This is a genomic window from Enterobacter sp. MGH85, assembly GCF_001037655.1.
Lineage (GTDB): Bacteria > Pseudomonadota > Gammaproteobacteria > Enterobacterales > Enterobacteriaceae > Enterobacter > Enterobacter intestinihominis.
The window spans coordinates 4,612,314-4,669,459 of sequence record NZ_KQ089925.1; the positions used below are offsets into that span (position 1 = coordinate 4,612,314).

The 57,146-nt window shown below is 52.9% G+C and carries 56 protein-coding genes (1 of these 56 only partly in view); 18 read left to right on the forward strand and 38 right to left on the reverse strand.

The window, feature by feature from the left end; all coding sequences use genetic code 11:
• From proY to phoB, 4 genes are all read right to left on the reverse strand, one after another.
• A protein-coding gene (gene proY, locus SK51_RS22025) for a proline-specific permease ProY (protein ID WP_017383160.1) crosses the window boundary here: on the reverse strand, positions 1 to 73 show its 5' portion. Its footprint begins 1,301 nt before the window's first position; the window shows 73 of its 1,374 coding nt (coding positions 1-73); it begins with the start codon at positions 71 to 73; the stop codon falls past the left edge of the window.
• An 81-nt stretch (positions 74 to 154) separates the two neighbouring features.
• Positions 155 to 1,474: a branched-chain amino acid transporter carrier protein BrnQ gene (gene brnQ / locus SK51_RS22030; protein WP_003859118.1), complete on the reverse strand. Its 1,320-nt coding sequence runs from the start codon at positions 1,472 to 1,474 to the stop codon at positions 155 to 157.
• Between the two features lie 409 nt (positions 1,475 to 1,883).
• The gene (gene phoR, locus SK51_RS22035; RefSeq protein ID WP_023299433.1) at positions 1,884 to 3,179 is read right to left on the reverse strand and encodes a phosphate regulon sensor histidine kinase PhoR; all 1,296 of its coding nucleotides are present in this window, start codon (positions 3,177 to 3,179) and stop codon (positions 1,884 to 1,886) included.
• A 21-nt stretch (positions 3,180 to 3,200) separates the two neighbouring features.
• Positions 3,201 to 3,890 carry a phosphate response regulator transcription factor PhoB gene (phoB, locus tag SK51_RS22040; protein ID WP_003859122.1) on the reverse strand — a complete coding sequence of 230 codons (690 nt, stop codon included), beginning with the start codon at positions 3,888 to 3,890 and terminating at the stop codon, positions 3,201 to 3,203.
• A gap of 187 nt (positions 3,891 to 4,077) precedes the next feature.
• Here phoB and sbcD point away from each other — a divergent pair, with 187 nt between their 5' ends.
• A complete protein-coding gene (gene sbcD / locus SK51_RS22045) occupies positions 4,078 to 5,283 on the forward strand; it encodes an exonuclease subunit SbcD (protein WP_023305567.1) in 1,206 nt (401 codons plus the stop codon).
• Complete coding sequence (sbcC, locus tag SK51_RS22050) at positions 5,280 to 8,411, forward strand: exonuclease subunit SbcC (protein WP_032676390.1); 3,132 nt, start codon at positions 5,280 to 5,282, stop codon at positions 8,409 to 8,411. The genes sbcD and sbcC overlap by 4 nt, the downstream gene beginning before the upstream one ends.
• Before the next feature lie 87 nt (positions 8,412 to 8,498).
• On the opposite strand, the gene mak is transcribed toward sbcC, so the two are convergent.
• A complete protein-coding gene (mak, locus tag SK51_RS22055; protein WP_003859127.1) occupies positions 8,499 to 9,404 on the reverse strand; it encodes a fructokinase in 906 nt (301 codons plus the stop codon).
• 123 nt (positions 9,405 to 9,527) lie between these two features.
• On the opposite strand from mak, the gene rdgC reads away from it, so the two are divergent.
• Positions 9,528 to 10,442: a recombination-associated protein RdgC gene (rdgC, locus tag SK51_RS22060; protein ID WP_006809928.1), complete on the forward strand. Its 915-nt coding sequence runs from the start codon at positions 9,528 to 9,530 to the stop codon at positions 10,440 to 10,442.
• Positions 10,443 to 10,489: 47 nt separating this feature from the next.
• On the opposite strand, the gene ppnP is transcribed toward rdgC, so the two are convergent.
• The 5 genes from ppnP to SK51_RS22085 all read right to left on the reverse strand — a co-directional run bounded on the left by ppnP (position 10,490) and on the right by SK51_RS22085 (position 13,126).
• The gene (gene ppnP / locus SK51_RS22065; protein ID WP_003859131.1) at positions 10,490 to 10,777 is read right to left on the reverse strand and encodes a pyrimidine/purine nucleoside phosphorylase; all 288 of its coding nucleotides are present in this window, start codon (positions 10,775 to 10,777) and stop codon (positions 10,490 to 10,492) included.
• Positions 10,778 to 10,848: 71 nt separating this feature from the next.
• Positions 10,849 to 11,526 (reverse strand): AroM family protein, encoded by a 678-nt coding sequence (locus SK51_RS22070; protein WP_003859133.1) that lies wholly within the window; start codon positions 11,524 to 11,526, stop codon positions 10,849 to 10,851.
• 236 nt (positions 11,527 to 11,762) lie between these two features.
• Positions 11,763 to 11,954 (reverse strand): protein YaiA, encoded by a 192-nt coding sequence (gene yaiA / locus SK51_RS22075; RefSeq protein ID WP_023305565.1) that lies wholly within the window; start codon positions 11,952 to 11,954, stop codon positions 11,763 to 11,765.
• 44 nt (positions 11,955 to 11,998) lie between these two features.
• Positions 11,999 to 12,523: a shikimate kinase AroL gene (aroL, locus tag SK51_RS22080; protein WP_023305564.1), complete on the reverse strand. Its 525-nt coding sequence runs from the start codon at positions 12,521 to 12,523 to the stop codon at positions 11,999 to 12,001.
• A 144-nt stretch (positions 12,524 to 12,667) separates the two neighbouring features.
• The gene (locus SK51_RS22085) at positions 12,668 to 13,126 is read right to left on the reverse strand and encodes a YaiI/YqxD family protein (RefSeq protein WP_022647211.1); all 459 of its coding nucleotides are present in this window, start codon (positions 13,124 to 13,126) and stop codon (positions 12,668 to 12,670) included.
• A 97-nt stretch (positions 13,127 to 13,223) separates the two neighbouring features.
• Here SK51_RS22085 and proC point away from each other — a divergent pair, with 97 nt between their 5' ends.
• Positions 13,224 to 14,033, forward strand: a complete 810-nt coding sequence (gene proC / locus SK51_RS22090) for a pyrroline-5-carboxylate reductase (RefSeq protein WP_023305563.1) — start codon at positions 13,224 to 13,226, stop codon at positions 14,031 to 14,033.
• Positions 14,034 to 14,049: 16 nt separating this feature from the next.
• Here proC and adrA read toward each other — a convergent pair whose 3' ends face one another.
• The 5 genes from adrA to SK51_RS22115 all read right to left on the reverse strand — a co-directional run bounded on the left by adrA (position 14,050) and on the right by SK51_RS22115 (position 18,406).
• Positions 14,050 to 15,153, reverse strand: coding sequence for a diguanylate cyclase AdrA (gene adrA / locus SK51_RS22095; RefSeq protein ID WP_023305562.1), 1,104 nt, complete (start codon positions 15,151 to 15,153; stop codon positions 14,050 to 14,052).
• A gap of 102 nt (positions 15,154 to 15,255) precedes the next feature.
• Positions 15,256 to 15,576: a phosphate starvation-inducible protein PsiF gene (psiF, locus tag SK51_RS22100; RefSeq protein WP_022647208.1), complete on the reverse strand. Its 321-nt coding sequence runs from the start codon at positions 15,574 to 15,576 to the stop codon at positions 15,256 to 15,258.
• Between the two features lie 293 nt (positions 15,577 to 15,869).
• Positions 15,870 to 16,130, reverse strand: a complete 261-nt coding sequence (iraP, locus tag SK51_RS22105) for an anti-adapter protein IraP (RefSeq protein WP_003859148.1) — start codon at positions 16,128 to 16,130, stop codon at positions 15,870 to 15,872.
• 199 nt (positions 16,131 to 16,329) lie between these two features.
• Positions 16,330 to 17,553 carry a multidrug efflux MFS transporter gene (locus SK51_RS22110; RefSeq protein WP_023305561.1) on the reverse strand — a complete coding sequence of 408 codons (1,224 nt, stop codon included), beginning with the start codon at positions 17,551 to 17,553 and terminating at the stop codon, positions 16,330 to 16,332.
• A 169-nt stretch (positions 17,554 to 17,722) separates the two neighbouring features.
• Complete coding sequence (locus SK51_RS22115; RefSeq protein ID WP_023305560.1) at positions 17,723 to 18,406, reverse strand: extensin-like domain-containing protein; 684 nt, start codon at positions 18,404 to 18,406, stop codon at positions 17,723 to 17,725.
• A gap of 104 nt (positions 18,407 to 18,510) precedes the next feature.
• Here SK51_RS22115 and ddlA point away from each other — a divergent pair, with 104 nt between their 5' ends.
• Positions 18,511 to 19,608 (forward strand): D-alanine--D-alanine ligase, encoded by a 1,098-nt coding sequence (gene ddlA, locus SK51_RS22120; RefSeq protein WP_022647205.1) that lies wholly within the window; start codon positions 18,511 to 18,513, stop codon positions 19,606 to 19,608.
• A gap of 3 nt (positions 19,609 to 19,611) precedes the next feature.
• Here the strand turns inward: ddlA and SK51_RS22125 are convergent, their stop codons facing one another.
• Positions 19,612 to 19,830: a DUF2754 domain-containing protein gene (locus tag SK51_RS22125; protein WP_022647204.1), complete on the reverse strand. Its 219-nt coding sequence runs from the start codon at positions 19,828 to 19,830 to the stop codon at positions 19,612 to 19,614.
• Positions 19,831 to 20,078: 248 nt separating this feature from the next.
• On the opposite strand from SK51_RS22125, the gene SK51_RS22130 reads away from it, so the two are divergent.
• Positions 20,079 to 20,381 carry a DUF2755 family protein gene (locus tag SK51_RS22130; RefSeq protein WP_003859159.1) on the forward strand — a complete coding sequence of 101 codons (303 nt, stop codon included), beginning with the start codon at positions 20,079 to 20,081 and terminating at the stop codon, positions 20,379 to 20,381.
• Here SK51_RS22130 and SK51_RS22135 read toward each other — a convergent pair whose 3' ends face one another.
• The 3 genes from SK51_RS22135 to SK51_RS22145 all read right to left on the reverse strand — a co-directional run bounded on the left by SK51_RS22135 (position 20,382) and on the right by SK51_RS22145 (position 23,360).
• Positions 20,382 to 21,479, reverse strand: coding sequence for a DUF1615 domain-containing protein (locus SK51_RS22135; protein ID WP_048207139.1), 1,098 nt, complete (start codon positions 21,477 to 21,479; stop codon positions 20,382 to 20,384). It abuts the gene before it with no gap.
• A gap of 12 nt (positions 21,480 to 21,491) precedes the next feature.
• Positions 21,492 to 22,712, reverse strand: coding sequence for a peptide antibiotic transporter SbmA (sbmA, locus tag SK51_RS22140; protein WP_023305558.1), 1,221 nt, complete (start codon positions 22,710 to 22,712; stop codon positions 21,492 to 21,494).
• 114 nt (positions 22,713 to 22,826) lie between these two features.
• The gene (locus tag SK51_RS22145) at positions 22,827 to 23,360 is read right to left on the reverse strand and encodes an isochorismatase family protein (protein ID WP_048207141.1); all 534 of its coding nucleotides are present in this window, start codon (positions 23,358 to 23,360) and stop codon (positions 22,827 to 22,829) included.
• A 204-nt stretch (positions 23,361 to 23,564) separates the two neighbouring features.
• Between SK51_RS22145 and ampH the strand changes: the two genes are divergently transcribed.
• A complete protein-coding gene (gene ampH, locus SK51_RS22150; protein WP_022647200.1) occupies positions 23,565 to 24,725 on the forward strand; it encodes a D-alanyl-D-alanine-carboxypeptidase/endopeptidase AmpH in 1,161 nt (386 codons plus the stop codon).
• A 2-nt stretch (positions 24,726 to 24,727) separates the two neighbouring features.
• On the opposite strand, the gene SK51_RS22155 is transcribed toward ampH, so the two are convergent.
• A complete protein-coding gene (locus SK51_RS22155) occupies positions 24,728 to 25,354 on the reverse strand; it encodes a helix-turn-helix domain-containing protein (RefSeq protein ID WP_022647199.1) in 627 nt (208 codons plus the stop codon).
• Positions 25,355 to 25,442: 88 nt separating this feature from the next.
• On the reverse strand, positions 25,443 to 28,217 hold the full coding sequence (locus SK51_RS22160) for an autotransporter outer membrane beta-barrel domain-containing protein (protein WP_023305556.1): 2,775 nt from the start codon (positions 28,215 to 28,217) through the stop codon (positions 25,443 to 25,445).
• A 452-nt stretch (positions 28,218 to 28,669) separates the two neighbouring features.
• On the opposite strand from SK51_RS22160, the gene hemB reads away from it, so the two are divergent.
• Entirely contained in the window at positions 28,670 to 29,644 is a 975-nt protein-coding gene (gene hemB, locus SK51_RS22170) for a porphobilinogen synthase (protein ID WP_003859169.1), read from the forward strand.
• 125 nt (positions 29,645 to 29,769) lie between these two features.
• On the forward strand, positions 29,770 to 31,494 hold the full coding sequence (locus SK51_RS22175) for a bifunctional ornithine lipid synthase OlsF (RefSeq protein WP_023305555.1): 1,725 nt from the start codon (positions 29,770 to 29,772) through the stop codon (positions 31,492 to 31,494).
• A 69-nt stretch (positions 31,495 to 31,563) separates the two neighbouring features.
• Here the strand turns inward: SK51_RS22175 and tauD are convergent, their stop codons facing one another.
• The 6 genes from tauD to mmuP form a co-directional block, all read right to left on the reverse strand.
• The gene (tauD, locus tag SK51_RS22180; protein ID WP_023305554.1) at positions 31,564 to 32,415 is read right to left on the reverse strand and encodes a taurine dioxygenase; all 852 of its coding nucleotides are present in this window, start codon (positions 32,413 to 32,415) and stop codon (positions 31,564 to 31,566) included.
• On the reverse strand, positions 32,412 to 33,239 hold the full coding sequence (tauC, locus tag SK51_RS22185) for a taurine ABC transporter permease TauC (protein ID WP_023305553.1): 828 nt from the start codon (positions 33,237 to 33,239) through the stop codon (positions 32,412 to 32,414). The genes tauD and tauC overlap by 4 nt, the downstream gene beginning before the upstream one ends.
• Positions 33,236 to 34,003, reverse strand: coding sequence for a taurine ABC transporter ATP-binding subunit (tauB, locus tag SK51_RS22190; protein ID WP_022647194.1), 768 nt, complete (start codon positions 34,001 to 34,003; stop codon positions 33,236 to 33,238). The genes tauC and tauB overlap by 4 nt, the downstream gene beginning before the upstream one ends.
• A gap of 10 nt (positions 34,004 to 34,013) precedes the next feature.
• The gene (tauA, locus tag SK51_RS22195; protein ID WP_023305552.1) at positions 34,014 to 34,976 is read right to left on the reverse strand and encodes a taurine ABC transporter substrate-binding protein; all 963 of its coding nucleotides are present in this window, start codon (positions 34,974 to 34,976) and stop codon (positions 34,014 to 34,016) included.
• Between the two features lie 222 nt (positions 34,977 to 35,198).
• Positions 35,199 to 36,131, reverse strand: a complete 933-nt coding sequence (gene mmuM / locus SK51_RS22200; protein WP_023305551.1) for a homocysteine S-methyltransferase — start codon at positions 36,129 to 36,131, stop codon at positions 35,199 to 35,201.
• Positions 36,118 to 37,518, reverse strand: a complete 1,401-nt coding sequence (gene mmuP, locus SK51_RS22205; protein ID WP_023305550.1) for an S-methylmethionine permease — start codon at positions 37,516 to 37,518, stop codon at positions 36,118 to 36,120. Before mmuP ends, mmuM begins: the two co-directional genes overlap by 14 nt.
• A 158-nt stretch (positions 37,519 to 37,676) precedes the next feature.
• Between mmuP and SK51_RS22210 the strand changes: the two genes are divergently transcribed.
• A complete protein-coding gene (locus tag SK51_RS22210; RefSeq protein ID WP_022647190.1) occupies positions 37,677 to 38,786 on the forward strand; it encodes an AI-2E family transporter in 1,110 nt (369 codons plus the stop codon).
• 114 nt (positions 38,787 to 38,900) lie between these two features.
• Positions 38,901 to 40,685 (forward strand): diguanylate cyclase, encoded by a 1,785-nt coding sequence (locus tag SK51_RS22215; protein WP_023305549.1) that lies wholly within the window; start codon positions 38,901 to 38,903, stop codon positions 40,683 to 40,685.
• Between the two features lie 22 nt (positions 40,686 to 40,707).
• Here SK51_RS22215 and SK51_RS22220 read toward each other — a convergent pair whose 3' ends face one another.
• Positions 40,708 to 41,217 (reverse strand): hypothetical protein, encoded by a 510-nt coding sequence (locus SK51_RS22220; RefSeq protein WP_023299409.1) that lies wholly within the window; start codon positions 41,215 to 41,217, stop codon positions 40,708 to 40,710.
• Between the two features lie 182 nt (positions 41,218 to 41,399).
• Between SK51_RS22220 and SK51_RS22225 the strand changes: the two genes are divergently transcribed.
• From SK51_RS22225 to SK51_RS22250, 6 genes are all read left to right on the forward strand, one after another.
• The gene (locus SK51_RS22225; RefSeq protein WP_022647187.1) at positions 41,400 to 41,894 is read left to right on the forward strand and encodes a putative pterin-binding protein; all 495 of its coding nucleotides are present in this window, start codon (positions 41,400 to 41,402) and stop codon (positions 41,892 to 41,894) included.
• A 17-nt stretch (positions 41,895 to 41,911) separates the two neighbouring features.
• Entirely contained in the window at positions 41,912 to 43,849 is a 1,938-nt protein-coding gene (locus SK51_RS22230) for a putative bifunctional diguanylate cyclase/phosphodiesterase (protein WP_048207148.1), read from the forward strand.
• Between the two features lie 259 nt (positions 43,850 to 44,108).
• A complete protein-coding gene (locus SK51_RS22235) occupies positions 44,109 to 44,366 on the forward strand; it encodes a YjhX family toxin (protein ID WP_022647185.1) in 258 nt (85 codons plus the stop codon).
• Positions 44,367 to 44,376: 10 nt separating this feature from the next.
• Positions 44,377 to 45,123 carry an SAM-dependent methyltransferase gene (locus tag SK51_RS22240; RefSeq protein WP_023305547.1) on the forward strand — a complete coding sequence of 249 codons (747 nt, stop codon included), beginning with the start codon at positions 44,377 to 44,379 and terminating at the stop codon, positions 45,121 to 45,123.
• Positions 45,124 to 45,434: 311 nt separating this feature from the next.
• Positions 45,435 to 46,685 (forward strand): DUF6538 domain-containing protein, encoded by a 1,251-nt coding sequence (locus SK51_RS22245; protein WP_023303164.1) that lies wholly within the window; start codon positions 45,435 to 45,437, stop codon positions 46,683 to 46,685.
• Positions 46,686 to 46,978: 293 nt separating this feature from the next.
• Positions 46,979 to 47,650: an EAL domain-containing protein gene (locus SK51_RS22250; protein WP_023303163.1), complete on the forward strand. Its 672-nt coding sequence runs from the start codon at positions 46,979 to 46,981 to the stop codon at positions 47,648 to 47,650.
• A 42-nt stretch (positions 47,651 to 47,692) separates the two neighbouring features.
• On the opposite strand, the gene SK51_RS22255 is transcribed toward SK51_RS22250, so the two are convergent.
• From SK51_RS22255 to SK51_RS25505, 10 genes are all read right to left on the reverse strand, one after another.
• A complete protein-coding gene (locus tag SK51_RS22255; protein ID WP_032624790.1) occupies positions 47,693 to 49,555 on the reverse strand; it encodes a cell envelope integrity TolA family protein in 1,863 nt (620 codons plus the stop codon).
• On the reverse strand, positions 49,548 to 49,748 hold the full coding sequence (locus SK51_RS25495) for a hypothetical protein (protein ID WP_023303161.1): 201 nt from the start codon (positions 49,746 to 49,748) through the stop codon (positions 49,548 to 49,550). The genes SK51_RS22255 and SK51_RS25495 overlap by 8 nt, the downstream gene beginning before the upstream one ends.
• Before the next feature lie 131 nt (positions 49,749 to 49,879).
• Entirely contained in the window at positions 49,880 to 50,920 is a 1,041-nt protein-coding gene (locus SK51_RS22265; protein ID WP_023303160.1) for a major capsid protein, read from the reverse strand.
• Positions 50,921 to 50,936: 16 nt separating this feature from the next.
• A complete protein-coding gene (locus SK51_RS22270; protein ID WP_023303159.1) occupies positions 50,937 to 51,296 on the reverse strand; it encodes a hypothetical protein in 360 nt (119 codons plus the stop codon).
• On the reverse strand, positions 51,293 to 51,508 hold the full coding sequence (locus tag SK51_RS22275; RefSeq protein ID WP_023303158.1) for a hypothetical protein: 216 nt from the start codon (positions 51,506 to 51,508) through the stop codon (positions 51,293 to 51,295). Before SK51_RS22275 ends, SK51_RS22270 begins: the two co-directional genes overlap by 4 nt.
• Positions 51,509 to 52,164: 656 nt before the next feature.
• The gene (locus tag SK51_RS22280; protein ID WP_048207152.1) at positions 52,165 to 52,521 is read right to left on the reverse strand and encodes a hypothetical protein; all 357 of its coding nucleotides are present in this window, start codon (positions 52,519 to 52,521) and stop codon (positions 52,165 to 52,167) included.
• Complete coding sequence (locus SK51_RS25395; protein ID WP_032623407.1) at positions 52,511 to 52,906, reverse strand: hypothetical protein; 396 nt, start codon at positions 52,904 to 52,906, stop codon at positions 52,511 to 52,513. The genes SK51_RS22280 and SK51_RS25395 overlap by 11 nt, the downstream gene beginning before the upstream one ends.
• Positions 52,907 to 53,314: 408 nt before the next feature.
• Positions 53,315 to 54,763 carry a DEAD/DEAH box helicase family protein gene (locus SK51_RS22290; RefSeq protein WP_023303155.1) on the reverse strand — a complete coding sequence of 483 codons (1,449 nt, stop codon included), beginning with the start codon at positions 54,761 to 54,763 and terminating at the stop codon, positions 53,315 to 53,317.
• Positions 54,729 to 54,887: a hypothetical protein gene (locus tag SK51_RS25500; protein WP_023303154.1), complete on the reverse strand. Its 159-nt coding sequence runs from the start codon at positions 54,885 to 54,887 to the stop codon at positions 54,729 to 54,731. Before SK51_RS25500 ends, SK51_RS22290 begins: the two co-directional genes overlap by 35 nt.
• Positions 54,884 to 55,060 carry a hypothetical protein gene (locus tag SK51_RS25505; protein WP_013098603.1) on the reverse strand — a complete coding sequence of 59 codons (177 nt, stop codon included), beginning with the start codon at positions 55,058 to 55,060 and terminating at the stop codon, positions 54,884 to 54,886. The genes SK51_RS25500 and SK51_RS25505 overlap by 4 nt, the downstream gene beginning before the upstream one ends.
• A 1,513-nt stretch (positions 55,061 to 56,573) precedes the next feature.
• On the opposite strand from SK51_RS25505, the gene SK51_RS22305 reads away from it, so the two are divergent.
• A complete protein-coding gene (locus tag SK51_RS22305) occupies positions 56,574 to 57,134 on the forward strand; it encodes a tyrosine-type recombinase/integrase (RefSeq protein ID WP_023303153.1) in 561 nt (186 codons plus the stop codon).
• Positions 57,135 to 57,146: the final 12 nt, after the last annotated feature.

The following is a 57,146-nucleotide window of genomic DNA, read 5'->3' on the forward strand; positions in this document are numbered from 1 at the left end:
TAGCCGAGCCCAGCGCCATAAAGCGGATGTGGCGGGTGCTCAATCCACGTTTAAGTTTGTTAGTGCTTTCCATTAAAATCTTGCCATTCAACACGAAAAAAACAAAAAACCACGGGGCCTTAAGCCCCGTGGTTAAACAATTTGTTGCCGTTGATTAATGGGCGTTGGATGTCACCTGACGCCCTGCCGCACGGTCCCAGATAATCGCCAGAACCAGCGCTACAACGGAAGGCATCAGCCAGGCCAGGCCCTGCTCGGACAGCGGCAGACGCTGTGTCCAGGCTGGCAGGATTTCTGCAAATGCTGATGCTTTGATCCCGTCAAGGATACCAAAAATCAGGCTGATAAACATGGCTGGCGCAATAATTCGCGTGGAGTTATGCCACCACGGACGGGTGAAGCTCAGCACTACCAGCACGATACATGGCGGATAGATCGCCGTCAGCACCGGAATTGAGACCTGAATCAGGTGGCTCAGACCGAGGTTTGACACCGCCATGGAGAAGATGCCGAGGATAAACACCAGCGTGCGGTAAGAAAGCGGCAGATACTGAGCGAAGAACTCCGCGCAGGCGCAGGTCAGACCCACCGCCGTCACCAGACAGGCCAGGAAAATCAGCGCCGCCAGCAGCATGCTGCCTGCACCACCAAAGGTGTGCTGCACGTAAGCATGCAGGATCGCCGCGCCGTTTGCGCTCTGATCGACCAGCGTTGCGCTATCTGAACCCAGGCGGAACAGCGCCAGATACAGCAGCGTCAGGCCGACACCGGCCATCAGGCCAGCCCAGATGGTGTAGCGAGTCAGCAGACGCGCTTCGGTCACCCCGCGGGAACGCGCGGCGTTAACGATAACGATACCAAACACCATCGCGCCAAGCGTATCCATCGTCAGATAGCCGTTCACAAAACCGTTTGAGAACGCCGCGTTCTGGTAGGCGTCCATCGCGGAGCTGATGGGCCCCGCAGGCCAGACGATGGCCGCAACCGCCAGCACAATCAGCGCCACAATTTTCAGCGGTGCCAGGAAGTTACCCACAGTATCCAGCAGTTTGCCCGGATAGAGAGAAACCAGAATCACGATGGCGAAGTAAATGAGGCTGTAAATAAACAGCGGCATCGCGCCGTCACCGGTCAGCGGGGCAATACCCACTTCAAAGGAGACGGTCGCCGTACGCGGGGTCGCGAACAGCGGGCCAACAGCCAGATAGCAGACGGTTGCCAGCAGAACGCCAGCCACTTTGCCAATCGGGGTGCTGAGGCTGTCCACACCGCCACCGACTTTCGCCAGCGCGATAACGGTCAGTACCGGCAGGCCCACGGCAGTAAGCAGGAAGCCAAACGCAGCCGTCCAGACGTGTTCACCCGCCTGTAAGCCAACCATTGGAGGAAAAATGATGTTACCTGCGCCAACGAACAGCGCAAATGTCATAAAGCCCAGCGCGATAATGTCACGCGATTTCAAGTGATGGGTCATAAAACCTTACTGCCTGTGGATGTGGTGTTGAATACGTTGAGATTTTCGCCATCCCTGACGGGACGATACAGCGGAAAATTTGCTCAATTTCAGCGGGATATGCTCCCGTCCAGGCGTGGCGAAGAATAGTTTTTCGATTTACCACGCAAATACAGTCGGTCTGACAGTATATGGGGGGCAATTTAAACGCTTATAACGTTTAAAGGCAAGAAGGGATCGTAAAACCAGAACAATATGCCAGCATGGAAATTCAGACCAAAATAATATGCCATGTATAAGAAAAACTCATGGCTAATCATGCGAACAAAAAAGCACCAGCCGTATAATATTCACTCGCGTTTCGCTTGACTGCAAAGCAAACGGGCCAGCAATCGCTGGCCCGTGGAAAGGTAGCCTGACACACACGCTGTCAGGCACTTTTTTTGGCAATTAATCGTTCCGGGATCACGAAGCTAAAGCGCGTGCCCTTACCCAGGGTGCTTTCGATATTGAGCCGGCTTTCGTGGTGGCTGACGGCATGCTTCACAATTGCCAGCCCCAGTCCGCTCCCGCCGGTCTGCCGCGAGCGCGCCTTATCCACCCGGTAGAACCGTTCGGTGAGACGCGGGAGGTGTTCAGGCCCAATCCCCGGCCCGTTGTCCTCGACGCTAAACTCAGCCCCTGCCGGAGTATGCTGCCACCGCACCGCGATATGCGTCCCTGTCGGGGTATGATTCACGGCGTTATAGACCAGGTTTGAGATAGCGCTTCGCAGCTCATCTTCACTGCCGAGCACTTTCAGCGTGTTATCAACATCAAAACTCAGGGTGTGTTGATTATGGCTCAGCGTTTGGGCTTCGCGCTCCACCACTCGCAGCATCATCGGCACATCAATGATGTCGTTTAGCGCCAGCGACGGGGCAGCCTCAATTTTTGAAAGCGTTAGTAGCTGTTTGACCAGCCCTTCCATGCGGAACGTCTGTTCCCGCATGGTATGCAGCGCTTTCTCACGCGGCGCCCCCTCAAGCGTTTGCTCCTGCATCATCTCCAGATAGCCCTGAAGCACCGTCAACGGCGTACGCAGCTCGTGGCTGACGTTGGCAAAGAAGTTACGTCTTGCGCCCTCAAGCTGATGCATCTGGGTGACATCCCGCGCCACCATCAGCCACTGCCGATCGCTGTAGGGCATCACGCGAATTTCAAGATGGCGACCGTTATTGAGCTTCAGATTGTGCGGACGACTAAAATCACGCGTTTTCAGATACAGCGTGAACTCGGGATAGCGCAGAAGGTTGAGGATGTTCTGACCGTTATCATCCGGCCAGCGCAGGCCCAACAGCTGCTGTGCGAGGCCATTGCACCAGAAGATGGTCCCTTCTTCCGTCGTCAGGATCACTGCGTCCGGCAGCGACTCCGCGCCGCTGCGAAAGCGTTTTATCAGGCTTCCCAGCTCACGACGGCGCTTTTTATTACGCATCTGCATCTGGTGCAGGCCGTAGAGTAGCGGTTCCCAGCTCCCGCTTCCCGGCGGGGGTGTCATACTTCTGTCGACCCACAGCCACCAGGAAAGACGCAGTAAATTCCAGAAATGCCAGACGAGCAACCCCGTCACGGCCACCAGTAAAAACCACGGCAGATAGCCAAAAATAGCCCCCAGAATGAGGGCCGGAATACAGCATAAGATCAGTTCAAAGACGAGCCTTTTCCATGACAGACGTTCCAGCACGCGTCACACTCCTGTCATTGTTCAGAAACGGGTCGAGAAGCGATAACCCGTGCCGCGGACCGTCTGTACCATGCGATCGTGGCCGCTCAGTTCCAGTGCTTTACGCAGGCGGCGAATATGGACGTCAACCGTTCGGTCTTCGACATAGACGTTAGTTCCCCAGACGTTATTCAGCAACTGTTCGCGGCTGTAAACGCGCTCCGGGTGTGTCATAAAGAAGTGCAGGAGTTTAAATTCGGTGGGGCCCATATCAAGGGGATTTTCACCGGTCATGACCCGGTGTGAGGTAGGATCCAGGCTCAGACCCTGCATCTCAATCACCTCTTCCACCGCCATCGGTGAAATACGGCGCATCACGGCTTTGATACGCGCCACCAGCTCTTTTGGAGAGAATGGCTTGGTGATGTAATCGTCCGCGCCGGTTTCCAGACCGCGCACGCGATCCTCTTCCTCACCGCGCGCCGTCAGCATCACCACCGGGATATCGCGGGTCATCGCCTCGCGTTTGATATGCTTGATAAACTGCAATCCGGAACCGCCAGGCAGCATCCAGTCCAGCAGGATCAGATCGGGCCAGGGTTCATTCAGCTGGTTCACCGCGCTGTCATAATCTTCCGCTTCAACCGGCTGGAAGCCATTTTGTTCAAGCACGAAGCACACCATTTCACGGATCGGAGCTTCATCTTCTACGACCAGAATACGTCTCGCCATACTTTGCCCTGTCTTATTGTATTTAAGTTACAAGTCTGTAATGCGGCGTCATTATGCGTCAGATTTATGACAGATTTATGAAAAACATTACCACGATAAATAGCAAACTGTTGTTTTATTACAGCGGTTATTTTCCGTTCCCCGAACGTTTATAATCCTGCTTTCTTATTATTGCCACGGATCTCTTATGCGCATACTTCACACCTCAGACTGGCACCTGGGTCAAAATTTTTACAGCAAAAGCCGCGCCGCGGAACATGAAGCGTTCCTGAACTGGCTGCTGGAGACGGCTCAGGCTCACGAGGTGGACGCAATTATTGTGGCGGGCGACATTTTTGATACCGGATCGCCGCCGAGCTATGCGCGTGAGCTGTACAACCGTTTTGTGGTCAACCTCCAGCAAACCGGTTGTCACCTGGTGATTGTCGCCGGAAACCATGACTCGGTGGCGACGCTGAATGAATCCCGCGATATTCTGGCGTTCCTCAATACCACCGTGGTGGCCAGCGCCGGACACGCGCCGCAGATCCTGAAAAAACGTGATGGCACGCCGGGCGCGGTGCTATGCCCAATTCCGTTTTTACGCCCGCGCGATATCGTGCAAAGCCAGGCAGGCCTGTCCGGGAGCGAAAAACAGCAGCATCTGTTGCAGGCCATCACCCGCTATTATCACCAGCAGCATACGGAAGCCTGCGCCCTGCGCGGCGAACAGGCCATTCCTATCGTTGCCACCGGGCACCTCACCACCGTCGGGGCCAGTAAGAGTGACGCGGTGCGCGAGATTTATATCGGTACGCTGGACGCGTTTCCAGCGCAAAACTTTCCTCCCGCCGACTACATTGCCCTCGGGCATATTCACCGGGCCCAGATCGTCGGGGGATGCGAGCATATTCGCTACTGCGGCTCGCCCATTTCCCTCAGTTTTGACGAAACGGGCAAAGCCAAATCCGTGCATCTGGTGAGCTTCACCGAAGGCAAACTTAGCGCCGTTGAGACGCTTGAGGTGCCGGTCACCCAGCCGCTGGCAGTGCTGAAAGGCGATCTGGCCGCCATTACCGCTCAGCTTGAGCAGTGGCGCGGCGCAGTGCTTAATCCCCCCGTCTGGCTCGATATCGAAATCGCCACCGATGACTACCTGTACGATATGCAGCGTAAAATTCAGACGCTGACGGAAGACCTTCACGTAGAGGTGCTGCTGGTACGTCGCAGCCGCGAGCAGCGCGAGAAAATTCTGCTGAACGCCCAGCGTGAAACGCTTAGCGAACTTCGGGTTGAAGAGGTGTTCGCGCGGCGGCTTGCGCATGAAGAAGTGGACGAGGCCAGGCGCACCAGGCTTAACGAGCTGTTTGCCCATACCCTGCATTCCCTCAATGACGAGGACGAAAACGCATGAAAATTCTGAGCCTGCGTCTGAAAAATCTGAATTCGCTAAAGGGTGAGTGGAAAATCGATTTCACCGCGGAGCCTTTCGCCAGCAATGGGCTGTTTGCCATCACCGGCGCAACCGGCGCGGGTAAAACCACGCTGCTGGATGCCATCTGCCTGGCGCTTTACCACGAAACACCGCGTCTTAATAAGGTCTCTCAGGCACAAAACGACCTGATGACGCGCGATACCGCCGAATGCCTGGCTGAAGTGGAATTTGAGGTCAAAGGCGTTGCTTATCGCGCTTTCTGGAGCCAGAACCGCGCCCGCAACCAGCCAGACGGGAACTTACAGGCACCGCGCGTTGAGCTGGCCCGCTGCGAAGACGGCAAAATTCTGGCCGATAAAGTCACGGATAAGCTGGAACAAACCGCCGCACTCACCGGGCTGGACTATGGTCGCTTTACCCGCTCGATGTTGCTCTCTCAGGGGCAGTTTGCCGCCTTCCTGAATGCTAAACCGAGCGATCGGGCAGAGCTGCTGGAGGAACTGACCGGCACGGAAATTTACGGCCAGATTTCCGCCATGGTTTTTGAAAAACACAAAGCGGCACGCAACGCGCTGGAGATGTGCGAAGCGCAGGCCGCAGGCGTTGTGCTGCTGAGCGAGGAACAGCAGCAGCACTTGCAGCAAAGTTTGCAGGCACTTACTGACGAAGAAAAAATCCTGCTGGCACAGCAGCAGAGCCAACAGAAAGATTTTCAGTGGCTTACGCGTAACGACGAGCTGATACGTGAGCAGCAGCGCGTAGCCGCTTCGCAGCAGCAGGCGCAACAGGCTCTGACGGACGCCGCGCCGCAACTGGCGAAGCTCCAGCTGGCACAGCCCGCCGCCCAGCTACGTCCGCTGTGGGAGTATCAGCAGGAGCAGACCACCCGCCTGGCGCAGACAACAGCGCGAATTGTTGAAGTAAATACTCGCTTACTCGACAGAGCGGCGCAGCGCTCGCGTATTCGCAACGGTGCGCTGCGCAACCGTGAACAGTTGCAGACAGAGCACAGGGTACTGACGCAGTGGCTAACAGAACACAATCGTTTCCGTCAGTGGGGGCAGGAAATTGCCGGCTGGCGGGCGCATTTTACGCAACTGAGTCGCGATAAAAATCAGCTTGTGGCCCAGTCAGCGCGTATGGCTGAGCTTCGTCAGAAACTGGCTGAGATGCCGGAGAGTACGTTGACGCTGACGGCTGAGGATCTCGCGAAGGCAATGGAGCAACAGGCACAATCGCGGGCGCTCCGCCAGCGTCTGACTGCGCTTCACGCTCGCTATCAGCCGCTGCAAAAACGGCTGCGCCATAATGCGGAAAGCGTGCAGAAAGCGCAGGCTGAGCAGGCTAAGCTCAATGAAACGCTGATCCTACGGCGTCAGCAGTTCAAAGAGAAAAATCAGCACTATGCCGACCTGAAAGCGCTCTGTGAGCGTGAGGCAACAATCAAGGATCTTGAGAACTATCGTGCACAGCTCGAAGCGGGTAAACCTTGCCCGCTCTGCGGTTCAAGCGAACACCCGGCAGTTGTGCAGTATCAGGCGCTTGAACTGACCGACAATCAGCGCCGCCGCGACGCGCTGGAGAAAGAGGTTGCCGCGCTAAAAGAGGAAGGATTGCTGGTGCTCGGGCAGGTGAATGCGCTCACCCAACAGATCCAGCGCGAGACAGAGGAAGTAAAGGCCCTCTCTCAGGAAGAGCAAGCACTCACTAAAGAGTGGCTGGAGGTCTGCGCCTCCCTGAACATAGCGCTGAATATTCAGGATGATATTGCCCCCTGGATGAGCGAACAGGAGCAGTATGAACGCCATCTGTATCAGCTTAGCCAGCGTCTGACGCTGCAAAACCAGCTCAATGAACAGGAAGATCAGGCGCGCCAGTACCAGCAGCAGCTGACGGCGACGCGTCAGGCGCTGGCAGCCTCGCTAGAGTCGCTGTCGCTTAGCGTGCCCGATGAAGGGGCCGAAAGCGCCTGGCTGAGCGCACGCGAAGCTGAATATACCCGCTGGCAGGAAAAACAGGCCCAGCACGGTACGATTCAGGAACGTATTAATGCCCTGATGCCCATCCTGGAGACGCTGCCGGATTCTGATGACGCAGAAGCCGACGCGGTTATCCCTGAGAACTGGCGCGGCATCCATGACGAATGCGTGTCGCTACAAAGCCAGCTCGCCACCCTACAGCAGCAGGAGACGCTTGAGCGTGAACGGCTTCAGCAGTCGCAGGCTCAGTTCAGCGCCGCGCTGACCGCGAGCTGCTTTGCCAGTCAGGAGGCATTTCTCTCCGCCCTGCTGGATGAAGCGTCGATCCGCCAGCTTGAACAACAAAAGCAGACGCTGGAGAACCAGCTCCAGCAGGCCACGGCGCTCTCCGTACAGGCAAACCAGCAGCTTCAGGCGCACCAGGCACAACGCCCGGAGGGGCTGGAAACCGACGCCGCAACCCTTCAGGCGCAGTTACACCAGCTGGCGCAACAGCTTCGTGAAAACACCACGCGTCAGGGGGAGATCCGCCAGCAGCTCAAACAGGACGCCGATAACCGTCTGCACCAGCAGGCGCTTATGCAGCAGATTGAGGAGGCGGCGCGTCAGGCTGACGACTGGGGCTATCTCAATGCGCTGATAGGCTCCAGCACCGGCGATAAATTCCGTAAATTCGCCCAGGGGCTGACGCTGGATAATCTGGTGTGGCTTGCCAACCAGCAGCTCAACCGTCTGCATGGCCGCTATCTGCTTCAGCGTAAAGCCAGCGACGCGCTGGAGCTGGAGGTGGTTGATACCTGGCAGGCCGATGCGGTACGCGATACCCGTACCCTATCCGGCGGGGAAAGTTTCCTCGTCAGTCTGGCGCTGGCTTTAGCGCTTTCCGATCTGGTCAGTCACAAAACGCGCATTGACTCGCTTTTCCTGGATGAAGGGTTCGGCACACTCGACAGCGAAACGCTGGACACCGCGCTGGATGCGCTCGACGCGCTGAACGCCACCGGGAAAACCATTGGCGTGATCAGCCACGTAGAGGCAATGAAAGAACGTATTCCGGTGCAGATCAAGGTGAAGAAGATCAACGGGCTGGGGTATAGCAGGCTGGACAGGGAGTTTGCGGTGCAGTAAATGGGGGATGTTGCCCTCACCTTGGCCCTCTCTCTGTGGGAGAGGGTACAAACATCAAAAACGGCAACGCAAGTTGCCGTTTTGCGTTTATTCCGGCCAGAGCCACGCCGCGCCGCGCACACCGCTGGAATCTCCATGGACGGCTTTGCGGATCGGCGTTTCGCATTCGCCCCCAAATACCCACTGTTTCACCAGCGTTGGCACCGTCGCGTACAGCCGGTCAACGTTGCTCATGCCGCCGCCCAGCACAATCACGTCCGGATCGAGGATATTGATCACATGCGCCAGTGATTTAGCCAACCGCATTTCGTAGCGGCTGAGCGCCAGTTCAGCCACCGGATCCTGTTCCTCAACCAGACGCATAATCTCGTTGCCTTTCAGCGGCTGGCCGCTCAGACGATGATAATCGGTGGCAAACCCCGTGCCGGAAATAAAAGTCTCAATACAGCCCTGCTTGCCACAGTAGCACGGCACCTCGGCACGGTATTTGAGTTCATCTTCGTCCATCCACGGTAACGGGTTGTGCCCCCACTCACCTGCGGTGCCGTTGCCGCCAATATGCGAGCGCCCACCGAAGGCCACGCCCGCCCCGCAGCCGGTACCGATAATGACCGCAAATACGGTCTGCGCGCCAGCCGCTGCGCCATCTACGGCCTCAGAGACCGCCAGGCAGTTAGCGTCATTTGCCAGACGCACTTCCCGGTTCAGACGCTGGCTTAAGTCTTTATCAAACGGCTGACCGTTGAGCCAGGTAGAGTTGGCATTTTTCACCACGCCGGTATACGGCGAAATGGAGCCGGGGATCCCCATCCCGACCGTGCCCGTCTCGCCCGTTGCCTGCTCTGCCATATCGACCAGACGGGCAATCGTCTCTATGGTCTGGTGATAATCATCGCGCGGCGTAGGCAGACGGTGGCGAAACAGTTGCTCCCCCTGCTCGCTCAACGCAATAACTTCTGTTTTGGTGCCGCCCAAATCAATCCCAATACGCACAAGACACTCCTCATTATTTTGATTATCAACAGAGTAGAAGCCCGCTTCCCGATTAGCAATGCAAGCGATGCGACAATTCGTTATCATGCCCGCTGATTTAACGACAAGGCCGTGGAAATTATCATGCTGTGGTTCAAAAATTTGATGGTTTACCGTCTCAGCCGCGACGTTTCGCTGCGTGCAGAAGAGATGGAAAAACAGTTAGCCGCTTACTCCTTTACCCCTTGCGGTAGCCAGGATATGGCAAAAACCGGCTGGGTTCCGCCAATGGGTTCTCAAAGCGATGCGCTGACCCACGCCAGCAGCACGGGGCAAATCATCGTTTGCGCCCGCAAAGAAGAGAAGATCCTGCCGACGCCTGTGGTGAAGCAGGCGCTCGAAGCGAAGATCTTCAAGCTGGAAGCTGAACAGGGCCGTAAGCTTAAAAAAACCGAAAAAGATTCACTGAAGGATGAAGTGCTGCACTCGCTGCTGCCGCGCGCCTTTAGCCGCTTTAGCCAGACCATGATGTGGATCGACACCGTGAACGGGCTGATCATGGTCGACTGCGCCAGCGCCAAAAAAGCGGAAGATACGCTGGCGCTGCTGCGTAAGAGCCTTGGCTCATTACCGGTGGTACCGCTGGCACTGGAGACGCCGATTGAGCTGACCCTGACTGAGTGGGTGCGCAGCGGGACTGCCGCGCAGGGCTTCCAGATCCTTGATGAAGCAGAGCTGAAAGCGCTGCTGGAAGATGGCGGCGTGATCCGCGCGAAGAAACAGGATCTGGTGAGCGACGAGATCGCCGTGCACATTGAAGCGGGCAAAGTGGTGACTAAACTGGCACTCGACTGGCAGCAGCGCATTCAGTTTGTGATGTGTGATGACGGCTCCGTGAAGCGCCTTAAATTCTGCGATGAACTGCGCGATCAGAACGAAGATATCGACCGCGAAGATTATGCTCAGCGCTTTGACGCAGACTTTATCCTGATGACCGGCGAGCTGGCGGCGCTGATCCAGAACCTGGTGGAAGGTCTCGGCGGCGAAGCGCAGCGTTGACAGGCAAAACGTAGGCCGGGTAAGCGAATGCGCCACCCGGCATGCTTTTATTTCAGATAGCGGCACAGATAAGAGGTTGGCTCTGCAACCTGCAAATGGAACTCGCTGTGGCCCGGCACGTTGAACACCTGCCCGGCACTATAGACTTTCCACTCCGTTTCACCCGGCAGCAGGACGTTCAGCGCACCACTGACCACCGTCATCTCTTCCGCTTCTGCGGTGCCAAAGGTGTATTCCCCTTCCGCCATGACGCCGACACTGGCGCGGCCAGTGCTGCTGCTGGTAAAACCAATGGATTTCACTTTACCGGAAAAGTATTCGTTACTTTGAAGCATGAACTGGCCCTTATATTTATAGAGAAAAATCCACTATAGGGGCCATGCTCATGACCTGTCACGCAAAATCATTACACCAGTAATTCTGACGCCAGACGCGCCATCAGGACGTTAGAGAGCAGCACCGGAACATCCAGCGCCTTTTGCAGTAAATCACGATGCCGTTGATGGAAGCCCAGGCAGTCCAGCATCAGGACATCCGCCCCTCTGTCAATCAACTCCTGCCCGGCCGCAATCAGCTTCGCTTCGCTGTCCCAGAACGGGTTTGCCAGCGCGTACAACGGGGTGTGCTCCAGCGCGGCCCACTTCACCGTCTGGTTATCCAGCAGTTCTTCTACGGGAACGATCACGCCCACCTGATGACCATCAACAATTGACGCCACCAGCGGGGGGATAATCCGCATCGGTTCGAGCAGAATGGCATTACGCGCGCTGAGTCCTTTAACGGGTGCTGTGCTCATCAGCAAAATGACGTCATAGTCCTGATTGTCGAGCACTTCGATCACACCCTGTAGCGCGCGCTCAATTTTCTGGCGTGACACGTGCGCCAGTTTACCGTCACTGAGTAACGTTGCCAGGGGATCTTCCCCCTCCCCGACTGCGTAGTCTTCCATGACCTCTTCCCGACTCAGCTTCCCTAACAGACTGAGATGCGTAATTTGTTGTTCAGAGACATGCTCGGTTAAGAGCGGTAATACTTCGCTTACAGGCACCACACCAATCGTGAGGATCGCCAACGTCGCCTTCATTTTGATCGCCTTCCGTTACTACCACTACTGCCACACAGGTACAGGCTCACTACGCTGCACTGTTCATTTATTCAACAAAACAGCACCAAGCGTAGCAGGGGATCTCTACACCGTAATGTAAAGATCGACTGGCCTTTCCGAATCCACCTGTAATAACTAAATATTAACTGCTGCTTAACATCAGCGATATGTTAAAAGTGTGATTCAGGCACGGTTGTAACGAATTCGGATTCCTGTCAGGACTTCTCAGGATCCTCATAGCGCCGTTTCGCATCCAGCGCTTCTTGTTCGGTTTCATGTTCGCTGATCAGCGAATCAGGTTTAGGGTGATCGGCACGCAGCTGGTACCAGGTTACGGTCTGATCGCTATTACCTTTTTCAACGGTAACGATGCGGGCTTCACGTGGATAGGGAGGTCTGGTTGGCATAGCTCATCCTTTTTTTATGTCTGAGCTATGAGTATAGACGGCTGTCAGCTGGCGCAAGCCAAACGCAGGGCGGTAATAATCTGAATCGCAACTTTCTCGGGTGACGCTGACGCATCCACAACGTGGTGTGCCGCCTCGCGGTACAGTGCATCGCGTTCGGCGAGGACCTCGCTGACCTCTTCACTCAGCGGTTTCGCGGTCAGCGCCGGGCGCTGCCCTTCTTCCGGAAACGCCTCCAGCCGCCCCACCAGCGTAGAAACCGGGGCACAGAGGTAGATTACGACACCCTTTTCGCGCATAAACTGGCGGTTATACGGCGCCAGAATAATGCCTCCACCGGTCGCAATCACGGTTGACGGCGCGGTCACCGCTTCCAGCGTGGCCGTTTCGCGCGCACGAAAGCTCTCCCACCCCTCATTCTCCACGATATCGGCGATGGTCTTACCGGCATTCTCCTGGAGCCAGTGGTCAGTATCGACAAACTGACTCTGGCACAGACGCGCCAGCTCCAGACCAACGGTGGTTTTCCCACAGCCGCGAGGGCCAACTAAAAAGATGGGTGGGTTCATAACCAGGTGTTCCCCTTGCTGCCGGATAACTGAAGGCTGTAAAGAAATGATTGCAGAAGATGTTGCGCTAACTTTACTGCAAAGCGGTACGGAATGACAAGCCTGTGGAAGTCACACTGTACCACAAAACAGCCCGGAGGTGGGCTACGCCGGGCGGCGCTTCACTTCCAGCAGCCATTTATCCAGCTCGGCGGCAAACTGCTGGCGATCGCGCTGCGACAGGCTGTCCGGCCCACCGGTTTGCACGCCGCTGGAACGCAGGGTATCCATAAAATCACGCATGGTGAGCTTCTCCCGGATCGTTGCCGGAGAGTAGCGCTCGCCGCGCGGGTTAAGCGCCGCGGCCCCCTTCGCCAGCACGTCGGCAGCCAGCGGGATATCCGCCGTGATCACCAGATCTCCTGCGTCACACAGGCGTACTATCTCATTATCTGCCACGTCGAACCCGGCCGGCACGCGCAGAGAACGAATAAACCTGGAGGGCGGCACGCGGATATTCTGGTTCGCCACCAGCGTCATCGGCATCTGCACCCGCTCGGCGGCGCGGAATAAAATCTCTTTAATCACATTCGGACACGCGTCCGCATCAACCCAAATCGCCATAGTGTCTCCCCATTATGATTTTGGCGACTATTGTCGCCTGCATTTCGTTGTTAAGCTATCAATGAGAGATAACAACGCATAATAACGGAGAGACGTGATGGATAAGAAAATCGGGTTTATCGGCTGCGGAAACATGGGTAAAGCTATCCTCGGTGGACTGATAGCCAGCGGCCAGGTGCTGCCGGGGCAGATTTGGGTCTTCACCCCATCCCCGGATAAAGTCGCGGCGCTGCGTGATGAGTATGGTATCAACGCCGCCGAAAGCGCGCAGGAAGTGGCTCAGGTGGCGGACATTGTCTTTGGCGCCGTTAAGCCGAATATCATGATTAAAGTCCTGAGCGAGATCACCTCCAGCCTGAACAAAGAGAGCCTGGTGGTGTCGATTGCCGCAGGCGTGACCCTCGATCAGCTCGCCCGCGCGCTGGGGCACGACCGTAAGATTGTTCGCGCCATGCCAAACACCCCGTCGCTGGTAAATGCCGGTATGACCTCCGTTACCCCGAACGCGCTGGTTACTTCTGAAGAGGTGGCGGATGTATTGAACATTTTCCGCTGCTTCGGCGAAGCGGAAGTGATTGCCGAACCGATGATCCACCCGGTTGTCGGCGTGAGCGGTTCTGCCCCGGCGTATGTCTTTATGTTTATCGAAGCCATGGCCGATGCCGCCGTACTTGGCGGTATGCCGCGCGCGCAGGCCTACAAATTTGCGGCGCAGGCGGTGATGGGCTCGGCCAAAATGGTGCTGGAAACGGGTAAACATCCGGGCGAACTGAAAGATATGGTGTGCTCGCCGGGTGGCACAACCATTGAAGCCGTGCGCGTGCTGGAAGAGCGCGGGTTCCGCTCCGCCGTGATCGAGGCGATGGAAAAATGCATGGAAAAATCAGAGAAGCTGAGTAAGTCCTGATGCGTTACGCCGGGCGTCAGGCGGCCACTTCGGTGCGACCCCGTCCGGCATTTTTGGCTTTATAGAGGGCCACGTCCGCGGCCTTTAGCCATTCACGATAGTGCGTGAACTGCGCCCCCCAGGGGGCAACCCCAACGCTGATACACAACCTCGCCATAGGTGCTCCGTGCAGCGGCATGTTGACCAGCCTTTCATGGACGCGCGCCATCGCCGCAATCGCGTTGTCGGCAGGCGTGCCGGACATGATCACCGCAAATTCATCTCCCCCGAAGCGGCCAATATAATCGCCTGCGCGCAGGGTCAGCTGAAGCTGGCGCGTGATGGCAACAATCGCTTCATCCCCCACGTCATGCCCCCAGGTGTCGTTGATCGTCTTGAAGTGATCGATATCGATGAGCAGTATCGTCGCCTGTCGATGGCTGCGACGGCAGGCCTCAAATTCGTTCCGCAGCAGCGTTTCCCAGTGGCGGCGATTGAACACGCCGGTCATTCCGTCGCGGGTACTCATCAGCTCAAGCCGACGCTTATGCTCTGCCAGCCGGATCGCCGTGCGGTGGCTGAGCCAGGCAAACAGCATGGGGTAGACCACCAGCACGGGGAGCGTCAGCCACAACGCCAGCGGTTCAGAGGTCAATAGCACAGGAGTACCCGTGGATTGCACGGTGAGCAGGGCAGACAGAGCAAGCAGCGCAAGTCCTGTCAGAAATAAGCGGCATCCCCCCGATCCCATCATGTTCATGCCGATCATCACGATCAGCGCCGCCGTTGGCAGCGCATTGAACCCTATTAATCCCATCCAGACGCCAGCAATGATGGCATCGATTTTCAGATTAACGATTTCACCGCTGTGGGGGCAGGTCGAACGAAAAGCCAGCTGCCAGGCCAGATGGGGCCAGACAAAGACCCAGCCCACCAATAACAACCACCAGACGCCAGAAAGAAGCTGACTCACCAGAACGCTGGCAAGCGGAACAAACAGCGCCGCCAGACCAACGATGCGTGCCAGCCGTATTCGCCGGGCAAATCGCAGACCGGAACGGTATGAGTCATCCTGAGAAAGCTGCTGATACCACGCTTCCCGAATGTTCTCGTGATTGTCATAAAACTCATCATTCATCATTTTTGGGAATATTCTGAAACATTTTCCCAAATTATAGAGAGGGGGATAGCGGGGAAAGTATGAAATTTTGGGTGAGCCACAGCCGTGACTCACCCGTTAGCACTACGCCTGTTTTTTCAGGCACGCGCTCATAAACTTGCTGCGATCGTCGCCTTTAAGCATCTGCTGTGTCGCCTGGGCATTGCACTCGCGCATTTTTTGCTGCTGCGGGGTCAGGCTTTTTTCACCCGGTTTGGTCGTACCATTTTTAAGGCAGTCGCTCATATACGTTTTACGGGCATCCCCTTTCAGACTTTGCGAGGTCGCCTGTTGGTTACAGGTCGTCATGCGCTGCTGCTGGGGCGTTAACGTTTTCTCTTCCGCATGTGCTGAGGCGATCAGACACAGGCCAGAGAGCAGGGTAACCAGTATTGTCGTTTTCATTGCACCATCCTTTATGTGAAGTTCCACGTTAAGTCTGGTTCGTTACGGGAAAAAAACCACCCTGCACCATGATTTTCACCGTGATTCAGGGTTATTTCAGTCCCGTCGCAGCGCGATTATTATTAACCGGTTTCACAGGAACGGAGGAGGTAATTACGAGCGAGTTTAATGCGGTGAAAAGTGTGCTCTGCTTCATTTTAATTTCCCCATGGTAACAGGGTAAAAATAAAAACAGAGCGACGCCAGGCATCCTGCATGACAATTCTGTGACACGTCATTTCACCTCTGGCCGGTTAACTGCGAGGATGCCTTAAAAGCTTCTTTACGTATTGCTGAAGCAGCTCCGCGTCCTCTGCAGGCACCTGTGAATCAGGGCGAGCTTTTTCCAGCGCGCCTTCAACGTTGTCGATCAACGCCTCCTGCTCTGGTTTTGCCATCTGTCGCAGCAGCGCCGTCACAACGATCTCCAGCGCCTCGACCTGGGCAACCAGCTCTTTCGACTCTTCTTCCTTTTGGGCAAGCTTAACCAACAACTCAGCAATGAGATTTTTCATGGTGCTATGTCCTTATGTGATTTCCCCTGAAATTAACACCCTCACTGAATAATGAAAAGCATGGATTGGTTTTATCTTATGCAAAAGTGACATTGCTGCCAAAAAAGATATTTCGGAGCGCAAGCGAAACGTTTTTCTAAAAGACATAAGCCGCATTTCGTTATATAAAAATGCGGCCATCATAAGAATTAATAATATATTATCGTGTTTGCCGGGCTGACTTTGCCTCAGCGATTCGCCGGCGACGGCGCAAGGCAAAGGCCAGTTGAATAATATTGAGAAGCACCACCACCGCCGTCGCGGCAAATACCCAGCGGAAACCCGCCATCGCCGAGACCGAGGCGCCAATAAGCGGGCCCGCTACGTTGCCTAAATACATGAACGACTGGTTGTAGCCAAAAATGCGGCCGGTTACCTGGTCACTGGAATATTTCACCAGCAGCGTCTGTACAGCGGGCAGCATAGCACCATCCGCGAAGCCAAGCAGGAAGCGCAACACCCCGAGCTGAAGCGGTGTCGTGACGAACGACATGGCAAAGAAAAGGAGCACCGCAATGATGAGCGTTGCCATCAGAATGCGTGCCGTACCGATCCTGTCGCCCAGTTTCCCCAGACGCGGAGCGGACATCAGCGCCGACACGCCCGGCACGGCGGCAATCATCCCGCTCAAAAAAGCAATGTTGCTGCTGTCCGGTGCCATCGACTTGATAAACAGCGCCAGAATCGGTCCCACCGAGCCGTTACAGAGCTGGATCACCATCGTTGTCACAAAAAGGCTAATCATCAGGCCAGGATAAGGTAGCGAGGCGAAAACCGCCTTTCCGCTCAGGCGTTCTGATTTGCTGACGACAGGCCGACCGCCCTCTTTAATCAGAAAAAGGGTGACCAGAAAGCTGACCGTTAGCAGGATGGCGGTAATGATAAAGACCGCGCGCAGCCCAACATGGTCAGCCAGGAAGCCGCCGAGCAGGGGGCCGCCAATTACACCGCTAATCTGGGCCGTGGAAAGCGTGCTGAGTGCCCAGCCGCTCCGCTCGCGCGGTACCTGTGAGGCCACCAGCGCCATGGCATTCGGAATGTACCCGGAGGTCAGCCCCATTATCGCCCGCAGAATAAACAGCTGCCAGACGTTGGTGGCGAAGGCCTGGAGCAAAATGGCTATCGCCATCCCCAGCGAGGCGCGGAGCAGCATCAACTTGCGCCCCTTGCGATCCGCAAGGCTGCCCCACATCGGTGACACAATGGCGGACACCAGAAACGTCACGCTGAACGTCAGGCCGGACCACATAGAGAGCGCTTCATGGGAAGTGACCCCCAGCTGCGACACGTAAAGCGGCAGGAAGGGCAATATCTGGCTGATAGCCAGTCCGGTGAAGAAGCAGCCGAACCAGACTGAAATGAGGTTAACTTTCCAGGATTCCATAACAGAAATAGTCTTCATTTTTAGGCGAATTCGCCGACAGATTAGCAAGTTACGCGCAATGACATAGCGCCAGAGATGCGGCCTTGCAGACTTTGGTGTTTTATCTTCCCAGTCATCATATTTGTGAGATAAGTCACAATCTATCCAATTTTCGGCGGAAGATTATGCTTCATCGACATAAGCCATAGCCGCGCATTCCCAGATGGAAATGGTTGGCATGGGCGGCATTGTAGTCCGGCCCCAGACCGTTACCGTAATAGCCGCAGCTTGCCGACAGCAGGGCCTGTAGCCAGGGCTGCGTCTTTTCCGCTTTCCAGCCGTTGAGGACGGTAACACGCTGTCCGTTTGCCAGCCTGAAAGCGCTGATATCCAGCGCATCCGCCGTGGCATGTTCGCTGCGCCGCGCATCCGGGCGGCTGTAGATATTGCGGCAGGCGAAGCTGCCCAGATGTTCAATACGCGTAAGCTCGCTGCCGGTCCAGGTTTTGGTGAGCGGCCGGGCCTGCTGGCTGACAAACAGCGCCGAGCTTAACGCCAGCGGGCAACTGGCAAGGAAGCTGCTGTTCAGGCTCACTGGGCCAAAATCGCGCACGCGCACCACGTTACTCAGCGGACATTCCCCGGCGCTGTCAGCGACCGCCTGGGTACGGATAAGCTGGCGTTGATTCGCCTGCGCTAACAGGTTTTCGCACGCCTGCGGCGTTAAGCGCCGGAGTTTAAACTGGGTTATTTTTCCTGGCGGATCGTCAAGCGTAAGCGGCACGAAAGGGTTGTAATGCGGCGGCAACCAGCGGTAGCCCACCGTGGCGATCCCGGCAATAACAATAAGAATAAGCAGACCTTTTCCTTTCACGCGCCCCCCTTCAACATCCCTCAAAACATTATGGCAGAAGGCCGCGAAACCCGCCGGGCATCGTGGTATGTTATTGGCTTTTCGTCAGACTGGAAGAGAGTGAGATGGCAAAGCAGCGCGTAGGTATTGTCTTTGGGGGAAAATCATCAGAGCACGAGGTGTCATTGCAATCGGCTAAAAATATCGTTGATGCGATTGATAAAAGCCGTTTTGACGTGGTGCTGCTGGGCATTGATAAACAGGGCCAATGGCATGTTAACGATGCCAGCCAGTATCTGTTACACGCTGATGATCCGGCGCGCATCGCCCTTAATCCTTCTGATATCAGCGTCGCAACGGTTCCAGGCGTGGCACAGGGACAGCTTATCGATGCCGGGAACGCGCAGGCGCTGGCACAGATTGACGTGGTGTTCCCTATCGTTCACGGCACGCTGGGCGAAGACGGCTCCCTGCAAGGCATGTTGCGGATGGCGAACCTGCCGTTTGTCGGCTCCGATGTGCTGGGTTCTGCCGCCTGCATGGATAAAGACGTCACAAAACGTCTGCTGCGCGACGCCGGTCTGAATATTGCACCGTTCGTCACGCTCACTCGCGCCAACCGCGATAAACACAGCTTCGCGCAGATCCAGGCGCAACTCGGCCTGCCGCTGTTCGTGAAACCGGCGAATCAGGGCTCGTCCGTCGGCGTCAGCAAAGTCACCAGCGAAGCACAGTTTAACGATGCCGTTCGTCTGGCCTTTGAGTTTGACCACAAGGTGGTGGTTGAGCAGGGAATTAACGGGCGCGAAATTGAGTGCGCCGTACTGGGTAACGACTTCCCGCAGGCGAGTACCTGTGGTGAAGTGGTGCTGAATAGCGACTTCTACTCCTACGACACCAAATATATTGACGACAAAGGTGCCCAGGTTGTGGTTCCCGCCGCGCTCGATCCTGACGTTAACGACAAGATCCGGGCGATCGCCGTTGAAGCCTATCAGGCGCTGGGATGCAGTGGGATGGCGCGCGTCGATGTGTTTCTGACGGCGGATAACGAGGTGGTGATTAACGAAATCAACACCCTGCCGGGCTTTACCAATATCAGCATGTACCCGAAATTGTGGCAGGCCAGCGGAATAAGCTATCCGGAACTGATCACCCGCCTGATTGAACTGGCGCTGGAGCGTCACGCCGCTGACAGCGCCCTGAAAAGCTCTGTTAACTGACGGTTAGTCGGCTTTCTCTGCCGTCGTCTCATCGGGACGACGGCGGATAATGAATCCCGCCAGCCAGAAACTGATTACCCAGGTCACCAGCCCAACCGCATAGGTTTGCCAGCCCTTCGCTTCAAATCCCAGCAGCCCGACAACACCGTTGAGTATAAAGATCAGCCCGATCGCAAAGGCGTAGTAATGCCAGTCACGGCGTAGTTTGGAAGTGAGCTTCATGACAACTCCGGCAGAAAAAAAACTATCCTCTCACAGTTTGATAAAGCCGTCTGTGGCGGATACGTAAATTCTGAAAAGCAGCGCAGTTTCACTTATGTTATCAATTTGTGACGTGATGCAGAAATCGACAATCCAGGAGAAATCCTGAGCCGAATTTCCCACGATTCTGATATTGACAAATGCTATGACCTGTCACACTCACCCTGTACGACGCGTATTAAAACAGAGTGATATTTTCGGGAGGTCTTATGGCAGACTTTACATTGTCGAAACCGATTTTTGGCGGAAAACAACCAAAAACCTCCACGGCGGGGAATATTGCCTATGCCCTGTTTGTTCTGTTTTGTTTCTGGGCAGGAACCCAACTGCTGAACATGCTGGTGCATGCCCCTGGCGTGTATGAGCATCTGATGCAGGTGCAGGATACCGGCCGCCCGCGCGTTGAAATCGGTTTAGGCGTGAGCACCGTATTCGGGCTCATTCCCTTCCTCGCGGGCAGCATGGTTCTGGGCGTGATTGCGCTCGTGCTGCGCTGGCGCAACCGCCACTGATTACAGTCCCATACAGCGAGCCCGACGATCGTCCACGCGTTTTGCGAACCATGCGGTCGTCAGGTTACGCGTGATCTTCGGGCTTTCAAGCTGAATGCCTGGCAGAATGGCTCTGGGTAGTGCCTTTCCACTTTTCTTCTCTGCAAGCGCGAAAACCTGCTTATACAGATCCGTTTTCTCAAACGCCAGGCTGTCACCCTTCTCCAGCTGTCGGCGAATGTCACTGTTGCTCATCTCCAGCTTCGTCGAAAGTTTTCGCACTGCCCGTTCGGTGGACCCTGCCTCGCTGCTGCCGTAAGCAATGAGATCGCCATCCAAAGCGAGCTTCACACCGCTGGCGCGGCTTACCGCATTCTGGAAGGCTGCATTTCGGCTGGCATACCAGCCCGCGTTAAAGTCGGCAAAACGATACAGCGGTTTATCGTAGTTGGCCGGATAATTCAGCAGGTGATACGTCCCAAACCACAGCCCACCGCGCAGGGAGAAGACTTCCTGACGCACCGTACCGTCGATATCCCACGGATAGCCGTCGGTATGCTTTTCCGCAAATGCGATGCTTACCTGCATCGGACCGCCGGTATGTACCGGATTCAGCGAGCCAAACAGCGTCTGCCCCATCGGCACCATATTGATGAAATCATCGAAAATGGCGCTGAGCTGCCTCTCGGTTTTCACCGTATCCAGCCGTTCGCTGTAGCTTTTCCCGTTTGGCGAGGTGATTTTAAGTGCGGTATGTACCAGGAAAACCGGGATATGCATCGATTCGGCCCGGCGGTCGATCTCCTTCCAGGCGATTTTGTTCAGGCCAGGCACAACAGGATCTGACTGATACATCGATTCCTGCTGCGCCACCGCCAGTACAGAGCAGATGTTCTCCTCGGTAGGCGCGATCTTCTGACTTTTAAAGGTCGTTGCCAGCGCATCAGCCCACTCACTGCGATCCTTCACGCTGGCGGGCATTTTTTGCCGCACCACGCTCGCCACATCAACGGGCTTCTCCCCTTCTTTGAGCGGGGCGGCCCCTTTCTCGGCACAGCCCGCCAGCACGACGGCGGCGAGTAACGTCAGCGGTAATGCACGTGGTACGGCAAATGGCATAGCAATTCCTTTTTAACCTAATGTATGGGTGACTTCCTGCAAATCCTTATCGTCCAGCTCACGCTCGAAACTGCGTAAACGTTTGTAGATGGACATCAGCTCCACCAGCGTAGTCCAGGAGCTAATCAGGTACTGGAACGAACCGCGAACCTGACCAAAAACGTTGGTGATCTGGGTCATCAGACCGAGCGTAATCGTACCCGCAACGATGGACGGGAACAGCAGGAACAACCCGAAAACGTTATCAACCTGAAGATAAAGGATGCGCGCGATATTGAAATACATGTAATGGAAATAGAGGCGGAAGTAATTACGACGTACGGCGCCAAACAGCTCACGCACGGTAGGCGGTGACGCACGGTTGGCATCGTCTTCACCATACACCAGCTCTTTACGGTAGGCCGCTTCCACGCGCTGGTTTTTAAATTCCAGCCCCGGCAGCTTGATCCCCACCACTGCCAGCAGTCCCGTTCCCATCAGCGACCAGACAATCGCGGCAATGACCAGGCCGTACGGCAGATGGCCGACAATCGGCAGTTCCGGAACGTGGGATGAGAGCGTCACCAGCACCGGCAGGAAGGCGATCAGCGTCATGATGGCATTAATAAAGCTCACGCCCATATCTTCGAGTGTAGAGGCAAAACGCATGGTGTCTTCCTGCACACGCTGTGCGGCACCTTCGATATGACGCAGGTGCTGCCAGTGCGCCATATAGTGTTCGTTCATCGCGGTACGCCAGCGGAACACATAGTGACTGACGAAAAAGTTATTCATCACGCCGATCACCACGGCGATGAGGGCGATGCCGAGGAAGATCCCCACCTCATGGTAGAACTGGTTAATGGTCACTTTATGCGGCGAACTCAGCGCCGTCTGGATCAGATCGTAAAACGGCGCATACCAGGCGTTGACCGCCACGCCAACTTCCACCAGGAACCAGGTGACAAAGATGATTAACGACGTGCCGAGAATCGACCAGTATTGCCAGCGGTGAGGCGAATAGATAAACCAGAACATGGCAAAAAGCCCCACGCAGAGCATGTAATAGGCGTAGAAAAGCAGATAGCTCATGGACCAGAAGCGCGCAGCGCTAATGGGAATGTCGCCCGTTGCCCCCGTAAGACGGGTCAGCCACGCGCCGCCACCGGCCTGCCAGAAAATGACAGCCAGCAGTGCCCAAATAAATGCCGACAGGAAAAAGGGCCCCGGCTTTGGGAAAAAAGACTTAAACATTGTGCTTCCTTCTTGTTGTTATGGCTGTTGCTGTGTTTAACATATCGCCACACGAAACCTTGCCTGGGCCAGCCTCCCGGCTCAGGCAAAAAAGTCAGACCTGCGGGTGAATTATTAGTTCGCTTTCCAGTTTTCAAGAATTGTTTCGGTGCGTTTCACCGAAGGCGGGTTGGCAGGGGCGATGAAGTTACGCCAGACATCGTTATAGTGCGCGATCAGAACCTGGGCATCGGCCGCTGGACGATTGGCCGTGGTGTGGGCATCCTCCGCAACCGTGATGTGGTAGCCCCGGCTGACACCGTTTTTAAAGGTGGCATCGACACAATAATCCGTCGCGCAGCCGCAGATAATAAATTCATCGATCTCCTGTTCGCGCAACAGTGCCTCGAGCGAAGTGTTATAGAAGGCATCGCAAGCGGTCTTCGTGACGTAAAACGCCCCTGCCGGCTGGTTGAGATCGGGCAGCAATGCAAACCCTTCGCTCCGCTCCTCTAGCCCGCCAGCTTCAGTATGCTGTATGAAAATAACGGCCTCAGCAGCCTGGGTAAGCTGATTGATCAGTGAGACACATTTCTCACTCTGATGGCGCGGCGTCTTAAACACCCCATTCTGCATATCAACCACCAAAACCACACGCTTTTCAGACATACCGTTCTCCGCAATAATGAATGTAACTGGTGACTATCATAAGCCCGATGTCACAAAATGGGAGTCTGGCCGTAAGTAAATTGTGCAAATTTACCCACGGTTACGTTTTTCTCGCTATCGTTATGCAAATCGGACGATTGCCCGACGCCGATTAGTAGTATAACTACCCGTAACTCTCCTTATTCACTGGATGGATGCTTTTCGTTGAAACGTTGTCTGCTCTCTTTCGCCGCGCTGTGTGCGGTGAGCCTGTCCACCGCCCAGGCAGCACAGCCTCTGACGGCACCGGTTCTGGCCTCTGACATTGCCGATCGCTATGCGAACCTTATTTATTACGGCAGTGGTGCGACGGGAATGGCGCTGGTCGTGATCGACGGTAACCAGCGGGTGTTTCGCAGCTTCGGTGAAACACGACCGGGAAATAACGTTCGCCCGCAGCTGGATTCCGTTATCCGTGTCGCGTCGATAACCAAGCTGATGACCAGCGAAATGCTGGTGAAATTGCTCGATCAGGGCGTGGTAAAACTCGACGATCCACTCAGCAAATATGCGCCACCCGGCGCTCGCGTTCCGACATATCAGGGAACGCCGATCAGGCTGGTGAACCTGGCGACCCATACCAGCGCCCTGCCGCGAGAACAGCCCGGTGGCGCTGCGCATCGCCCTGTCTTTGTCTGGCCAACTCGCGAACAACGCTGGAATTACCTGAGCACCGCAACGCTGAAATCGGCTCCGGGTTCTCAGGCTGGCTATTCTAACCTGGCGTTTGATCTGCTGGCCGACGCGTTAGCAACGGCATCAGGTAAGCCTTACCCTCAGCTGTTTGAAGAGCAAATCACGCGTCCGCTCGGGATGAAAGATACTACTTACACCCCCTCCCCGGACCAGTGCAAGCGTCTGATGGTGGCGGAAAAAGGGGCCAGCCCGTGTAATAACACGCTGGCAGCCATTGGCAGCGGTGGGGTTTACTCTACGCCTGGCGACATGATGCGCTGGATGCAACAGTTCCTCTCATCGGATTTTTACGCGCGCAGTAATCAGGCCGACCGAATGCAGACGCTCATCTACCAGCGTGCTCAGTTACGTCGCGTCATTGGTATGGATGTTCCCGGTAAAGCCGATGCCCTCGGCATGGGCTGGGTATATATGGCGCCAAAAGATGGTCGCCCGGGTATTATTCAAAAAACCGGTGGGGGTGGCGGATTCATCACCTACATGGCGATGATTCCGCAATCAAACGTGGGCGCTTTTGTGGTGGTCACCCGGTCACCGAACACCCGCTTCGTGAATATGAGTGATGGCGTAAATAACCTTGTAGCCGAGCTGAGCGCCAATAAAGCGCAGGTACTTACGGCCGCTAACTGAGCTTAATAGTCCGTGGGCAAACGGTTGATACTGATCAGTTTGCCCCGGCTCATATTGATGTAGTTCCCCTGACGCAGCGCCGCCAGAACCTCCGCAACCACCGAACGTGATATACGCGTGCTACGCTGAATATGATTCATCACACCAATTTTTGAGCGTAGCGTGTCATCCCACTCGGCCATATTGATTAGCATCGCCCGAATTTGGCTATACGAATTATTTCCGACCAGCTGGATATCACGTTTTCCCAGTAAATGATTTAGCCATGAAAGCCAGCAGAATGCTTCTTGCCAGAGTTGCGCTTCTTGAATAATTTCGCATGCAGTAGAGGCTGGCAAATAAAATCCGGTACAAGGTGTTTGTGCCATCAGAGAATATTCAAGATAGCTGTCATTAATCCATGCACTTAATCCATGAATATAGGGTGCCCGTGCAATACCCACGAGTAATTCATCTGATTTACGGTGAACGACTGTCAGGCCGGATTGTATTACAAATGTCAATGGTTCATCATCATTATTGCCGGTAGTTATAAATTGTTGTGGTTCCGTTTTAAATGGGGTACCGGCGACTTCCAGACACTTTATGAGCCGGCTTAATTCAGAAAGTGGTTTCGCATTAACGTTCATGCATACCTCAAGTCATCTGTATATGTCGGTTCTTTATTATTTTTAAAGCACATAAAAAAGCGGGGGCAAAATCCCCCGCGTTTTTTTCTTACCAGGTATATTTCACACCCAGGTTTGCTCCCCAGTTCTGGTCAACGTCGCCGCCGCCCAGATAAGTCGCATCAGTGTAAGCACTGAAGTTTTTCGTGAAGCTGAACTGAGTGCCCAGTCCCACGCGAACCGCAGAGCCTTCCACGCCGTTGTCAATGCTGTCATTGTTGATATCAGCATTGTTGTCGGCATCGTCATACACGTAAGCCAGCTTGAAGTAAGGGGTTAATGCCTGCTCGCCACCGTAGTTGAAGGTATAACCTGCATCCACGCCGAGCTCATAACGCATACTGTCGTAAGACTGGCCATCGATACGCATGTCGTTGCTTAACTGATAGTCATCACCGGACTGGAACAGGCCAGAGATCGCCGCGTAAGGCGTGACGTAGCCAGACAGGTTTGGTTTCCAGTCATAGCCCAGTTTCATCCCGAAACCAACGGCGTCAGTCGTGGTATTACCGTCAACATACTGACCGTTGCTCATGGTAGCAGAGAGGTCGTTGTTGAAGCGGGTGTAGCTCATGGAGCTGTCGAGGAAGATGTCGTTCATGAACTTCGCCGACGCGTAGATCATCGCAGTCTGGCTGTCCTGATCGACCTGACCAGTACGATCGCTGATATCACCCTTCGCGAAACCAGCCGCACCACCGACAATCCACTTCGCGTTATTACCGTCGATCTGAGTATCCAGACCCACCATAATGCCGCTTACGTCCTGATCGTAGCTAACGGTGCCATTATCCGCGTCAAAGTTGCCGCCAAAATAGCTCACCCATGCGCCGCCGTTATCTGCCAGGCCATGACGGCTGTTGGTCAGACGGGTACCCACGGTATCCTGTTGCAGATTCCAGATGTTGGTATTAGCAGAAGGAATGCTCAGCGCCATGTTGGCGTAGTCAGTCAGCTCTTCCTGCTGGAGAACAACGGTGTCACCCTTCTGCTGCGCCTGATAGGTGTATGCACCTAAATCAGCTTTGTTTGCCGCAGTAAAGCTGGCAGCGGTATCCGCGTTATTGTCATAGACGCGAATGATCTCTTTGTTTTTGTAGTCAGCTACGGAGCCTGCACCGGTCGCATCGTCGATGCGCACTTTATAGTTACCGGCAACGTCACCGTTCACCGCCAGATGGCCGTCAGAGTTCAGCGCGACAACACCATAGTCGTAGTCCGCTTTATGGCTATCGTTGGTGATATAGCGTGCGTTGTTCAGGTCGCTGTTCAGCACATAATCGCGGCTGGCAACGTTGAGCACACCGCCATCAGTCAGCACCATATTGTGCGTATCAACCTGACCCAGACCCAGCGCCAGCTCTGCACCGTTGTCTACAGTAATGGTGTTGGCATACAGTTCTGCCGTCTCTTCAGTCAGTGCCGCACGGCTGTAGCTATCCAGATACAGACTGTCGGTTGCCACGGCACCGCTGTCGCCAATATTCAAGGTTGAAGCATTGGTCAGGGTGATGGAATCTGCCAGCAGGCCGGAGTTTTCAACATTGACCTGAGACTGGTTGTTCACCGTCAGTGCATCGATGTTGGAGATCTTGCGGGTATCCCACTCGGAACCGTTATCCAGCGCCACGTTGAACAGGCCGCTCTGATACACCTCTTCACCGGCAACGTGACCGTTGCTGTCAAAGGTAGAATCAGGCCAGATGCTATTCGGGGACAATGCGTGCCAGTCTACGTTGCTGTAGCCCTGGCCATACATCTGCGCAGTGCCGATAGCTTCAACGCTGGACTGCGCTGCACCCACCCACTTACTGCCGTTGGTCAGCGTGACATCCAGTTTATCGGTACCATCCCAGCCGTTGGTGGTTGGGTTATAGACGCCATCTTCTGTGGTATCCGTTGCCGGATCGCCATTCTCGTAGAAGTTGTTATCAAAGGTGCTGGAGAAAAGAATGTCACCCGTAACGGTAGAGTGATCGAAGGTAGCGGTGGTCTGCATGGCGTTATCAGACGCACTGGCAGCAACGATCAGCGCCGCATCATCCGCAGCCGTGGCGTTGGTTTCACCGTAGTCGCTTGGCTTCGCCGTTTGACCGTAGAAGCCGCTGGTACCCAGATCGCTGTATGCGCCAGAGGTCAGCACAGAGTCTTTCACCACCAGCGTATCGGTAAAGATATTGCTGCTGTTAGCAACGCCTTCAACACCGTCGTATGGCGTGTTATCAAGCTCCTGATAACCCTGCGTCAGCGTGATGCCCGCGATGTGGGAATTGTTCTGAATAACGATATCAGACTCAACATCCAGGGTGATGGCGTTACCCAGACCATAGGTGTCCAGATAATGCGTTTCAGTGGTATCGCCATTAACGACATCATACGCATAATGCTCGTAGGTATCGTTGATGGTGGAGTTATCAACAGTCAGGCTAAAACGATCGTACTGGGTATGCGTAGTGCCGTCAGTATCTACGCCTTCTGCACACGTCGTGGTCATACATTCTGACGTGATCATGCCGTTAATGGTGCTGTTAGAAATACTCAACGCGTTCGCACGGCCATTGACACCATCATCCAGATAGTATGTCGAAATAACTCCGTTTACGGTTGATTTATTGATGACTGGATAAATGTCACCATCATGTGTGGCATCTGAATAATCCCAGTCAGCATAACCATAATACCAGGGCGTGGACGCAGTATTGTCATATCCAAAAGTATTATATGTCGTGCCGGATATATCTTTCGCATTGGCCTGAGAAGCGATAGCCAGTGTGCAGGCTAATGCAAGTTGTGATACAACCAGTTTCTTTTTCCATGTTTGCATTGGGTCATCCCTCCTCAGGGACGTAAGCAAGTTTGTCCATCAAATCATTTGGCAACGTTTAATTGCGGAAGGAATTATGCAGTTTCACTTCGAAAAGGTTCAATGAATGATTCCATTAAGTCCGTATTCAGACAAATAAGCTTATAATCCCAGGACAATATCAATCATTATGAATAAATATTATAAATTCAACTGATTGCAAACTACTTTAGTTGCTTCGACACATATAATAAAAAGCAATAAATCATTTATATTTATAATCCCAAACCAATATAGAAGCCTCACCAATATCACATACCACTCTGGACACCATAATAAGATTTATAATATATACAAAATACATGTAGCGTATATTAATCGATTTCGAAAATCTAAAAGACAACTTTAGTAAAACACCACTCTCCGCTTTCAGGTACACTAAGCCTCTTTGTTCCACAAACATCAGGCATACCATGACCGATTTAATTGCTCGTCCCCGTCGCCTGCGCAAGTCACCCGCACTGCGCGCCATGTTTGAAGAGACAACACTGACCTTAAACGATCTGGTGTTGCCGATTTTTGTTGAAGAAGAGATCGATGACTACAAAGCCATCGACGCGATGCCGGGCGTGATGCGCATTCCTGAAAAGCATCTGGCCCGCGAGATCGAACGCATTGCGAATGCGGGCATCCGCTCGGTGATGACGTTCGGTATCTCCCACCACACTGACGCAACCGGCAGTGATGCATGGAAAGAAGACGGCCTCGTGGCACGCATGTCGCGCATCTGCAAAGAGAGTGTGCCGGAGATGATCGTCATGTCCGATACCTGCTTCTGCGAATACACCTCTCATGGCCACTGCGGTGTGCTGTGCGATCACGGCGTGGACAACGATGCGACCCTGCTGAATCTGGGCAAGCAGGCGGTGGTTGCCGCCGCCGCGGGTGCGGATTTCATTGCACCTTCTGCGGCAATGGATGGTCAGGTTCAGGCTATTCGTCATGCGCTGGATGCGGCAGGCTTTACCGACACCGCCATCATGTCCTACTCCACCAAATTCGCCTCCTCCTTCTACGGCCCGTTCCGTGAAGCGGCGGGCACGGCGCTGAAGGGCGATCGTAAAACCTATCAGATGAACCCGCTGAACCGCCGCGAAGCGATTCGTGAATCTCTGCTCGATGAAGCACAGGGCGCAGACTGTCTGATGGTGAAACCGGCCGGCGCGTATCTGGATATCCTGCGCGACATTCGCGAACGCACCGAACTGCCGCTGGGCGCATACCAGGTGAGCGGCGAGTACGCGATGATCAAATTCGCCGCGCAGGCGGGTGCCATCGACGAAGAGAAAGTGATCCTCGAAAGCCTGGGGGCGATCAAACGCGCGGGCGCGGATCTGATCTTCAGCTACTTCGCGCTGGATCTGGCTGAGAAGAAAATTCTGCGTTAATCCGCTTTAGCGCCGGGTGGCTTCGCCATACCCGGCCTACTCTCTGCGCGAATCTTCACTAAACTGCAATACAACCGACATCTCCTCCTTCTACTGTCTGGGCAAGACGGCAGGAGGAGTGATCAATGTTTAGTCTCGACAGCGTTCTTGATGACCTTTGGCCTCAGGCGAGGCCCGCACCCTGGCAAAAAAGTCTGTTAAAAAGACTGCTCCACGAAGACGAATTTCAGCAGTTTGCCGCCAGCCACCGTCACCTGAAAGGGCTGGATATGGTAGAGCAGGTTCTGGAACACCTTGATATTCTCTGCACCATTTCCGCCCGAGACCTCGAACAAATCCCCGAACACGGCCCACTCATTGTGATAGCGAACCACCCGACGGGCACCCTGGATGGGCTGGCGCTACTGTATGCCGTTTCGCGCGTGCGCCGGGACGTCAAGGTTGTCACCAACCGGATGCTGTCTCACCTTGAGCCCCTCAGCTCGTTGTTTATCCCCGTGGACAATATGGGCGGCAGAACCGCAAAAGCATCTCTGGTGCAGATGGAGCAGCACCTGCAAAACGCCGGCGTGCTGATCTTCTTCCCGGCGGGCGAAGTCTCCCGCCCAACGCGTAAAGGCATCCGCGATAAAAAGTGGCATCCGGGCTTTATCAAGCTGGCCAGCAAACTACGGGTACCGCTGCTACCGGTACATATTCAGGCCCACAACAGCCTGCTGTTTTATGCCAGCACCCTGGTATCGCCGACGGTATCCCTGCTGCTGCTGATGCAACAGATGTTTCGCCGCCGTCACAGCCAGCTGCCGATTAAAATCGGCCAGCAGATTGCCTGGAATGATCGGTTTAGCTCTACCCTTTCATCGCGTGAGATGGCCGAGCAGTGCCGTCAGCACGTGATACGACTTGGCAAGGGATTGCCTGGCGTCTTTAAAACCCAGTGCGCCATTGCCCGCCCGGAAGACAGGGCCACGCTGAAGCGGGAGCTGGCGCAGGCCGAATGTCTGGGCAAAACCAGCGATGGTAAAACCATCTATTTGTGGCAGCGCAACGGGCAGGAAGAGGCGCCTCTGCTGCGCGAGCTGGGGCGACTGCGCGAGATTGCCTTTCGCGCCGTGGAGGAAGGCAGCGGAAAGCGCCGGGATACCGACAGCTACGATGATGACTATCTGCACCTTATTCTGTGGGATGATGATGACCTCGAGATTGTCGGCGCGTACCGCTTTATGCCAACGGCCATGCAGGTGGAAAAGTGCGGCGTCGAGGGATTGTACAGTTACAGCCTGTTCCACTACGACGAAAAAATGCAGGACATACTGGAGCACGGCATTGAGCTGGGGCGCAGCTTTATACAGCCGCGCTACTGGGGACGTCGCGGTCTGGACTACCTGTGGTCAGGCATTGGCGCCTATCTGGCGCGCTATCCACATTACCGTTACCTGTTTGGTCCGGTGTCCATCTCCGGCGGCTTACCGCCTGCCGCCCGGGATCTGCTGGTCGCGTTTTATCGTCTCTGGTTTCCGGCCAGCCACGCGTTAGCCGCCTCGCGTCAACCCTACCCGGCGTCACTCCCGGACGTGCTGGCGCAATTTAGCGGGGTGGATTACGTGGATGACCTGACAAAGCTCAAATCCCTGCTCGGCAATCTGGGCTGCGGTATTCCGCCGCTTTATAAACAATATTCCGAGCTATGCGAGCCAGGCGGCGTGCAGTTTATCGATTTCGGCAGCGATCCGGCGTTCAATAACTGTATCGACGGGCTGGTGCTGGTGGATCTGTGTTATCTGAAGGCGAACCGCTATCAGCGGTATATAGAGGCGCACTTAATACCCTCACCCCTGCCCTCTCCCTAAAAGGGAGAGGGTGAAAACCGCACCGGTCAGTCCCCTCGCCCCTTTGGGGAGAGGGTTAGGGTGAGGGGCTCAAACCGCACGGTAGAACGGCTTATCCCCCAAAATCGTCGCCCGCTGCATAATCCTTCGCTGCGGCAGGTAATCCGCATTGGCGTAATGCTGCGTGACGCGGTTATCCCAGATCGCCAGATCGTTCTCCTGCCAGCGCCAGCGCACCTGAAACTCCGGCTTCGTGATATGCGCAAACAGGAAACTGAGCAACGCCTCGCTCTCTTTTTCCGTTACGTCCACAATGCGCGAGGTAAACCCTTCGTTCACAAACAGCGCCTGCTTGCCGGTCACCGGATGGGTACGCACCACCGGGTGCAACAGCGGCGGATGTTTTGCGACCGCATCCAGCCAGCGCTGGTGCTCCTCTTCCGTTTTACGGTACTTATACTCCTGGAACGATTTTTTAAAATCATGCTCCGCCCGCAGGCCACTTAGCAAGGTCTGGAACGGCGCGGAGAGCGCCTCAAACGCCGCAATGCCGCTCGCCCACAGCGTATCGCCGCCGGTCTCTGGCAGTAGTTTTGCTGCCAGAATCGCCCCGGCTGGCGGTGTGTCGATAAAGGTAACGTCCGTGTGCCAGTTGTCATTATCGGGCGGGTTATCGTTATGAGTGTCCAGCACGATAATTTCCTCCACCCCTTCCGCATGCGGGTAGACCGGGTGGATATGCAGGTCGCCAAAACGCAGGGCCAGCGCGCGCTGCTGTTGCGGGGTGATGGCCTGCTCGCGCAGGAACACCACCTGATGGCGCAGCACCGCGTGGTACAGCTGCTCAAACTGGTTATCGCTCAGCGGACGGGTTACGTCCAGGCCCGACACCTGCGCGCCAATGTACGGCCCCAACGGGATAATCGTCAGACGTTCACTCATTGTATTTCTCCATGCCAGGGCGTCAGGCGACGCTGTAGCGTGCGCAGTCCCAGTTCTAATCCAAAGGCGATCGCGGCGATGACCGCGATCCCTGCCAGTACCACGTCAGTCGCCAGGAACTCTCCCGCCGACTGCACCATAAACCCAAGGCCGCGCGTGGCGGCAATCAGCTCTGCCGCCACCAGCGTTGACCAGCCCACCCCAAGGCCGATGCGCAACCCGGTCAATATCTCCGGCAGCGCACCTGGTAAAATGACGAACAGCAGTACCTGCGCGCGGCTGGCGCCGAGCGACTGCGCCGCACGTATGCGTACCTGCTGCGCACTCTTTACGCCAGCCAGGGCCGACATTGCTACCGGCGCAAAAATAGCCAGATATATCAGTAAGATCTTTGACGTCTCGCCGATGCCAAACCAGATCACCATCAGGGGCAGATAAGCCAGCGGCGGTACGGGACGGTAAAGCTCTATCAGCGGGTCGAGAATGCCGCGCACTGTCGGGCTCAGTCCCATCGCAATCCCCACCGGAACGCCAATAATGACCGCCGCCAGCAGCGCCACCAGAATACGCGTCAGACTGGCGCCTAAATGATGCCAGAGGGTGGCATCCATAAAGCCCTGCGGTCCGGCGATGGCGATCAGTTTTTCCAGAACCTGGCCTGGCGGGGGCAGAAACAGCGGGCTGATCCACTGCTGCGCGGCAACCGCCCACCATACCGCCAGCAACACCACCAGCGTGCTGACGCTTAAGGTGAGCTGGCGAGAGAACGGCCAGCGTAAGGCACGGCGCGTCCGCCGCGTTTTTTCACTGAAGACAATGCTCATGAGAACGCCTCCCGCTGTTCAAACACACGGCTCAGGATGTATTCCCGTTTTTCGATAAATAGCGGGTCTGATTTAATGCTGCGTACTGGCTCTCCCGCCACATAGCGCCGGGCAAACTCAAGCGGCAGACGCTCCAGCACGCGTCCCGGTCCCGGTGAGAGCAGCACCAGCTCCGTCGCCATAAACACGGCCTCTTCGATATCGTGGGTGATTAACAGCACCTGCTTGCCGGTTTCGTGCCACAGGCGCAGCAGCAGGGTTTGCATCTGCTCACGGGTAAAGGCATCCAGCGCCCCGAAAGGTTCGTCCAGCAACAGCAGCTGAGGGTTAGCCGCCAGCGCGCGGGCGATCCCGACGCGCTGACGCTGCCCGCCTGAAAGCTGCCAGATAAAGCGTTTTTCAGCCCCCTCCAGCCCGACCTTTTTCAACATGTCGCGCGCCGTATTCAGACGCTGTTCACGCGCTACGCCGGCCAGTTGCAGACCAAACGCAACGTTTTCCTGCACGTTTCGCCACGGAAGTAGCCCTTCGTTCTGGAAGACCACGCCGCGCTCTGCGCCCGGCCCCGTTACCCGTTTTCCTTCGAGTTGGATCGTGCCGTGCTGATACGGTACAAACCCGGCGATCAGGTTCAGCAGCGTCGTTTTCCCGCAGCCGGACGGCCCCAGTACGACCAGCAGTTCACCGCTGTCCAGCGTCAGGTTGATCTCTTTCAGGGCGGGTTTGCCGCCGTAATCGGCAGACAGGTTTGTAATGTTCAGCATCGCAGCCCCCTTATTTCACAAAGCGGTCGGTCACGAACCGGCTGTAATCCGCTGCCACCGCAGGCACTTTGCCCTGCTCTTTCAGGAACGTCGCAGTGTCGACAATCGCTTTGCTCACCGGCCCGTTCAGCTGCTGGACCTGCTGCGCAGGTGTCAGATAGGTGTTGCCTTTCACCAGCCCCGGCACGTCAGCTTCCGGCACGCCGCTCAGACGTGAGAGTTTCTCCAGGTTGGCGGGCTGTTTCAGCCATTCATCCGGGTTGCTGATGTAAGGCTGCTGGGCCTCGATGGCGCTTTTGGCGAAGGCTTTCACCACTTCAGGGTGTTTTTCGGCAAAGTCCTTACGAACGACCCAGACATCAAGTGTTGGCGCCCCCCATTGCCCCACTTTTTCGGAGTCGGTCAGCACGGTGCCGTCTTTTTCCAGCTCGTTGACGGCGGGCGCCCAGACGTATGCTCCGTCAATGTCGCCACGCTGCCAGGCGGCAATAATCGCTGGAGGTTGCAGGTTGATGATCTGCACCTGGCCCGGCTTAATGCCCCAGTGTTTCAGCGCTGCCAGCAGGCTGTAATGCGTGGTGGAGATAAACGGCACCGCGATGCGTTTGCCAATCAAATCTTCGGGTTTCGTGATGCTTTTCTTCACCACCAGCGCTTCGGAATTTCCGAGCTGCGATGCCAGCAGGAAGACTTCAATCGGCACCTGCTGGCTGGCGGCAACGGCCAGCGGGCTGGAACCCAGGTTGCCAATCTGCACGTCGCCCGAGGCTAACGCCCGCACAATTGCCGCGCCGCTGTCGAACTTGCGCCAGTCGACGTTCGCCCCGCTCGCTTTGGCGAAGGTGTTATCCGCCTGCGCGACTTTCGCCGGTTCCGCAGAAGTCTGATACGCCACGGTGACGTCCACCGCCTGCGCCTGAAATGCCCACAGCGCCAGTGCACCAAATAACGTGATTCGCGATGAAATTGCCATACCGTCTGCTCCCCTTGTTGTTATGAGGGCAGTATTTCCGGCGCGAGAATTTTGATAAAGGAATAAAAAAGAATCGCTAATGACGATTCGTTTTTAGAAAAAAAGCGGGAAAGGATAGTGAATTTTGTGCGGTTGTTTCGCCGGGTGGCGCTGCGCTTACCCGGCCTACGGTTCGTGCAATTTGTAGGCCGGGTAAGGCGCAGCTGCCGCCCGGCAAAGGCCTCAGCGCTGAACCGTCAGCGCAGCAATATCCTGCGGCGTGGTCCGACAGCAGCCGCCAATCAGCTTCGCGCCTGCTTCCAGCCACTGCGGTAAATACCCCGCCAGCGTCACGCACGTTTCACCGTGGTGATGCCAGGTTTTACTCACCGCATCGTAATGCTCGCCGGAGTTCGGATAGACCACCAGGGGCAGCGACGTCAGGCTGTGCAGATGCGTCAGCGCCGCCGTGGTGTTTTCCAGCGCGATACAGTTAATCCCCAGCGCGACAACCTGCGGGTAGCTTTCCAGCGCAGAAACAACATCCCGCAGCGGCGTTCCGTCGCTCAGGTGCTCGCTGTCACGCAGGGTAAATGAGAACCATGCCCGGGCGCGCGGATACGCCGTCAGCAACGCCGCCAGCGCCTTAATCTCAGTGAACGAAGGCAGCGTTTCACAGGCCAGGAGGTCCGCGCCCGCATCCAACAGCGCCTCTACACGCGGGCGGTGGAAGGCGGTAAATTCTTCAGCGCTACGCACATAATCGCCGCGATACTCGGAACCATCGGCCAGATACGCGCCGTAAGGGCCCACAGATCCCGCCACCAGCAGCGTGCCCGCCTGCGCATTCTCTGCCAGGTACGCTTCGCGCGCTTTGCGTGCCAGTTCTACGCTTTTGCCGATCAGCGTCCGGGATTGCGACTCGTCCAGTCCGCGAGCGGCAAAGCCTGCGGGTGTCGCCTGATAGCTGGCGGTGATCGCCACCTGTGCACCCGCGCGGTAGTAGTCGAGGTGTACGTCGCGGATCAGCTCCGGATTTTCCATCAGCACTTTGGCCGACCAGAGACTGTCGGCAAGGTTACAACCGCGCGCTTCCAGCTCCGTTGCCATCGCCCCATCCAGCACGACAAACGGCTGTTTTTCAAGGAGGGCGGTAAGCGGATTATTCTGCGACATGTTCAGGCTCCTGCGTGGTCAGATTTCGGGTCAGGTAGTACGCACCATAACACAGGGCGACAAACGGAAGCCCGCAATAAAGGGCAATACGCTGGCTGGGGTCAAACCACAGGCCGACGCAGGCCACCAGACAGAGGATAAAGCCAAGCACGGGCACCAGCGGATACCATGGCGCGCGATACTGCAACGCGGATAGCGGCTGGCCGGACTGCACGTGACGGCGACGAAACACGAAGTGCGACGCGCAAATGCTAATCCACACCGCCACCACCGCAAAACCGGAAATGGCTGACAGGGCCACAAACACCGTATCCGGCGCGACCACGCTGGAGAACAACGCCAGCACGCCGCCCAGCATGGAAACAGAAAGCGCCGTCAGCGGCACGCCGTTTTTGTTGACGCGGGCAAAGCAGCGCGGCAGCGTTTTCTCGTTAGACAGAGACCAAAGCATACGGCCAGAGGCGTACAGACCCGAGTTCGCCGCCGAGAGGATCGCCGTCAGGATCACGAAGTTAAAGATATCCGCCGCATACGGAATGCCGACCTTTTCAAACACCAGCACGAACGGACTTTTCTCCACGCCAGCCTGCTGCATCGGGATCAACGCCGCCAGCACAAACACGGTGCCAATAAAGAAGATGATGAGCCGGGCGATGGTGGTGCGAATAGCAACCGGAATAACCTTGTGTGGGTTTTCCGTTTCCCCTGCCGCGATGCCGATAAGCTCCGTTCCTGAGAAGGCAAAGTTGACCGCCACCATGGTCATCAGGATCGGCAGGCCACCGTGCGGGAACCAGCCTTCGGCGGTAATGTTGCTTAGTCCCGGCGCGGCAGAGCCGTCCGCCATCGGGATAAAGCCAAAGATGGCCGCGCCGCCGAGAATAATAAAGGCGACGATGGTGATAACCTTGACCAGCGAGAACCAGAATTCCCCTTCCGCGAAAAAGCGCGTGGAAATCACGTTAAGACCAAAAATCACAGCGCAAAAGACAACGCACCACGTCCAGACGGGAACCTGTGGGAACCAGTACTGCATGCAGAACCCGGCCGCGGTAAAGCTCGATCCCAGCGCCACTGTCCACGTAAGCCAGTAGAGCCACGCCACGGTATACCCCGTCGCCGGGCCGAGATAGCGGGCGGCATAGACGTGAAACGCGCCGGTTTCCGGCATCGCCACGGAAAGTTCGCCCAGACATTGCATGACCAGCCAGACCACCAGCGCACCGATAAGATATGCCAGCAGCGTGCCCGCCGCGCCGGTTGTCGAGATGATATATCCGGTATTGAAGAATAACCCTGTGCCGATAACGCCACCCAGCGAGAGCATAATCAGGTGGCGGGTTTTCATGGTGCGCTTAAGTTGCCCGTTTTCTTGTTGTGTTTGCATGTTACCTTCTAAACGTATGGACATCTAAACATCCAAAGAAGGAGTGTTATACCGCGATTGTTAACAAAAAGCCACCCGGCGCGACTTCAGCGCAATTATTGGTAAATCCTTAAATCAGTTCTATAGTCGACACAGTTTCTTCTTCACCAGGACTCACTATGCGATTTAACGGACTGACCAAAGGTTTCTTTATTCTCATCCTGGCCCTTGTAACCTGGGCCTTCTTTGACGTGCTGTCTCCCTATTTCTCGGCGATTCTGTGGGCCGCGATCCTGACCATCATTTTCAACCCGGTGAAAAACAAACTGCGTACCGCGCTGGGCGATCGCAACGGGCTGGCTTCACTCCTCACACTCGGCATTATCTGCCTGATCGTGTTTATTCCGTTGATGGTGATCCTTTCCTCGCTCGCGGTGGAACTGAACATGGTTTACACCAGGCTGCAACAGAACAACACGCAGTTCCCGGAAGTGATCGCTGGTATCTTCAACCGCCTGCCGGACTGGGCCAGCGGCTTCCTGGCGGATCACAACCTGACCAACGCCGCGCAGATCCAGAAAAAACTCTCCGATGTCGCGTTACAGGGCGGGCAGTATCTGGCGGGCAGCGCGTTCCTGATTGGGAAAGGGACGTTCGGCTTTGCCATCAGCTTTGGCATTATGCTGTATCTGCTGTTTTTCTTGCTGAAAGACGGGCCGTACCTGGTGCGCCAGATCCTCGACTCGCTGCCGCTGTCTGACTTCGTCAAACAGCACCTGTTCGCTAAGTTTGTCGGCGTGTCGCGCGCCACGGTAAAAGGCACGGCGGTCGTGGCGGTGGTTCAGGGCACGCTCGGTGGTATCGCCTTTGCTATTGTCGGTATTGACGGCAGCGTATTGTGGGGCGCACTGATGGCATTTCTCTCCCTGGTGCCTGCCGTTGGGTCGGCCATCGTCTGGGTTCCCGCCGCCATCTTCCTGTTTGCCACTCACCAGCTGTGGCAGGGTCTGTTCATTGTGGGCTTCTTCGTCATTATCGTCGGGCTGGTGGACAACCTGTTGCGTCCGCTGCTGGTGGGCAAAGACACCAAAATGCCGGACTACCTGATACTGATTACCACGCTCGGCGGTATGGAGCTGTATGGCATTAACGGCTTTGTGATTGGGCCGCTGATTGCCGCTCTGTTTATCGCCTGCTGGAACCTCTTCTCCGGCCGCGACCACGCAGGCAACGCCGAGGAGCTGGACGCAGACTTTATCGAAGAGGGGAGAAATTCTCCGGATCTATAAAGAAAGGCGTTCTGTGAGGCGGCCCTGTGCCGCCTTTTTTTTCGCGATAAATCAGAGGTTTTCTATAATCTGAAATGAACGCTCTTCCACATTTGTCGTAGAAGGATCCAACAGGTGCGAATCGCCACGATCACGAACTGGGCTTATGGTGTCACGGTGTGCCTGACCATTGCCTCCGGCATCGTCATGCTGATGGCTTCCCACGCCGATAACATCGAACGTGAAGCCGTTAAACAACGCCAGGTCTTCGATCAGCTGACGGAGGAGATCGAGACAGACACCTGGATGCTCTCCGATCTGGCGCGGCTTTACGTCATCCAAAAAGAGCCCGAGGTGCTTGAGAAATATCAGGCGAAAGAAGCCGAGCTGAAGAATATCGAACACACGCTGCGACAGCTCAAAAATACGGGGGCATCGGGCGAAGAGCTGGCGCTGCTGTACGACGGACTGAAAATTGTAGACGATCTCCAGGATGAACAGCAGGCAGCCATTGACGGCATCACCCGTGGCGAGGAACAGCAGGCCGTTTCGCTGCTGTTTGGTAAAAGCTATGAGCTGGAACTCGAACGGGCACACAACACTATCGAACGCTTTCGCATGCTGCTGGACAAGCGCATTATTGCCGACGTGCAGGCCGCAACCAAAACGTCCAAAACGCTTCGAACGGCCTCTGAGGTGATGGTCGGCCTGACCGCCCTGCTCTTCCTGTTTGTGATGGTTTTCATCCTCAAGCGCCGCGTACTCCGTCCGGTGGTGCGTCTGAGTGACGTAGTTCATCGTCTTGCATCGCAGGATTACGCCGTCGAAACGCCGAACTTTACCCAGGTTGATGAAATCGGTGATATGGCGCAGGCCATCCGCATCTTCCGTGAGAACGGGCTGGCAAGGCAGCGGCTGGAAAAAGAGCGCGATGCTGACTGGGCCATCCGCGAACTGCTGGCGCGAATGACCCAGCGGTTGCAGGGCTGTGAAAACTTTGCCGACGTGATGAATGTGGCGGAGCTGTTTGCACCCAATATTGCGCCGGGGGTTTCAGGGCGTCTGTATATTCTGGAACGCGAGCCGTGGCAGATGCGCTGTACGGCCGAATGGCTATCGCCAGAAGGGGATAAAAAGCCGTTCCATCCTGACGAATGCTGGGCCGTCCGGCGTGGTCAAAGCCATCCGCCAGTGAACGGCGAGCCGGATATCGGCTGTTATCATCTGCCCGAATCACAGGCGCAGCAATCGCTGTGCGTTCCCCTGATTGCTCAGGGCGAGGCGATTGGATTGCTCTCATTCCAGAACATCACGCCTGAAACCGCGCCGTCCCGCGCCTATCTGGAACTGATGGCCGAGGCGCTGGGACTGGCGCTGGCCAACCAGCGGCTGCGCGATGCGCTGCTGGAAAAAGCCCTGTTCGATCCCTTGACGGGGCTGCGTAACCGCCACCATCTGGAAGATACGTTACGTACTCAAATGAAGCAGGCGGTGCGTAACGAGGAGCCGGTAAGCTGCCTGATGATCGATATCGATCACTTCAAGAGCATTAATGACCGCTTTGGTCATGAGGCCGGCGATCTGGTGATTAAAAGCGTGGCAGCCATTATTCAACGGGCGGTACACGATAGCGGGCTGGCCTTCCGCTATGGGGGTGAAGAGTTTTTGGTGCTTCTTACCGATGCAGATGAGGAAGCAGCGCACGCCGCTGCAACGGAGATCTACAACGGCGTGCATGCGCTTTCGCTGCGCTACGGGCTTTCGGAGATTGGCCCGGTGGATGTGTCGATCGGGATCGCCAGCTATCCGCAGCACGCCCAGAGCGATAATCTGCTGCGCGCGGCGGACGTCGCGTTGTACCGGGCGAAAGAGCTGGGCCGCTCGCGGATTGTCAGCTTTGGGATGCTGGAGGCGGGCTAAAGGGGTTATTCGAGCCTGAGGTTCAGGATCGCGCGATCGCCCAAAGCACCACCATACCCAGCGAATTACTCCGCTTTTCCACGTACAGGGTGCCATCGATTAAATAATATCCCTGAGGATAACAGATGCGGATCTCTCTCTTGAGTTCCGGCTCATAGACTTCCGCCCCCGAACAGCTATTTCTGCTGCCGGATTCATACCGGTAAGGTTGGCTCCAGGCAGAGTATTCTCCGTTCAGTAGCCAGGCCGCGGTAAAGATGACGAAAATGGCAACCGGCAGGCTGAAGATGATGAGGCCGAGGTAAAGTTTGACAACGTCAACAAGGGTTTTGTCTTTAAACGCCCTCTTCGCGGCGAACATCACTATCGCCACCAGCGGCAGCAGCAATGTGACAGCCGCAAGATACTGTTCCCCCAGGGCCGTAAGAAATGTCACGCGATAAATCTCGATTGACCAGACAACAAAGCCAAATATCAACGCTAACCCGCCAACGATGAGTGGAATTAAAAAGGCATAGCTATCTTTTTTCATGATGGACGGTTCCTTGTCATGCGTCTGCGGTAAGAAGGTTTAGCATCGCTCGGGTGGCTGCCGACTGACGGCGTTTTTACATCCTGATTATGATGGATAAACGTGGGGAGAGATAAAATATATAAACTAGTAGGATAACTAAATTATAATTCTTATACTTATGTTAAAACGTGGAGGCTGAAATGCGATTAATCCTAATGCTGTGCTGCTTTTTAGTGCAAAGCGTCACCCTGGCTGGTGAGTTGCCAAAACCTGCTGGTAAACCCATTTTAACGATTTACGGTAATATCGAGAACACGAATGAAAGTGGAAAAGCCGTGTTTGATATCGCCAGCCTTGAAAAACTCGGTATGGTGAGCTTCCAGACATCATCCCCCTGGTATAATGGCCGCACAAAGTTTGAGGGTGTTCCAATGAGCAAACTCATGGATTATATTGGCGCAAAGGGTAACGTGGTCAATGTTATAGCGCTTAATGATTACGCGACAGCCATCCCGCTGAGCGACTTTAAAAAATATAATGCCATACTCGCTTTGAAGGTTAATGGTGAATATATGCGCATCCGAGATAAAGGTCCGGCATTCATTGTATATCCCTACGACAGTCTTCCTGAATTAAATAATCAGATATATTATTCGCGATCGGCATGGCAGGTCAGCAAAATGAAGATTGAATAGCAGTTCAGGAGAACATAATGAACAGGATACTGGTTGGTATCATTTTTTCTCTTTTTATCACCACTGGATATATTGCTTTTCTTGTTTACGATCGACAGCAGGAGCTCCAAAAACTGACTCATTACACGGAGTCATGGTCTGTCGCCCAACTGGTATCCGAATATTACCGCTTTGAATCATGGCTTGGTCTGTACGCAACCGATTCCGATGACGTAACGATAGACCAGGTCCGGATGCGGCTGGAAATTATGCTAAGCCAGAATGATCTGTTTAAGGAGGGGGATTTAGGACATTACATTAAAAACGTTCAGGCACATCATGACCTCGCGTTAAGCCTTGATAAAATCCTTACGTATCTGGATGCTAACCTCGAAAAAATGAGCCATTCGGATGTAAAAACATACCTTCATACCATGCATTTGCTGGATGCTCCACTCAGTCAGCTTTCATCAAGCGCGTTAACGAAAGACATTAGCACGATTAACAGTAGCAACCATAAAATACAGATCCTGTATTATATTTACTCAGCCCTCTCTTTACTGCTGATCATTCTGAGTATTATCCTGGGTTTTTTAACGATCTATCAAAATAAAAACATCCTTAAAGCGCACAGGCAGGTTGAAAGTCTTGCAGAAGAACTCCAGTTATCCAAGGAGACCCTACAGATTCAGAATTCAAAACTAGAGTATGACGTTTACCATGATTCCCTCACTGGCATGAAAAACCGTCTGTACTTCTGGGATGAGCTCAGCAAACTCAATCTTGAGGCCGAAGAAAATCATGTTCCCGTTACGGTAATGTTATTTGATTTAGACCGATTCAAAGAGGTCAACGATACCTATGGTCATGATGCTGGCGATTTACTGTTACGTCAGGTATCCAGGCGATTGACCGCCATGAGCAATATTTCAGACAGATTTTACCGTTTAGGCGGAGACGAGTTTGCTTTTTTAGCCAGTGGGTTAAACGAAAGCGAAGCCGTTTTGCGCGCTAGAGAGATCAGCGAGAATATCAGTAAACCCTATACGATTAATAACCAGCTCATAAAAATTGCCACCTGCGTGGGTATTGTTTTATCAGATAATGAACGACGTGCTGATTATCTTTATAAGTTCGCCGATCTGGCGCTCTATGAAGCCAAAAAGGCAGGCTCACAGCAGATTAAAGTTTTCCGTCAGCGAATGCTTCAGAAGTTGCAGGAGAGCAGAACGCTTGAAAATGATATGGCAAGGGCGATAGAAAACAATGAGTTTATTGTTTATTACCAGCCTATTGTGAATTCCGTCAGCAAGGAAATTTACGGCTATGAAGCGCTTATTCGCTGGATGCACCCCGTCAAGGGAATGCTTTCCCCGGATAGCTTTATTTTCGCCGCAGAAAAAACAGGCATGATCAACGAGATAGGTAAAACCGTACTTAAACTGGCCTGTAGGGAAGCGGTCTCCTGGGCTGTTCCGGCCAGGATCTCCGTAAACGTCTCGCCTGTTCAATTAGGCAGTAAATCATTTATTAATACGGTGCAGACCGTTCTGGCTGAGCCCGGGCTCCCGGCTAACCGTCTTGAGTTAGAGGTCACGGAGTCATCCCTCTTTAGTGACAGAAATAACCCCATTGCGATTCTGAAAAAACTCCGCGCACTGGGCGTAAGAATTTCCATTGATGATTTTGGCACGGGTTATTCGTCGCTCTCCAGACTCAGCGAACTGAATTTTGATAAAATCAAGATCGATAAATCTTTTGTCAATCCGATATCTACACAAGAAGATGCGCTTAATATTGTGAAGCTTATTACCGGTATGGCTAAGAGCCTTAATATGGGCGTTATAGCCGAGGGCGTTGAGACCGAAGAGCAGCTTGAGCGGCTTCAGGCTCTGGGTTGCGAGCTTGTGCAGGGATATCTTTTCAGCAAACCACAGCCTCAGGTCGACAGCAAAATTAAGAGCGGCCTGGAATGATTCCCTCTCCTCAACCCGATGCCAACCGTGATCACGTTTTTCACCCCTGGGTATTCACTTATAAAAATCAGGTGTTATCATTCACCCCGTAAATACCTTTCAACTCAACCCGAGGCTTTGATGCTGGAGAATGTAATCATCCGATAATCAGCTTACCGACCTTTCCAGGCCGGACTGATTATCAATGCGCCGAAATCGAATGCGGACACCGCTGTGTGTTTGCACGTTTTGCACATGATGATTAAACAGGTTTTCCAGTATGAATTTATCCCGTCAGGAACAACGTACCTTACACGTTCTCGCCAAAGGTGGCCGTATTGTGCACGTCCGCAATACCTCCGGCCGCGTCACCGCCGTTGAATGCTATAGCCGCGAAGGGCTACTGCTGGCTGACTGCACGCTCGCCGTTTTCAAAAAGCTCAAAACCAAAAAGCTGATCAAATCCGTTAACGGTCAGCCCTACCGCATTAACACTACCGGGCTGAATAACGTCCGCGCCCAGCCCGATAACCGTTAAGGAGAGGATGATGGATATCCCACGTATTTTTACTGTTAGCGAAAGCGAACACCGCATTCATAACCCCTTTACGCAAGAGAAGTACGCGACGCTGGGTCGCGTGTTACGCATGAAGCGAGGCACACGCATTCTCGATCTTGGCAGCGGCTCGGGAGAGATGCTTTGCACCTGGGCACGTGATTACGGTATCACCGGTACCGGCATCGACATGAGCCCGCTCTTCACCGCGCAGGCCACGCGGCGCGCAGAGGAACTCGGCGTCAGCGAACGCGTCCATTTCATTCATAACGACGCGGCTGGCTATGTCGCGAATGAAAAATGTGACGTGGCGGCCTGCGTTGGCGCAACCTGGATTGCGGGTGGCGTAGCCGGGACGATGGATCTGCTGGCAAAAAGCCTCAAGCCCGGGGGAATAATGCTCATTGGCGAACCGTACTGGCGTCAGGTACCCGCGACGGAGGAGACAGCCCAGGCGTGCGGCGTCTCGTCGATTGCAGACTTTCTCACTCTGCCCGGTCTGGTTGCGTCTTTCGATCAACAGGGCTATGACCTGGTTGAAATGGTGCTGGCAGACCAGGAAGGCTGGGACAGGTACGAAGCCGCAAAATGGATGACCATGCGTCGCTGGCTGGAGGAAAACCCAGAAGATGACTTCGCGCAGGAGGTTCGGGCGGAGCTGACGACAGCGCCTGAACGTCATGTGACGTACTCGCGGGAGTACTTTGGCTGGGGGGTGTTTGCGTTAATGGCGCGATAATATGGCGCTGGCGGTATAGCCTTGGGGGTATGCCGCCGTTCAACTTCTTACAGGTACAAAACTATGGGACGAAAACGTGCAGACATCAGCAACATTTGCTGCCATGATCTAAGAATGAGATTTACTGGAATGCAGGGTAACTATTTGACTTAGATGGTGCGATAATAGGAGTGTAACACGCGATAAATCTTGTGTTCGGGTCTTCTTCTACGACCTTCGCAACTACCTGATTTAACGATTTTTACGCACGCTGATAATCTGGCATTCACCCTGCACATGATAAACGCCCCTCAACTTTAACGGGGTGGAAAATGAAATACAAGCCGGATCAATACATCATTTCCGATAGTTACGGAGTTTATTACGTCAGGATCTCAATTCCTGTATGGCTCCGTAATGCATTTGGTGGAAGAAAAACTCTCGTCCGTAGTCTGAAAACTTCCGATCTTCGTGTGGCTCGTAGGAAGCGTGATGTTATAGCCGATGAATTTCACCACATCAGGCAAATTGCAGAGCCTCCAAAACCGGACAGCTTGCAGGACACGATCAGCTATTTAAAGAGCGTGGCTAAGTACGCGAAAGCTGCCCCGAAAGCATCAGCGCCGATTATCTACCAATGCCCTTCTCTGATTAAGATGTTAGAGATCTACCTTATGCATAACGCTGATCGCCTGAAAATGGGAACATTAAGCAAGACCAGGAAAGCCGTAGAACTATTCCTGAATTACCTGCGAAAGAAGGATGTGGAACTTAACGATATCAACCGTACCACCGTTACAGGCTGGCTTGATCATCTCAGAGAGACAAAGGCAGTCCAGACAGTGGCTAACTATCTATCAGCAATGGCAAACATTTTCGATCTTGCCTCTTCCCGATACCAGGACGCCCCACCGCTGGAAAGTAACGTGTTCAGGGGGCATAAACTCAACACAGCGCAGAGCCGCCAGAGTTACGAGGCATTCACGGAAGAGGATATTACGAAGCTCATTAGCGCGTTTAACAAGTTAGGAGAGGACGAGCTAAGGGATGTGACCACTATCGCCGCTTATAGCGGGATGCGCATTAATGAAATAGCCAGTTTAAAATCAGACAATATCTGTGAAGTAGAGGGGGTGCTATGTTTCGAGGTTACGGAGGGTAAGACACGCAATGCGGCGCGGTTGGTTCCACTTCATAGTGCGATTAGAACAATGGTTCTGGAACGCTGCCAGAAGCCGCACAACGGTTTTTTATTCTACCGTGCAAGTGTGACCAAGAGAGAGGACGGCAAGCGCTCCTCGTGGCATGTAAACCGCTTTGGACGACTTAAACGCGACATTCTCCCAGGGCAGGAAAACAAGGTGTTTCACTCGATCAGGCATCTCGTTGCTCAAACTCTGGATAGGGGCGGGGTTGGTCGAGATAAGTTAAACCCCGTCCCAGAAGATCGCATAGCCCTTCTTCTGGGACATTCGAGAGGAGAAACGGAGAGTTTCAAAACATACAGCAAGAATGCCGCCTCCCCTGTTGAGCTACAGCAGTACATCGAATTGCTACGCTATTCAAGAATTGACAACCCATAAGAAAAGGGGCGTAAGCCCCTCGTTAACGTATCGAATAGAACATTATTACATTACTTATATATTTAGGTGAATATGAACCAGTATCAAACAAAAAACCGAGCAAAAAAACAACCAGAAATACATCACAAGACTAATATATAACAATCAGCAAACACCCACCGCAAAGTAAAAAGTCATTTCATATCAATCATTTAGTCAAAACCCTGCATCCGTACCATAAATTTTAGCAATACTATTGCTTTATTGTGATAAAAATTACAATATAATTTTAATTAAAATTTAAGGTATTTGTTATGGATACTACATTCATTGCTGATCCTATAGTGAGCATTGACGAGAGGTTGTTAGGCGTTGAGCTTCTCACTCGCTTCATTGCCTCAGATGGACGCCCCCTTCACCCTGAATTCGTAATTTCATCTTGGGATTTAGATAGGAAGCGGCTTTTCCTATACGAACAATGTGGAAACATTGCCACTATGCAAACGTGGTTCGAACGAAAGAATCTATTTTGTACACTGAACATTGATCAGAAAATGGCTTTTTTAATACGTCATGACTACATACTTAGACAAACTTTCGAATCGATGCCATTCATCAAACTTGAACTTTCTGAGCATTTCCCTGGTTTGGATAAGGGATTGAAAAGTCCCTTATTAAAATCGCTGAGCCAGGGTGTAAATGGGCTATGGCTCGATGACCTTGGGGCAGGTAATGCAAATGTAGTTAGTTTGATAGAAGGTTACTTTGAAGTGGTAAAAATAGATCGTATTTTCTTCAATGAGCAGGTGAAAAAACCAACCTTCAACCAGTTAATTGCATCAATTAAAAAACACTGCGGCAAAGTTATTATCGAAGGGATTGAGAATCGAGAACATTTGGGAATACTGCGTGAGGTGGGGGTTTGGGGATTACAGGGGTATCTTTTTAAATCTGTCCCTTTTAAAAACGTGGATTTATTGCTGTAGTGTTGAAACCATCAAAAAAGGGGCTTACGCCCCTTTGATGTATCACCCGCCTGTACTGCTTTGACCGCTCAAGGCTGACAAGGTTAGTGACTGAGTAAACGCCGCTTGTGAGGCTTTCGCCGTAAAATCCACATAATCCGCAAGCCTACTTGAATCACTCGCAATTGTGAGCGGAACAGACGCCTCAAGATTGAGATTGAATACAGGTGCAAGGTTGTACGATGGCGCACTATTGGTGCTGGTTAGGGATGATATAGCAGAATCACGAAGCGATCCCCCTGGCAGAGAATCACCATTCAGACTGTATTGTTCTACCGCTGTCCCTGTAGGCTGATCATCTATTCCTAACCAATCTTTAACAGCATGACCGACACTACGGGTATTAAACCCTGTCTTGTCCTGCACCCAAGAAGCCGCACTATCAGCACTACCTGTTACACCATCTATTACCGCCTGGGCCGCTGGCTTGTTAGCTTCGCTAAACCAATCTGGGAACTTCTCACGAATGCCAGCATTCAGATCGGACACTACGCTGGAGATTTCTCCAACAAAGCCCGTCACCTGTTTAGCAAGGTCGCCTAATCCCTCTCCGAGCAATCCGGCTGATTCTGTGATCACTTTGGTGTTCCTTACCAGATCGTCGCCCCCATCGGCAAAGCCTTTCATCCAGCCTGTAAACAACTGATTGTCTACTCCATTCATCAGATTACCCATTGCCACGGACAGATCGCCGTAAGCGGATACCTGGCGGATTTGCTCGTCGTTCAGCGTCTGCCCCGATTCAACGAGAGTTTTCAGCGTCTTGTTATACTCTGCACCGTTATTCATGAACATATCGGTGTAGTGCATCAGGTCATCACCTAAACTCTCGATCAACGTACCAATCTGAGCCTGTGACATACCACGGCGTTGCCCTTCATTCACCGTAGCTTGAACAAAATCGAGTGGTGAATCTTGGAACTTGGAAATCTGATCCTTACTCCATCCAAATTTGTTCATTATCGACGTAATGCCACCATCCCCACCCTTCCATTCGCCATTCTTCATTTGAGCATCGTTAACAGTCATGGCGAGGCGTTCACGCACATCTTTCATGTTATCGACGGCTTTTGAGGTATTAGCTGAATCAACACCGTGTTGCTGTCCCCAGGCTACCATCGTTTTTATGGCGTTTGGGTTGGTTTTCACACGTTCACTCATTCTCACCAGTTCGAGGTTATCATTCCCTTTGTCAACAATTCGCTGCCCCACTCCGAGGGAGCCAGCCGTTAACGCAAGGCTTCCTAATACCCCACCACCGACGATAGGAGCATTCCCGCCCTTCTGAGCCTTTAGCTTAGTGGCTGCTGCGGCATACTGGGTACGCTGTGCCTGTGTCACTTTCGCTTGTTGTGCGGCTTCTCTGCGTAACAGAGTTACACGCTCACGAATAGATGCGTTCATACGGGCACTGGTCAGATTGCCTTTGGCAAATTCCTCTGTTTGCTGACGTATGATACGTAACGCTTCATATTGAGACTTAGGATCAAGCTCGTATTTACCTTTAATCCCAGAGATTTGCAGCCCTGCATGGCGAAGTCTAAGTTCGGCTACTTCCTGGCGCTTCTGTAGCTGCTGCTTCGCTTTCAGATTAGCCTTTTCACCCCTGACTTTCTGCTTCTCCGCCGCACGTTGGGCTTTCATTTCCTTCGTATCACGAGGTTTATCATTAAAACGTGCATCGTCAGCTTGTTGACGGGCTTTCTGTCTGCGCTGCTTTTGAGCCTGGAAGCGAATCTTCGGATCGGCTATTTTCTCAAAGTATTTTTTCAGGTCATCGCCAGCTTTACGGGCTTCCGCCAGACTTTGTTTATCGACCACAAAGGAAACGGTCGTCTTGATGGAAGCTACGTTGATATCAAGCATCACCACCGCCTTTCTGATCCAAGAAGTGATGAATTGCCGCTTCGACGGTTTCACCACGGAAAATACGCGCTCTAACGCCCGTATACGATATCTCTAATAGCTCGCAAAGCTGGCTCACCTTGAGCAGCCCTTCTGCATCGTCTGCACTCAGTCGGACGTGTAGGCCACGATTGGATTTGAGTATGAGTTCCACCTCTATTTTTCCTCTTGTTATGGGGGAAATAAAAAAAGGGATGCAACCAGAGCCACAATTGCGCTGTGGATTAGTGAGCATCCCTCATTAAAACGCCTGATTATTTCCAGCGGCAGGCTGCCGCTTGCTCATTAAGCAGTGATGGTGATTTTCACCTGCATACCTAACGCATGGTTTACAGGCAGTGCGCTGTTTTCGTGCATAACGTGGTAAGCATCGCCGCGCTCGCTCAGGTAGCCCCAGGAGTAGTATTCAGCAGGTGCAGCATCAATCAGCGCAAAGTTGCCAGAGGCAGCGCCGTAGATGTTCTGATAAGGGTTTGTACTGCCACTGCCCTTGCTGAACACCGGAACCGCCACCATGTCAGCATCATCTGGCATCTGTGCAAGGATCAGCGTGTCTGTGACCTTCACAAAATCTACTGGGCTACCAGGTAGGCTAAAGGTTGAAACACCAGGGAGAAGCTCGTGACGCTGGTAGAACAGGTTACGGTCGTCATATGGCGCTACATACTGGAACGCTTTAGACATACTGTCAGAGAAGCGAATCTGGCTGAATGCAGCAGGTTTAGCGAATACGATCACTCGTTCAATCTGACCAGCCAATCCACCTGCGGCAGCCTGAACTTTGTCTAAGATGGCATCAAAATCCTGTGCCGCTGTCGCTGCACTCACGCTGGCTGTCATTGGCACAACGCCAAACAATTCAGCATAAGAGATCAGCAGGTCATCAGTTGCAGGGGTGTACACTTCACCTTTGAAGAGGCAGCGGGCCAGGTACGATTCTCGGGTACGAAGGTAAGCAATTTTATGTTTCCCAGTGTATTCGGTGTACAGGTCTGTAACGGTTTGTTCGTAATCAGTGCCTTGTACCCTTTTCCCTTGTACGTCTACTGGTTTGAAGGTGTCTTCCCTTGCAAACCAAGGAATCTCCACCAAATATTCTTTACCATTCTGACGCGCGGTAGTGTCGTGGTTTGATGAATAACGGCTCTGCGGGGTGTTAAACAGGCTGTAGTTATCATCCAGAAGCTGTGTCACCACCACTTTCGGATTCTGAACACCTACTTCGTCGAAGAGGTCGAGGGCATTCATAAGGTAGTTACGTTCCGGCAGGGCCTGGAAGATTGGCGCTAAATCGACCATCTCACGCCCAATTGCGATTTTAGTCATTAATGATCATCCTTGATTAAGAGGTGAAGAATGGACGGCATACGAATCCTTTGGATTCGAGCGTGGTAATAGCTGCGGCGTGGTTAGCTGCATTCAGGTTGTCGGCTTTGAGCGCTACGAAGCTGCCAACATTAGGCGCACGTAGGACATTCACGGTTTTACCGTCGCCAGCACTCACGAAATCACTTACCACCACAAAGGCATTATCGCCGGAGGTGTATAAAGCGCCATCAGCCCCGATGACATCGGCGCATTGAATATCCGCTGGCAGGTCGAAAACACGACCTTCTACGACTGCAAAAGAATCAGTGGCGTAGCTCACTACGTCCGTGAAACTCTTACGAATTGGGAAAAGTTCGGTTAGGTCTACAATCATTGTTGTTTGATTTCCTTGGATTTGATTGCGATCCGTTCCTGCATACTAAGTTGAGGAGTGTCCTCAGAAGGGAAATAACGCTCTACAGCGAGTTCAATTTCTTCTATAGTGCATCCTGCCATTTCAGCCACTTTAGCTGTTATTTCAGGGTTAACTTGAATCACTTCGGATTTGTATTTTAGGATTCGGTCGCGATTGTTTAATAAGAACATTGTGTTGTTCCTTCGCGTTGTGTCTGCGTACAACATAAATGCTGTATGCAGGGTAAAGAGAAGGGCTACCGAAGTAGCCCTGAAGAGTATGCCCTTGTTAGAAAGCATTGTTTAACGTCATCGTTTCGGAGGATTATGAAGTTAAAGAATGGTTTCTTGAATAAAATGAAGGGCGCAACTGTTACGAATAACAGAAGAAGGATCGCCCGTCATTGCTCCCACTTCAAAACAGAAGCCCTTCTGTCATGGCGAGAAGTGGGAATGGAATCTCAATATCACCACTGGAATAGTAATAAGAGATTGCCAGCCTGAACGTAACTACCACTGACGGCATTTATTCAGTCTGACTACTTATAATCCTAACGGGGTTATAAGGTTTAGAGCAAAGAATTTGCTCTCTGAAAGAGAATGTGCGCGGTGATTGTCCGTTACCACCCGACACAAGTGGGAACGCCCGCGCCACCCTTTGGAACTAAACACAACAAAGGAAAACAACCAGCTTTCAGAGAGAAAATTCAGATGGAGAGAGTGCCGCTATGAGAAACGGCATTCTGGAGGGAGAGGTGATTCGAATACTATCCATACTTCTTATTCTATAACATTTCTGTTAATTTGTCAATACCCAAACCGAAATTTTATTCACTTTCCTTGCATTTTTATTCAAATTTGCTTACTGCGTATTTCTCGGCAATGGCTCCTGCCAGTTCCGCAAGTTCGGCGGTGATGTATTGCAGGGAGCAAGCAAGCTCTTCAAGGTCATTGGCAATGCGCCACGCCTGATCCACGGTGACGGTATCCCCGTTCATCTGCACCAGGTGCTCTACAGCAGCGCTCCAGTGTTCAAGGGCGGTAATTGCCTGTTCAGTGTATTGTATCGCTTCCAGAAGCGCGGAGGGCGTTCTCTCACGCCACGCCTTATTAACAAGCTGCAATGCTGGTAGATGCCAGATATCGTGGAAAGAGTTAATAAGGGTGTTCACGATGTTCACGGTGTCCATAGTGTTAAGAGTCATAATGTTCCTTGGTATCAAATAGGGTGTCAAAGTCGCGGGTTAAATTGTTAAGGTGATTAACCGAAAGCCAGCCGCAATAATGTTCGTATGAGGAGAAATTAAGAATTTGCCATTTGTGAAGATTTGAAGAATCCACATTAAAGATTTTCATCTTCCTGGGTTTCCAGAATGCACCTGGGCAGCTATTGAGAATATCCTGTAATGCGCCCATCTCGTCAGGAGACATTGCAGGGCTATTCTCTTCAATTATTGTAGTTTGCCATTCACCAGGAACAGAATTGTATTCCTTCGAAAGGCGAGATAGATTTTGAAAATCAGATGTTCGTAATAATGATTGTGCGTTTCGTTCAAATTTTGTAACTACGTTACGTTTTCTTTTTCCCATTCATTCCTCGTAGAGGGAAACTTCCGTGTTTTCTCGTTAATGTCCATACTGCGTAAAATGCAAATAACCAATACATAGCGATGATCATAAAAGTTTCCCTATTGTGAGTTTTAGAAATTAGAGTAGATAAATTCTACATTGTCTCGTTCGATGTGTTTCAGCGTGAATGATAAATAGCTACTTTCATCATCTATCTCAATCACACCAATGTTGCGCAGCGCACGAAGCCAGAACCTGATCCCGTGATCACTTACACCGGATTTATCAGATAGTTCTCCGTAGGAAATGCGTGTCCTACGTCCTCTCCAGAACCAAACCAGGGCATGGTAAACGCCCTTCCCGCTATCGTTGATCTGTATCTGGTTTGTGTTGTTCAATTTTATGTATTGTATCAATTAGTCCTCCTGATTAGTTCCAGTGGCGTTGTATTGTGGCGATCCCTTTCTTCATTAGTTCAGCCGTTTGTCTTTGGGTCAATCCTTTGGATTTGTGTTCCTGTACTTCTTTACGGGTGTTGTTACCTTTAACTTTCTTTCTCACTTTCCCAAATTTCAGACATTCAATCTTTGCTCCAGGGAAATAATGCTCTTTGATGTATTCAGCAGTTGCCAGATCAGGTACTACGAACACCAGAGGGTGATCAGTGTCAGCATTACGGATAGATGTACGACTAATAAACTGGTAGCACCGTTCATAATTCATCGCGGAGCGTTGCTTCTGTTCAAATTCTTCAACATTCCAGCCGTTAAGCTCCGCATACTGCCGCCATTTACCTTGGAAATCTTTATCAAGATTACTGCAACCAAGAAACGCTGCATTGTGTATGTGCTGGTAATGGTTCAGGCCATAGGAAGCCATTGAAACACGGATACCACGGGAAGCATCGGTAAGAATTTCATCCCCTATCGTAGTAAACTGACACAGGGATTTATCTCTGTTGGTAGCGAAGATAAATTCACCAGGCACGCGCTGGATGATTTCCTGGAGATGTTCGTGAAACACTTTCTGTAATGCTGTCAAAGTGCATCTGTTTTCACATACGGCGACCAGGGAGATCGGTACACGCTTATGTTTACGTCTTTCAAGTGGCGGCTGTAAATCTTCACCAGCTTCCTCAACTTCGTATTTCGCCAGATGTTCAGCAGCCCAGGTAAACAAACTTCGAGAAGAGCCAGCACCTAAAAGTGTGAGTTGTTCAGCCCATTCTACAGATCTGATAATTGGAGACTCAGTGAAGGCAAACAGGTGTTTATTCTCTTCGTAGAGAAGTCCAGCACCCTGCATAATCGCCCAGAGCAGGCGCTTTAACTCAGCACCATTCGCCTCTGTTTCGTGCCAATAGTCGTAGAAATCTTCACGCTTATCCTCACTCAGGAATAACAATCCGTCCCGCTCTTCCAGCCAATCCAGGAATGGGAAATTTTGTTCCGTCCGTTTGGTATGCTGCACTTTGATGTAAGCGCCAAACATTGCATCAGGGATTTCATCAACAAAGATACTGAAATTACGGAGAAGGTTTTGAAGTTCCGTTTCAAGCGCTGCACGATAGCAGTAATGAATGAAACATTGATGTGTACAGATAATAACCGAATGCTGGAAATCGTATTCCAAGGTGGAAATTAGGTGTCTTACCGCTTCTGTTTCGGTGTCCACATGGAAACTCTTCACCCGTCTGTCTTTTAGTTCTTCCCTCACCTGTCCACATAATTCATGTGTTGGCATCACGAGAAGATAACGAGGGGGAATTGCTTCGGAGTTTGTTAATAAACTTGATTTGATGTAGTGCTGTAACGTGGTGGACTTTCCAGATCCGCAAATTGCATCAACGTAGGTTATTACTTTTCTTCTTTGGTTCATTTGTTTCCTCTTTGTTAAGGATTGTTGTTATTAATTCGCTCACCAGTGCGGCGGCGGCTTTATTTTCACGATTAGCCCGATTGATCAAAGCCTCGTAAGTTTCAGGGGTGAAGTTAATCTTCATTCTTTGGAATCCTTCTTAAATTCATCAAAACGGGATAGTGCTTCTTTAAACATCTGTTCACGTTCGAAATACTTTCGTTTTCTGGCTACGTACATAGATGCGTAGATTAAATCTCTTGTGGCTTTACCACTCACCAGTTCATAAAACACCTGGTCACTGCTGAAATACTTCATAGAAGATTGTCTCCTTATTCATTGTGGGGACTCACCTTGTCGGTGAGCTACAGACGCAGAAAAGCCCCCTCACCGAATGCCCAGGAGGAGGCTTAAAGGAAATCTGTAGAGTGAATTGTTGTTCTGTTTCTTCAGAACATACCTAACTATAACATACAAACGAACGTTTTGTCAAGATATTTATTGATCTATTTCAATGCCTTGCTAAATGTCAATGACATAATGTGCTTTATAGCAACATTAGTTAGTGGAAGTCAACAAGTTTTTATGGTAGTTTTGCCAACCGGAGAGGACGCTTCTACGATTGGCATCATTTCCGGCTCTTCATGCGAGTGAGCCGATCTTGTAGCTACGCTACATCGCACAATGAACCTGTTAACACATCATTTTAATGATAAGCCCTTTTACATAATTTTGATGTGTTGAGATCGTAGGCTCACAATGAACCAGCGATCAGCGGGTGAATGTCGCATGAAAAGGTATCTGCTCATGATCATCCTGCACAATGATGTATGTTCGAGGAATACGAGAACATAAGAGAGATAATTAATAACCTTAATTTAATTAAGGGTAGTTAGTAGTTGGTTTGTGTCAGTGAGTGAAGCGAACATGACAAGTTTCTATACAGGAAAAATCTCTTCTCAACAATACTTTTCTGTAGAAGTCACTTTCCTGTATAGCTATCCTCCATGCGCGTGATCAGCGCATACCAAATTGTACAGTCCACTTTATGGAGAATTAACCCTACATCCCTCGTTTCACTCATGATTGCGTGTTAATCGCGAATACTCGCCTCCATAGCGCCGGAAAAATCCCACGCTAATTACATTCTAAATACCCGCTAAACCCCAGGTAAAGCGATGCTTAATCTATTCCAAATAATCCACCAGTAACGCTCTCTGAGCGCCTTTCTCACTTTCAAAGTATCTTTCATCACTTATACGAAAGCCTTGCGCCGTGCGGCTCACAGCGATCATTGTCCACAATGAGCACTTTCATGATAGGTGCAATGTGCTGAATGAGTTTTCTAAATTGAAACGATGTTTCTTTTTCCATGCTGAAACCAGCCAATTCATTAGCATTCTAATCATTTCTTAGTACAATCAATTCAAATGAGAATCATTATCATTTACGGTGCAATATCCCTACCTCAAGGTTCTGTAGAAATGTGAGATAGAATACCTAACCTATTGATTTATTTGATACGCTACGCTTTATCTTCGCCCTTCGCCTCTCTGGTATGCAATGAATCTGCATAAACCGTGCATAGCCTCGCCAGGATTTGGCAACGTTCAAACATCTGTTTAGACTTGCCAACATTATGATTTTGTTCAAGATATTCCGAAATTGTTCGAATTTCAAACAGGAGTCCGTGCTTTTTCGCGTTCAGTAGTGCTGGAAATGGCGCAACCTTCCACCACTCCGTCAAAAAAATGTGAGATTGAATAGTTGTAACTTGCTGAAAATGATCATAATCTTATTTCACAGTTTCAAGATTTACGGAGATAAGCAGATGGCGACCACGAAGATAATCACCCAGGCAGAGGCTTTTAAGCTGATTAACTGGCTTGAAAGTCATAACAAACAGCTATTCGCAGACGTAGCGGTAACAATGGCCTCTTTATGCTTACGTGTCGGGGATACGGTGAATTTAAAGTTCACCCAGTTCAAGGAAGGAAATACGCTGGAAGTGCTGGAGAGTAAGACGTGCAAGAAGAAAGAAATCATCGTCCCTGCGAAGGTGTGGGAGATTGTAGAACGTCGCCGCCAGGCATTCCCGAAAGACGAATATGTTTTTACGTCACACAGCAATCGTGCATCAGGAAAAGCCCCTGTCAGCCGTGAACAGGTGAACCGTGAGATCAAACAGGCTGCGGAGAATGTGGGGATCAAAGGAACAGTAGGATGCCATTCTTTTCGCAAGTTTTCTGCCACACAGGTGTGGGAGAAGTCTAACGGGAATTTGGCTTTAGCAATGAAAGCGCTGAACCACTCAGATCCCAAAGTCACCATGAACTATTTGAAAATTGACGTTAAGAGCGTGGGCGCTGCCCTTGCAAACATTTGGGAGTGAGCAATATGAAAC

Coding starts and splice junctions, on each gene's coding strand:
- SK51_RS22070 (WP_003859133.1), bottom strand. CDS start 11,526: ATGAAGGCGACGTTGGCGATCCTCACGATTGGTGTGGTGCCTGTAAGC.
- SK51_RS22225 (WP_022647187.1), top strand. CDS start 41,400: ATGCGATTAATCCTAATGCTGTGCTGCTTTTTAGTGCAAAGCGTCACC.
- SK51_RS22290 (WP_023303155.1), bottom strand. CDS start 54,763: ATGAACCAAAGAAGAAAAGTAATAACCTACGTTGATGCAATTTGCGGA.
- sbcC (WP_032676390.1), top strand. CDS start 5,280: ATGAAAATTCTGAGCCTGCGTCTGAAAAATCTGAATTCGCTAAAGGGT.
- mmuM (WP_023305551.1), bottom strand. CDS start 36,131: ATGTCGCAGAATAATCCGCTTACCGCCCTCCTTGAAAAACAGCCGTTT.
- SK51_RS22280 (WP_048207152.1), bottom strand. CDS start 52,521: ATGACTCTTAACACTATGGACACCGTGAACATCGTGAACACCCTTATT.
- rdgC (WP_006809928.1), top strand. CDS start 9,528: ATGCTGTGGTTCAAAAATTTGATGGTTTACCGTCTCAGCCGCGACGTT.
- SK51_RS22240 (WP_023305547.1), top strand. CDS start 44,377: ATGGATATCCCACGTATTTTTACTGTTAGCGAAAGCGAACACCGCATT.
- psiF (WP_022647208.1), bottom strand. CDS start 15,576: ATGAAAACGACAATACTGGTTACCCTGCTCTCTGGCCTGTGTCTGATC.
- SK51_RS22270 (WP_023303159.1), bottom strand. CDS start 51,296: ATGATTGTAGACCTAACCGAACTTTTCCCAATTCGTAAGAGTTTCACG.
- tauC (WP_023305553.1), bottom strand. CDS start 33,239: ATGAGCATTGTCTTCAGTGAAAAAACGCGGCGGACGCGCCGTGCCTTA.
- phoB (WP_003859122.1), bottom strand. CDS start 3,890: ATGGCGAGACGTATTCTGGTCGTAGAAGATGAAGCTCCGATCCGTGAA.
- iraP (WP_003859148.1), bottom strand. CDS start 16,130: ATGAAAAATCTCATTGCTGAGTTGTTGGTTAAGCTTGCCCAAAAGGAA.
- SK51_RS22160 (WP_023305556.1), bottom strand. CDS start 28,217: ATGCAAACATGGAAAAAGAAACTGGTTGTATCACAACTTGCATTAGCC.
- SK51_RS22135 (WP_048207139.1), bottom strand. CDS start 21,479: ATGCCATTTGCCGTACCACGTGCATTACCGCTGACGTTACTCGCCGCC.
- tauA (WP_023305552.1), bottom strand. CDS start 34,976: ATGGCAATTTCATCGCGAATCACGTTATTTGGTGCACTGGCGCTGTGG.
- SK51_RS22245 (WP_023303164.1), top strand. CDS start 45,435: ATGAAATACAAGCCGGATCAATACATCATTTCCGATAGTTACGGAGTT.
- tauB (WP_022647194.1), bottom strand. CDS start 34,003: ATGCTGAACATTACAAACCTGTCTGCCGATTACGGCGGCAAACCCGCC.
- SK51_RS25500 (WP_023303154.1), bottom strand. CDS start 54,887: ATGAAGATTAACTTCACCCCTGAAACTTACGAGGCTTTGATCAATCGG.
- yaiA (WP_023305565.1), bottom strand. CDS start 11,954: ATGCCAACCAGACCTCCCTATCCACGTGAAGCCCGCATCGTTACCGTT.
- SK51_RS22250 (WP_023303163.1), top strand. CDS start 46,979: ATGGATACTACATTCATTGCTGATCCTATAGTGAGCATTGACGAGAGG.
- SK51_RS22145 (WP_048207141.1), bottom strand. CDS start 23,360: ATGTCTGAAAAGCGTGTGGTTTTGGTGGTTGATATGCAGAATGGGGTG.
- SK51_RS22235 (WP_022647185.1), top strand. CDS start 44,109: ATGAATTTATCCCGTCAGGAACAACGTACCTTACACGTTCTCGCCAAA.
- proC (WP_023305563.1), top strand. CDS start 13,224: ATGGATAAGAAAATCGGGTTTATCGGCTGCGGAAACATGGGTAAAGCT.
- SK51_RS22230 (WP_048207148.1), top strand. CDS start 41,912: ATGAACAGGATACTGGTTGGTATCATTTTTTCTCTTTTTATCACCACT.
- SK51_RS22210 (WP_022647190.1), top strand. CDS start 37,677: ATGCGATTTAACGGACTGACCAAAGGTTTCTTTATTCTCATCCTGGCC.
- sbmA (WP_023305558.1), bottom strand. CDS start 22,712: ATGTTTAAGTCTTTTTTCCCAAAGCCGGGGCCCTTTTTCCTGTCGGCA.
- sbcD (WP_023305567.1), top strand. CDS start 4,078: ATGCGCATACTTCACACCTCAGACTGGCACCTGGGTCAAAATTTTTAC.
- SK51_RS22175 (WP_023305555.1), top strand. CDS start 29,770: ATGTTTAGTCTCGACAGCGTTCTTGATGACCTTTGGCCTCAGGCGAGG.
- SK51_RS22085 (WP_022647211.1), bottom strand. CDS start 13,126: ATGGCGATTTGGGTTGATGCGGACGCGTGTCCGAATGTGATTAAAGAG.
- ddlA (WP_022647205.1), top strand. CDS start 18,511: ATGGCAAAGCAGCGCGTAGGTATTGTCTTTGGGGGAAAATCATCAGAG.
- hemB (WP_003859169.1), top strand. CDS start 28,670: ATGACCGATTTAATTGCTCGTCCCCGTCGCCTGCGCAAGTCACCCGCA.
- SK51_RS22220 (WP_023299409.1), bottom strand. CDS start 41,217: ATGAAAAAAGATAGCTATGCCTTTTTAATTCCACTCATCGTTGGCGGG.
- ppnP (WP_003859131.1), bottom strand. CDS start 10,777: ATGCTTCAAAGTAACGAATACTTTTCCGGTAAAGTGAAATCCATTGGT.
- SK51_RS22275 (WP_023303158.1), bottom strand. CDS start 51,508: ATGTTCTTATTAAACAATCGCGACCGAATCCTAAAATACAAATCCGAA.
- SK51_RS25395 (WP_032623407.1), bottom strand. CDS start 52,906: ATGGGAAAAAGAAAACGTAACGTAGTTACAAAATTTGAACGAAACGCA.
- SK51_RS22265 (WP_023303160.1), bottom strand. CDS start 50,920: ATGACTAAAATCGCAATTGGGCGTGAGATGGTCGATTTAGCGCCAATC.
- SK51_RS25505 (WP_013098603.1), bottom strand. CDS start 55,060: ATGAAGTATTTCAGCAGTGACCAGGTGTTTTATGAACTGGTGAGTGGT.
- SK51_RS22125 (WP_022647204.1), bottom strand. CDS start 19,830: ATGAAGCTCACTTCCAAACTACGCCGTGACTGGCATTACTACGCCTTT.
- SK51_RS22255 (WP_032624790.1), bottom strand. CDS start 49,555: ATGCTTGATATCAACGTAGCTTCCATCAAGACGACCGTTTCCTTTGTG.
- SK51_RS22130 (WP_003859159.1), top strand. CDS start 20,079: ATGGCAGACTTTACATTGTCGAAACCGATTTTTGGCGGAAAACAACCA.
- brnQ (WP_003859118.1), bottom strand. CDS start 1,474: ATGACCCATCACTTGAAATCGCGTGACATTATCGCGCTGGGCTTTATG.
- tauD (WP_023305554.1), bottom strand. CDS start 32,415: ATGAGTGAACGTCTGACGATTATCCCGTTGGGGCCGTACATTGGCGCG.
- SK51_RS22110 (WP_023305561.1), bottom strand. CDS start 17,553: ATGGAATCCTGGAAAGTTAACCTCATTTCAGTCTGGTTCGGCTGCTTC.
- adrA (WP_023305562.1), bottom strand. CDS start 15,153: ATGATGAATGATGAGTTTTATGACAATCACGAGAACATTCGGGAAGCG.
- aroL (WP_023305564.1), bottom strand. CDS start 12,523: ATGAACCCACCCATCTTTTTAGTTGGCCCTCGCGGCTGTGGGAAAACC.
- SK51_RS22305 (WP_023303153.1), top strand. CDS start 56,574: ATGGCGACCACGAAGATAATCACCCAGGCAGAGGCTTTTAAGCTGATT.
- mmuP (WP_023305550.1), bottom strand. CDS start 37,518: ATGCAAACACAACAAGAAAACGGGCAACTTAAGCGCACCATGAAAACC.
- SK51_RS22155 (WP_022647199.1), bottom strand. CDS start 25,354: ATGAACGTTAATGCGAAACCACTTTCTGAATTAAGCCGGCTCATAAAG.